This is a genomic window from Streptomyces sp. NPDC005017 (genome assembly GCF_042873115.1).
Taxonomy (GTDB): domain Bacteria; phylum Actinomycetota; class Actinomycetes; order Streptomycetales; family Streptomycetaceae; genus Streptomyces.
Map to the genome: position 1 here is coordinate 416,381 of NZ_JBIALD010000002.1, position 56,297 is coordinate 472,677.

The 56,297-nt window shown below is 73.0% G+C and carries 48 protein-coding genes (2 of these 48 running past the window's edge); 12 read left to right on the forward strand and 36 right to left on the reverse strand.

Features of this window, described 5'->3' with window-relative positions; translation table 11 throughout:
- Positions 1-405 carry the end of a GH92 family glycosyl hydrolase gene (locus ACFYR0_RS04625; protein WP_389321979.1) on the forward strand. The gene continues 3,339 nt to the left of window position 1, outside the view, so the window shows 405 of its 3,744 coding nt (coding positions 3,340-3,744); its start codon lies off the left edge, out of view; its stop codon occupies positions 403-405.
- 288 nt (positions 406-693) lie between these two features.
- Here the strand turns inward: ACFYR0_RS04625 and ACFYR0_RS04630 are convergent, their stop codons facing one another.
- The 10 genes from ACFYR0_RS04630 to ACFYR0_RS04675 form a co-directional block, all read right to left on the reverse strand.
- Entirely contained in the window at positions 694-1,512 is an 819-nt protein-coding gene (locus ACFYR0_RS04630) for a YhjD/YihY/BrkB family envelope integrity protein (RefSeq protein WP_389321822.1), read from the reverse strand.
- 335 nt (positions 1,513-1,847) lie between these two features.
- On the reverse strand, positions 1,848-4,565 hold the full coding sequence (gene acnA, locus ACFYR0_RS04635) for an aconitate hydratase AcnA (protein ID WP_389321824.1): 2,718 nt from the start codon (positions 4,563-4,565) through the stop codon (positions 1,848-1,850).
- Positions 4,566-4,888: 323 nt separating this feature from the next.
- The gene (locus ACFYR0_RS04640) at positions 4,889-5,197 is read right to left on the reverse strand and encodes a hypothetical protein (RefSeq protein ID WP_389321826.1); all 309 of its coding nucleotides are present in this window, start codon (positions 5,195-5,197) and stop codon (positions 4,889-4,891) included.
- A gap of 417 nt (positions 5,198-5,614) precedes the next feature.
- Positions 5,615-6,328: a nuclear transport factor 2 family protein gene (locus ACFYR0_RS04645; RefSeq protein WP_389321828.1), complete on the reverse strand. Its 714-nt coding sequence runs from the start codon at positions 6,326-6,328 to the stop codon at positions 5,615-5,617.
- 4 nt (positions 6,329-6,332) lie between these two features.
- Positions 6,333-7,214: an aromatic prenyltransferase gene (locus ACFYR0_RS04650; protein WP_389321830.1), complete on the reverse strand. Its 882-nt coding sequence runs from the start codon at positions 7,212-7,214 to the stop codon at positions 6,333-6,335.
- 86 nt (positions 7,215-7,300) lie between these two features.
- On the reverse strand, positions 7,301-7,546 hold the full coding sequence (locus tag ACFYR0_RS04655) for an acyl carrier protein (protein WP_386383285.1): 246 nt from the start codon (positions 7,544-7,546) through the stop codon (positions 7,301-7,303).
- Between the two features lie 471 nt (positions 7,547-8,017).
- Positions 8,018-9,031, reverse strand: coding sequence for a beta-ketoacyl-ACP synthase III (locus tag ACFYR0_RS04660; protein WP_389321833.1), 1,014 nt, complete (start codon positions 9,029-9,031; stop codon positions 8,018-8,020).
- Positions 9,028-10,047 carry an AvrD family protein gene (locus ACFYR0_RS04665; protein WP_389321835.1) on the reverse strand — a complete coding sequence of 340 codons (1,020 nt, stop codon included), beginning with the start codon at positions 10,045-10,047 and terminating at the stop codon, positions 9,028-9,030. Before ACFYR0_RS04665 ends, ACFYR0_RS04660 begins: the two co-directional genes overlap by 4 nt.
- 33 nt (positions 10,048-10,080) lie before the next feature.
- On the reverse strand, positions 10,081-10,680 hold the full coding sequence (locus ACFYR0_RS04670) for a flavodoxin family protein (RefSeq protein ID WP_389321837.1): 600 nt from the start codon (positions 10,678-10,680) through the stop codon (positions 10,081-10,083).
- Between the two features lie 33 nt (positions 10,681-10,713).
- Positions 10,714-11,424, reverse strand: a complete 711-nt coding sequence (locus ACFYR0_RS04675) for an AAA family ATPase (protein WP_389321839.1) — start codon at positions 11,422-11,424, stop codon at positions 10,714-10,716.
- A 443-nt stretch (positions 11,425-11,867) separates the two neighbouring features.
- Between ACFYR0_RS04675 and ACFYR0_RS04680 the strand changes: the two genes are divergently transcribed.
- Positions 11,868-13,397: a helix-turn-helix domain-containing protein gene (locus ACFYR0_RS04680; protein WP_389321841.1), complete on the forward strand. Its 1,530-nt coding sequence runs from the start codon at positions 11,868-11,870 to the stop codon at positions 13,395-13,397.
- 616 nt (positions 13,398-14,013) lie between these two features.
- Here the strand turns inward: ACFYR0_RS04680 and ACFYR0_RS04685 are convergent.
- Positions 14,014-14,493 (reverse strand): ATP-binding protein, encoded by a 480-nt coding sequence (locus ACFYR0_RS04685; RefSeq protein WP_389321843.1) that lies wholly within the window; start codon positions 14,491-14,493, stop codon positions 14,014-14,016.
- A 162-nt stretch (positions 14,494-14,655) separates the two neighbouring features.
- Here ACFYR0_RS04685 and ACFYR0_RS04690 point away from each other — a divergent pair, with 162 nt between their 5' ends.
- Positions 14,656-15,510 (forward strand): Scr1 family TA system antitoxin-like transcriptional regulator, encoded by an 855-nt coding sequence (locus tag ACFYR0_RS04690; protein WP_389321845.1) that lies wholly within the window; start codon positions 14,656-14,658, stop codon positions 15,508-15,510.
- A complete protein-coding gene (locus ACFYR0_RS04695; protein ID WP_389321847.1) occupies positions 15,507-15,695 on the forward strand; it encodes a DUF397 domain-containing protein in 189 nt (62 codons plus the stop codon). The genes ACFYR0_RS04690 and ACFYR0_RS04695 overlap by 4 nt, the downstream gene beginning before the upstream one ends.
- 97 nt (positions 15,696-15,792) lie before the next feature.
- Here ACFYR0_RS04695 and ACFYR0_RS04700 read toward each other — a convergent pair whose 3' ends face one another.
- The 4 genes from ACFYR0_RS04700 to ACFYR0_RS04715 form a co-directional block, all read right to left on the reverse strand.
- Complete coding sequence (locus ACFYR0_RS04700) at positions 15,793-16,686, reverse strand: kinase (protein ID WP_389321849.1); 894 nt, start codon at positions 16,684-16,686, stop codon at positions 15,793-15,795.
- 185 nt (positions 16,687-16,871) lie between these two features.
- Positions 16,872-17,297 (reverse strand): DUF6299 family protein, encoded by a 426-nt coding sequence (locus tag ACFYR0_RS04705; RefSeq protein WP_389321851.1) that lies wholly within the window; start codon positions 17,295-17,297, stop codon positions 16,872-16,874.
- A gap of 131 nt (positions 17,298-17,428) precedes the next feature.
- Positions 17,429-17,827, reverse strand: a complete 399-nt coding sequence (locus tag ACFYR0_RS04710; protein WP_389321853.1) for a RidA family protein — start codon at positions 17,825-17,827, stop codon at positions 17,429-17,431.
- Positions 17,828-17,980: 153 nt separating this feature from the next.
- Entirely contained in the window at positions 17,981-19,105 is a 1,125-nt protein-coding gene (locus ACFYR0_RS04715) for an acyl-CoA dehydrogenase family protein (RefSeq protein WP_389321855.1), read from the reverse strand.
- A gap of 50 nt (positions 19,106-19,155) precedes the next feature.
- On the opposite strand from ACFYR0_RS04715, the gene ACFYR0_RS04720 reads away from it, so the two are divergent.
- Together ACFYR0_RS04720 and ACFYR0_RS04725 are read left to right on the forward strand one after the other, a co-directional pair.
- Positions 19,156-20,829, forward strand: a complete 1,674-nt coding sequence (locus tag ACFYR0_RS04720) for an AMP-binding protein (RefSeq protein ID WP_389321981.1) — start codon at positions 19,156-19,158, stop codon at positions 20,827-20,829.
- A 15-nt stretch (positions 20,830-20,844) separates the two neighbouring features.
- The gene (locus ACFYR0_RS04725; RefSeq protein WP_389321857.1) at positions 20,845-21,666 is read left to right on the forward strand and encodes a PaaX family transcriptional regulator C-terminal domain-containing protein; all 822 of its coding nucleotides are present in this window, start codon (positions 20,845-20,847) and stop codon (positions 21,664-21,666) included.
- Between the two features lie 314 nt (positions 21,667-21,980).
- Here the strand turns inward: ACFYR0_RS04725 and ACFYR0_RS04730 are convergent, their stop codons facing one another.
- Together ACFYR0_RS04730 and ACFYR0_RS04735 are read right to left on the reverse strand one after the other, a co-directional pair.
- Complete coding sequence (locus ACFYR0_RS04730; protein ID WP_389321859.1) at positions 21,981-24,284, reverse strand: bifunctional salicylyl-CoA 5-hydroxylase/oxidoreductase; 2,304 nt, start codon at positions 24,282-24,284, stop codon at positions 21,981-21,983.
- A 2-nt stretch (positions 24,285-24,286) separates the two neighbouring features.
- Positions 24,287-25,114, reverse strand: a complete 828-nt coding sequence (locus ACFYR0_RS04735) for an enoyl-CoA hydratase family protein (protein ID WP_389321861.1) — start codon at positions 25,112-25,114, stop codon at positions 24,287-24,289.
- A 545-nt stretch (positions 25,115-25,659) separates the two neighbouring features.
- Between ACFYR0_RS04735 and ACFYR0_RS04740 the strand changes: the two genes are divergently transcribed.
- Complete coding sequence (locus ACFYR0_RS04740; RefSeq protein WP_389321863.1) at positions 25,660-26,118, forward strand: ATP-binding protein; 459 nt, start codon at positions 25,660-25,662, stop codon at positions 26,116-26,118.
- On the opposite strand, the gene ACFYR0_RS04745 is transcribed toward ACFYR0_RS04740, so the two are convergent.
- The 3 genes from ACFYR0_RS04745 to ACFYR0_RS04755 form a co-directional block, all read right to left on the reverse strand.
- Complete coding sequence (locus tag ACFYR0_RS04745) at positions 26,072-27,511, reverse strand: amino acid permease (protein WP_389321865.1); 1,440 nt, start codon at positions 27,509-27,511, stop codon at positions 26,072-26,074. The genes ACFYR0_RS04740 and ACFYR0_RS04745 overlap by 47 nt on opposite strands.
- A 173-nt stretch (positions 27,512-27,684) precedes the next feature.
- Positions 27,685-28,692, reverse strand: a complete 1,008-nt coding sequence (gene argF / locus ACFYR0_RS04750; RefSeq protein WP_389321867.1) for an ornithine carbamoyltransferase — start codon at positions 28,690-28,692, stop codon at positions 27,685-27,687.
- A 92-nt stretch (positions 28,693-28,784) separates the two neighbouring features.
- Positions 28,785-30,008 carry an arginine deiminase gene (locus ACFYR0_RS04755; protein ID WP_389321869.1) on the reverse strand — a complete coding sequence of 408 codons (1,224 nt, stop codon included), beginning with the start codon at positions 30,006-30,008 and terminating at the stop codon, positions 28,785-28,787.
- A gap of 136 nt (positions 30,009-30,144) precedes the next feature.
- Here ACFYR0_RS04755 and ACFYR0_RS04760 point away from each other — a divergent pair, with 136 nt between their 5' ends.
- Together ACFYR0_RS04760 and ACFYR0_RS04765 are read left to right on the forward strand one after the other, a co-directional pair.
- Positions 30,145-31,329 carry an SPFH domain-containing protein gene (locus ACFYR0_RS04760; RefSeq protein WP_389321871.1) on the forward strand — a complete coding sequence of 395 codons (1,185 nt, stop codon included), beginning with the start codon at positions 30,145-30,147 and terminating at the stop codon, positions 31,327-31,329.
- Positions 31,326-32,213, forward strand: a complete 888-nt coding sequence (locus ACFYR0_RS04765; RefSeq protein ID WP_389321873.1) for a hypothetical protein — start codon at positions 31,326-31,328, stop codon at positions 32,211-32,213. Before ACFYR0_RS04760 ends, ACFYR0_RS04765 begins: the two co-directional genes overlap by 4 nt.
- 46 nt (positions 32,214-32,259) lie before the next feature.
- Here ACFYR0_RS04765 and ACFYR0_RS04770 read toward each other — a convergent pair whose 3' ends face one another.
- The 4 genes from ACFYR0_RS04770 to ACFYR0_RS04785 all read right to left on the reverse strand — a co-directional run bounded on the left by ACFYR0_RS04770 (position 32,260) and on the right by ACFYR0_RS04785 (position 36,725).
- Complete coding sequence (locus tag ACFYR0_RS04770; RefSeq protein WP_389321875.1) at positions 32,260-33,966, reverse strand: HEXXH motif domain-containing protein; 1,707 nt, start codon at positions 33,964-33,966, stop codon at positions 32,260-32,262.
- A 123-nt stretch (positions 33,967-34,089) separates the two neighbouring features.
- Entirely contained in the window at positions 34,090-34,326 is a 237-nt protein-coding gene (locus tag ACFYR0_RS04775; RefSeq protein ID WP_389321878.1) for a hypothetical protein, read from the reverse strand.
- 102 nt (positions 34,327-34,428) lie between these two features.
- Entirely contained in the window at positions 34,429-35,553 is a 1,125-nt protein-coding gene (locus ACFYR0_RS04780) for a caspase family protein (RefSeq protein ID WP_389321880.1), read from the reverse strand.
- A complete protein-coding gene (locus ACFYR0_RS04785) occupies positions 35,550-36,725 on the reverse strand; it encodes a hypothetical protein (RefSeq protein ID WP_389321882.1) in 1,176 nt (391 codons plus the stop codon). Before ACFYR0_RS04785 ends, ACFYR0_RS04780 begins: the two co-directional genes overlap by 4 nt.
- A gap of 161 nt (positions 36,726-36,886) precedes the next feature.
- On the opposite strand from ACFYR0_RS04785, the gene ACFYR0_RS04790 reads away from it, so the two are divergent.
- A complete protein-coding gene (locus tag ACFYR0_RS04790; protein WP_389321884.1) occupies positions 36,887-38,209 on the forward strand; it encodes a cation:proton antiporter in 1,323 nt (440 codons plus the stop codon).
- A 192-nt stretch (positions 38,210-38,401) separates the two neighbouring features.
- Here ACFYR0_RS04790 and fxsT read toward each other — a convergent pair whose 3' ends face one another.
- The 11 genes from fxsT to ACFYR0_RS04845 all read right to left on the reverse strand — a co-directional run bounded on the left by fxsT (position 38,402) and on the right by ACFYR0_RS04845 (position 53,915).
- Positions 38,402-42,943, reverse strand: a complete 4,542-nt coding sequence (gene fxsT / locus ACFYR0_RS04795; protein ID WP_389321886.1) for an FxSxx-COOH system tetratricopeptide repeat protein — start codon at positions 42,941-42,943, stop codon at positions 38,402-38,404.
- On the reverse strand, positions 42,944-44,047 hold the full coding sequence (locus tag ACFYR0_RS04800) for a MoxR family ATPase (RefSeq protein ID WP_389321888.1): 1,104 nt from the start codon (positions 44,045-44,047) through the stop codon (positions 42,944-42,946). It abuts the gene before it with no gap.
- An 11-nt stretch (positions 44,048-44,058) separates the two neighbouring features.
- Positions 44,059-45,594 carry a hypothetical protein gene (locus ACFYR0_RS04805; protein WP_389321890.1) on the reverse strand — a complete coding sequence of 512 codons (1,536 nt, stop codon included), beginning with the start codon at positions 45,592-45,594 and terminating at the stop codon, positions 44,059-44,061.
- A gap of 179 nt (positions 45,595-45,773) precedes the next feature.
- Positions 45,774-48,326, reverse strand: a complete 2,553-nt coding sequence (locus tag ACFYR0_RS04810) for a polynucleotide kinase-phosphatase (RefSeq protein ID WP_389321892.1) — start codon at positions 48,324-48,326, stop codon at positions 45,774-45,776.
- Complete coding sequence (locus tag ACFYR0_RS04815; protein ID WP_389321894.1) at positions 48,323-49,777, reverse strand: 3' terminal RNA ribose 2'-O-methyltransferase Hen1; 1,455 nt, start codon at positions 49,775-49,777, stop codon at positions 48,323-48,325. The genes ACFYR0_RS04810 and ACFYR0_RS04815 overlap by 4 nt, the downstream gene beginning before the upstream one ends.
- A 237-nt stretch (positions 49,778-50,014) precedes the next feature.
- Positions 50,015-50,479 (reverse strand): DUF6099 family protein, encoded by a 465-nt coding sequence (locus ACFYR0_RS04820; RefSeq protein ID WP_389321896.1) that lies wholly within the window; start codon positions 50,477-50,479, stop codon positions 50,015-50,017.
- Positions 50,480-50,672: 193 nt separating this feature from the next.
- Positions 50,673-51,008: a nucleotide pyrophosphohydrolase gene (locus ACFYR0_RS04825; RefSeq protein ID WP_389321898.1), complete on the reverse strand. Its 336-nt coding sequence runs from the start codon at positions 51,006-51,008 to the stop codon at positions 50,673-50,675.
- Entirely contained in the window at positions 51,005-52,324 is a 1,320-nt protein-coding gene (locus ACFYR0_RS04830; protein WP_389321900.1) for an ATP-binding protein, read from the reverse strand. The genes ACFYR0_RS04825 and ACFYR0_RS04830 overlap by 4 nt, the downstream gene beginning before the upstream one ends.
- Before the next feature lie 252 nt (positions 52,325-52,576).
- Positions 52,577-52,966 (reverse strand): cell division protein SepF, encoded by a 390-nt coding sequence (locus ACFYR0_RS04835; RefSeq protein WP_386383225.1) that lies wholly within the window; start codon positions 52,964-52,966, stop codon positions 52,577-52,579.
- Between the two features lie 122 nt (positions 52,967-53,088).
- Positions 53,089-53,394: a hypothetical protein gene (locus tag ACFYR0_RS04840; protein WP_389321902.1), complete on the reverse strand. Its 306-nt coding sequence runs from the start codon at positions 53,392-53,394 to the stop codon at positions 53,089-53,091.
- The gene (locus tag ACFYR0_RS04845; protein ID WP_389321904.1) at positions 53,385-53,915 is read right to left on the reverse strand and encodes a hypothetical protein; all 531 of its coding nucleotides are present in this window, start codon (positions 53,913-53,915) and stop codon (positions 53,385-53,387) included. Before ACFYR0_RS04845 ends, ACFYR0_RS04840 begins: the two co-directional genes overlap by 10 nt.
- A gap of 132 nt (positions 53,916-54,047) precedes the next feature.
- Here ACFYR0_RS04845 and ACFYR0_RS04850 point away from each other — a divergent pair, with 132 nt between their 5' ends.
- The gene (locus ACFYR0_RS04850; RefSeq protein ID WP_389321906.1) at positions 54,048-54,611 is read left to right on the forward strand and encodes a Chromate resistance protein ChrB; all 564 of its coding nucleotides are present in this window, start codon (positions 54,048-54,050) and stop codon (positions 54,609-54,611) included.
- Positions 54,612-54,640: 29 nt separating this feature from the next.
- Positions 54,641-55,789: an MFS transporter gene (locus tag ACFYR0_RS04855; RefSeq protein WP_389321983.1), complete on the forward strand. Its 1,149-nt coding sequence runs from the start codon at positions 54,641-54,643 to the stop codon at positions 55,787-55,789.
- Positions 55,790-55,976: 187 nt separating this feature from the next.
- Here ACFYR0_RS04855 and ACFYR0_RS04860 read toward each other — a convergent pair whose 3' ends face one another.
- Positions 55,977-56,297 carry the 3' end of an ATP-grasp domain-containing protein gene (locus ACFYR0_RS04860; protein WP_389321908.1) on the reverse strand. The gene runs 921 nt beyond the window's last position, so the window shows 321 of its 1,242 coding nt (coding positions 922-1,242); its start codon lies beyond the right edge, outside the window; its stop codon occupies positions 55,977-55,979.

The following is a 56,297-nucleotide window of genomic DNA, read 5'->3' on the forward strand; positions in this document are numbered from 1 at the left end:
GCCTGGGGCACCGGACGCGGGGCCGCACCGGTCTCCATCACCCGGGACGACAAGGTGCCGTCACCGCGCGCGGACGTCCTGAAGGGCTCCGGCGCCCTGTTCGACGACACCTCGGCGACCGAGGAGACCGTCACCTCGGTCGACCTGCCGGTCGGTGAGCGGACCAGGGCCGTGCAGTACACGCTCACCTCGCCCGCCGACCACACCCGGGCGCCGGCCGCCTGGACGCTCCAGGGCTCGGACGACGGCACCACCTGGAAGACCCTGGACGAGCGGTCCGGGGAGACCTTCCGCTGGGACCGGCAGCTCCGGGCGTTCACCGTGGCCGCTCCGGGTGTCTACGGGAAGTACCGGCTGGTGCTCGACGGCGGGGCGACCGTATCGGAGGTCGAACTGCTCGCCTGAGCCGCGGAGTCGGGAGCCCGGTGCCGATCACCGCGTCCCGGCCGCCCGGGAGTGCCGAACCCGTCTGGCCGGCCCCCTGCCTTCCGGGCGGTCGGCGGCCGCGGGACCGGGCCCGTTTCGCGCGGGTCCGGTCCCGCGGCGCTCGGCGCACGGGAGACGGCGAAGGCACGGGCCGGGTCCGGGGGACGAGTCGACCGCGACGCGGGTACGGCACGTTGATCGACGGCTCGTCGTCCAGCTCGGACTTCTCGCCGAGTCAACGGCGTCCGGGGGTTCACCGGACGGTCCTCAACCGTCCTGCTTGCGGCGGGAGGCGACGTCGGCGCGGGCCTTGAGCCAGCGGGCCCGGGTCTGTCCGACGAGGTCGTCCCACTCGCTGCGGACCTCGTGCTCGGAGGGGCGGCGGCCCTCCCGGATGCGGTCGAGTTCCTCGCGCACCTCACGCCCCAGCACGGCCGAGGCGACCAGTACGAGCATGATGGCGAACAGGGCGGAGAGCATCGCGAACACGGCGCCCACCGCCCCGTAGCGGGCGGCGTAGGCGTTGAAGAGGCGCGGCAGATAGAAGGTCGCCCACAGGGAGTAGCAGCCGGTCAGGACGGCCGCTGTGACGCCGAAGGGGATCAGTCCACGCCAGGGGACGCGTTTGGCGGACAGGATCCAGCCGCTCCAGACGAGGAACACGGCGGTCACCACCGCCTCGCACACCGCCGCCACCAGCCCCAGCTCCCGTCCGCCGATCACCGTGGTGATCCACCCGGTGACCACTGCGTAGCCGCCCAGGCTGAGGATCCACCACAGGCCGTTGCGCGAGTTGCGCACGCTCAGCGGTCTCAGGTCCCAGGTCTGCTCGAACAGCCGTTGCGAGGCACGGGCGAAGCTCAGCACCGAGATGGTCAGGAAGACGACGCCGAAGACGCCCGCGCCGGTGCTCGCGTTCTCCGTCGGGGAGAAGAGGGAGTCGACCGCGTCGGCGCCGGCTCCGCTGAGGTGGTAGCGCCGGATGATCCGCTCGGCCGCGTCGACGTGCACGAAGTTGCTGAGGACGGCGCTGGCGAGGATGACGAGCGGGACGAGCGCGGTGAGGGCGCTGGAGGCCAGTGCCATCGCCCGGTCGAAGCCGATGACCTTCTGAAAGCGGCTGAGGACGCGCAGCGCGAAGGCGGGACGCAGCCAGAACGTCAGCGTCCTGACGACACGCTCGCGGTTGATCCTGGCCGTCGTGCCCTCCAGGAGGATCGCAACCCGACGGGACGCCCGACCTTAACCCGGCGGCCGTGCGCCGGTGTCGGCGCGACACGGGCGCGTCGCCCGCGCGGGAGGCAGCGGCGGGGAACCCGGAGGGCCGCACCCCCGGTGACAGGGAACGCGGAGGGCCGCACCCCCGGTGACGGGGGTGCGGCCCTGGACCGCGTGCCTTGGTCCGTCCCGCTCGGATCCGCCTACTTGCGGATGAGCGAGCGCAGCACGAACTGCATGATGCCGCCGTTGCGGTAGTAGTCCGCCTCGCCGGGGGTGTCGATGCGGACGACCGCGTCGAACTCGACGCCCGTGTCGGTGGTGACCTTCACCGTGCGCGGGGTGGTGCCGTTGTTGAGCTCCTCGACGCCCGCGAAGGAGAAGGTCTCCTCGCCGGTCAGACCGAGGGACTCGGCGGTGGCGCCCTCCGGGAACTGGAGCGGCAGCACGCCCATGCCGATGAGGTTCGAGCGGTGGATGCGCTCGTAGGACTCGGCGATGACGGCCTTGACGCCGAGGAGCGCGGTGCCCTTGGCGGCCCAGTCGCGGGACGAGCCGGAGCCGTACTCCTTGCCGGCCAGGACGACCAGCGGGATGCCCTGGTCGATGTAGTTGCGCGAGGCGTCGTAGATGAACGACACCGGCGCGTCGGCCTGGGTGAAGTCGCGGGTGTAGCCGCCCTCGGTGCCCGGCGCGATCTGGTTGCGCAGGCGGATGTTGGCGAACGTGCCGCGGATCATGACCTCGTGGTTGCCTCGGCGGGAGCCGTAGGAGTTGAAGTCACGCCGCTCCACACCGTGCTCGGTGAGGTACTTGCCGGCCGGGGTGTCGGCCTTGATGGCGCCGGCCGGGGAGATGTGGTCGGTGGTGACCGAGTCGCCCAGCTTGGCCAGGACGCGGGCGCCGGTGATGTCGGAGACCGGCTCCGGCTCCATGCCCATGCCCTCGAAGTACGGGGGCTTGCGGACGTAGGTGGACTCGGCGTCCCACTCGAAGGTGTTGCCGGTCGGGACCGGGAGGGACTGCCACTGGGCGTCGCCCGCGAAGACGTCCTGGTAGGACTTGTTGAACATGTCCTCGCCGATGGCGTTCGCCACGACGTCGTTGACCTCGGCCTCGGAGGGCCAGATGTCCTTGAGGTAGACCGGGTTGCCGTCCTGGTCGATGCCCAGGGCGTCCTTGGTGATGTCCACCTTCATGGAGCCCGCGATGGCGTACGCGACGACCAGCGGCGGGGAGGCCAGGTAGTTCATCTTGACGTCGGGGTTGATCCGGCCCTCGAAGTTGCGGTTGCCCGAGAGGACCGAGGTGACCGCGAGGTCGTGGTCGTTGACGGCCTTGGAGACCTCCTCCGGCAGCGGGCCGGAGTTGCCGATGCAGGTGGTGCAGCCGTAGCCGACGAGGTTGAAGCCGACCTTGTCGAGGTACGGCGTCAGGCCCGCCTTGTCGAAGTAGTCGGTGACGACCTTCGAACCCGGGGCGAGGGTGGTCTTGACCCACGGCTTGCGGGTCAGGCCCTTCTCGACCGCCTTCTTGGCCACCAGCGCGGCGGCGACCATGACGTACGGGTTCGAGGTGTTGGTGCAGGAGGTGATGGCCGCGACGGTGACCGCACCGTGGTCGATCTGGTACGTCGAGCCGTCGGGGGCGGTGACGGTGACCGGGTTGGACGGGGCACCGTTCGGGGTGACGGCCGGGGCGTCGGAGGCCGGGAAGGACTCCTGGCCCGCCTCGTCGACGACGTCGACGTAGTTGCGGACGTCGGCCTTGAACTGCTCGGCGGCGTTCGCGAGGACGATGCGGTCCTGCGGGCGCTTCGGGCCGGCGATGGAGGGGACGACCGTGGAGAGGTCCAGCTCCAGCTTCTCGGAGAAGTCCGGCTCGGCCTTCGGGTCCAGCCAGAGGCCCTGCTCCTTGGCGTACGCCTCGACGAGCGCGACCTGCTGCGCGGAGCGGCCGGTCAGACGCAGGTAGTTCAGCGTCTCGTCGTCGATCGGGAAGGTCGCGGCGGTGGAGCCGAACTCCGGCGACATGTTGCCGATGGTGGCGCGGTTGGCGAGGCTCGTCGCCGCGACACCCTCGCCGTAGAACTCGACGAACTTGCCGACGACGCCGTGCTTGCGCAGCATCTCGGTGATCGTGAGGACCAGGTCGGTGGCGGTGGTGCCGGTGGGCAGCTCGCCGGTCAGCTTGAAGCCGACGACGCGCGGGATCAGCATGGAGACCGGCTGGCCGAGCATCGCGGCCTCGGCCTCGATGCCGCCGACGCCCCAGCCGAGGACGCCGAGGCCGTTGACCATGGTGGTGTGCGAGTCGGTGCCGACCAGGGTGTCGGGGTACGCCTGGCCGCCGCGGACCATGACGGTGCGGGCCAGGTGCTCGATGTTCACCTGGTGGACGATGCCGGTGCCCGGGGGGACGACCTTGAACTCGTCGAAGGCGGTCTGGCCCCAGCGCAGGAACTGGTAGCGCTCCTTGTTGCGGCCGTACTCCAGCTCGACGTTCTGGGCGAAGGCGTCGTTGGTGCCGAACTTGTCGGCGATGACGGAGTGGTCGATGACCAGCTCGGCCGGGGCCAGCGGGTTGATCTTCGCCGGGTCGCCGCCGAGTTCCTTCACGGCCTCACGCATGGTCGCGAGGTCCACGACGCAGGGGACGCCGGTGAAGTCCTGCATGATCACGCGGGCCGGCGTGAACTGGATCTCCTGCGACGGCTGGGCCTGGGAGTCCCAGCCGCCGAGGGCACGGATGTGGTCGGCGGTGATGTTCGCGCCGTCCTCGGTGCGGAGGAGGTTCTCCAGCAGCACCTTCAGGCTGTAGGGAAGGCGCGCGGAGCCCTCGACCTTGTCCAGCCGGAAGATCTCGTACGACTCGTCGCCCACCTGCAGCGTGCTGCGGGCGTCGAAGCTGTTCGCCGACACGACAGTCTCCTTCATTGATGTGCGCGTACCACCGCATCCTGCCGCCACGCCGGCTTGGCCGATCCGCTAAGGTGAGGCTAAGTTAGGTAACCCTTACTAGGGTGGCGGGCTGGGGTGCGCCTCGGCAGATATCTCGATGTCGAGATAACTCTAGTACATGGGCGCGGGATGGTCATGCCCTGGCCTCCGTGTCCGATGTCTCGTGGCGGTGTCCTGTGTGCCGGGACGCGGCGCGGCCCCGGGCGCGGGTGCGGTGTCCGGGGCCGTTCGGTGCTGCGGTGCGGGCCGCGCATGGGCAGGGGCGGGCCCTGTCGGCGGCGGGGTCAGGCCGCCGTGCCGAGGTCGCTGGTGTCCTGCTGCTCGCACTGGCCGGCGTAGACCGCGAGGAAGGTGGCGAGCCCCCGCGCTCCGCCCCCGCCCGGCCCGAGGCCGGTGACCGGGATGGACCGGCCGAGACCCGTGGACAGCGCGCTGTGCGCCCGCAGGGCGTCGGCCGCCAGTTCGCCCGCCGACCGGTGGGTCCGGCCGGGCCCGGAGCCGTCGCCGGTCATGGAGAGCGCCTCGGCGAAGGCCCGGGAGGCCAGCTCGGCACCGCGCGCGTGCCGCTCGGAGGGGGGCGTTGCAGCAGTCATGAGCGTCTTCTTCCGTCGGTTCGGGCTGTCTCCTGTGTCGCGGTGGGCGGGTGTCAGTGTCCCGTCGCGTGGTCGCAGGTGGCTCGAACGCCTGTCGAGCAACGGCCGGATTCGAGGTGAACAACTGCTGTGATCCGGACGGAATCCGCTGCCGTACCGCGCGGAACAGGGCCTTTCCGGCCGGGCCGCCCCACTGGCGGCGACCCGGCGACCCCTCGGCGCGGGGGTGTTCCTCGCGAGTCTTTCGAGTGAGCGTCGACCCGGACGCCTCTCGCGAGTACGGCGGCCGGCGCACCGGGGCCCCGGGGCGGCGGCGGTCGGCACACCAGGGCCCGCGGGAGGCGGCACACCGGAGCCCGAGACGACGGCAGCCGACACACCAGGGCCCGGGAGGCGGCAGCCGGCACACCGGGGGCCCTACCCCGGATAGTCGTGCCAGTCGGTGACCAGACCGTCCCGGAAGCGGAGCACGGCGACGCCGTCGGCCGGGCGGCCGGGGACGCCGCCGACGGGTCGGCCGGGGACGCGGTACTCGACGCACACCGCCGCGGAGTCGACGGCCGGGTGGACGGCGACCGGTTCGGCGTCGAGCGCCACGTGCTCCGGGAGCGGGTCGGGCACCTCGGCGCCCGCGTGCCACAGGGCGCGCCACCCGTCGAGGTCCTTCTCGCGCAGCAGGCCGAAGAAGCGGCGGGCCGTGACGGTGTTCGCGGCGAAGATCCCGAGGAACGCGGCGGTGTCGACGTACTCCGTGAACTCGGCGATGCGGTCGCCCGCCAGCCGGAAGACCGACACTCCCCGATTGCGGTAGGTGCCGCCGGAGAGCAGTTCGATCTCCAGGGTCCAGGTGGCCAGCACCTTGGCCGGGTCACCCATCGGTTCGGCGTGCCAGACGACCCGTGTGTCGCCGAACAGCGCGAAGAAGCCGCGCAGCGCGGCCACGATGGCGTCCCGCCCGGCGAACTCCCCGGGGACGCCCGCGGGGGTGACCGGGACCCGGTACACGGCGTCCGCCGTCCACAGCTCCTCGAACGCGTCGGCGTCCTTGGCCTGGAGGGCGCGGTAGAACTCCCGGACGACCTGGGGGCCGGACTTCCTCGGCACCGTGCCGCCGCTGGTGTACTCGGTCATGGGGTCACCTCTGGATCCTTCCCAGGACTTCCCGCTGGAGCGGGCCGAACCGGTAGTACGAGCCGACGTTGAACCACTGGCCCTCGGGCGACCACTTGACGATCGAGATGCTGAAGCGCTCGCCGTCGTAGGTGTACGGGGTGCCGGTCACGAAGCGCACGATCTCCGGCTCCACGCGGGAGCGGACCACCGGCAGGTCCAGGGCGCGCGCGAAGCCGATCCGCTCGATCCGCGGGGAGTCCCAGCCGAGGGTGGGGTAGGCGCGGAATGTCTTGCGGGCGGACCGCGCCAGCTCCTCGTCGGGGTCCGGCAGTCCGAGGTCGCGCACGATCCCGGTGACGGTGTCCGCCGACAGGCCGGCCGGGAACGTGAAGTACGGGTTCACGGTCCGGTCGGTGTAGTCGATCGCGAGCATCGCGACGCGGTCGAGGCCGTGCCGGGCGAACAGCGCGGCGTTGTCGGCGAGGGCGCGCGGCATCGAGGGGACGGCGGCGAGCGCCTCGACGCTCTGCGGGTCGCGGGGGAAGTGCACATAGATCTTGTTGAATCCGCCGATCACCGCGAAGTCGATGAGGTACTCGTCGACCCGGCAGCGTTCGCGGAGGTCGGCGAGCAGGGTGCTCACGGGGTGGTCGGTGCGGGGGACGAGCCCACACGCCAGCGCGTGCGCGTACGGGTCGGCGATCGCCTCGGGCACCTGGACGGTCAGGTCGAGGTCCCCGGCGTGGCCCTCGCCGGCCGAGGCGCTGAAGATGATCCCGCCCTCGAACGGCTCGAAGGCCTTCAGGACGGACCGGACCGTGTCCGGCGACGGGGTCACGCCGAGCAGTGCGGCGGCCTCCTCGATGGCCGTGTACACCGTCTCGACGTCGACTGATTCGGTCATTGCGTTGCTCCTCACGGGCGGTCGGAGGGGGCCGGCGGACGCCGGCCCCCTCCGGGTCGGTCGGATACGGTCCGGCGCGCGCCGCCTCAGTCCGTGGCGGCGCGCTCCGACAGCAGTTCGGCGGCCGCCTCGGCGGTGCCGGCGGCGGCCAGTTCGTCCCCGGCCACGTCCACGCCGTACTGCTTGGCCAGGATGACGCTCAGCTCGATCAGGACCAGGGAGTCCAGGTCGAGGTGGTGGAACTGGGTGTCGACGGCCGTGTCGGCCGGGACGTCGAAGTGCGTCTTGAGCAGGTCGAGCACGGCTTCCGGCTCGAGCGTGCGGGTGGTCATGGCGATTCCTTTCGCGGTACGGGAGTGGGGGCGGGGCCGCGTCGGGGGGCTCCCTCCGAAGAGGGCGCGGAAGGGTGCCTGGGGGTGATCCGCGCGGCTCGGTCCGGCGGGGTGACCCCTGGGGCTCGGCCGGGCGGGGGCGGTCCGCGCGACCCGGTCGGACGGAGGTCGGGCGGGGGCGGTCCGCGCGACCCGGTCGGACGGAGGTCGGGCGGGGGTGGTCCGCGCGGCCCGGTCCGGCGGAGTGACCCGTGGGACTCGGCCGGGCGGGGATGATCCGCGCGACCCGGCCGGACGAAGGTCCGGCGGGGGTGGTCCGCGCGGCCCGGCCGGACGAAGGTCCGGCGGGATGATCCGCGCGGCTCGGTCCGGCGGGGTGACCCGTGGGACTCGGCCGGGCGGGGGCGGTCCGCGGGAACCGGTCGGGCGGCGGTGCGGCGGGGGTGATCCGCGCGGCCGCTGAAGTCCCTTTCAGGGGAGGGCGATCCCCGGCCAGGTGAGCGTGGCCGAGCCCCAGGTCAGGCCCGCGCCGAAGGAGGTCAGCAGCAGTCGGTCACCGGGCCGGAGGCGGCCGCGGGCGGCGGCGTCCGCCAGGGCGAGGGGGATGGACGCGGCCGAGGTGTTGCCCACCTCCTCGAGATGGGAGACCACCCGGGCCCTGTCCACGCCCAGTTGGCGGGCCAGGGCGTGCAGGATGCGCAGGTTCGCCTGGTGGCCGACGACATGGTCGACCTGGCCGACGTCCCAGCCCGCCCGGCCGAGGGCGGCCTTGGAGGACTGGGCCATGCGGCGGACCGCGTGCGCGAAGACCTCCCTGCCGTTCATCCGGAGGTACCGGTCGTCCGGGTGGGGCGCTCGGTCGGTGGAGCGCGAGCGGGAACCGTTGCCCGGGATGGCGACCAGGTCGTCGAGGGTGCCGTCCGAGCCGAGGTCGACGCCTCCGATCGCACCGGGCTCGTCGGCGGTGCCGCGGCGCAGCACCACGGCGCCTGCGCCGTCGCCGAAGATCACCGCGGTGCCGCGGTCGGCCGGGTTGAGGTAGGGGCGGAAGGTCTCCGCGCCGATGACGAGGACGCGTTCGGCGTGTCCCGCCACCAGGGCGGCGGACGCGGTGGCGAGCGCGTAGACGAACCCCGAGCAGCCGGCCCCCACGTCCAGCGCGGCCACCGTGCCGAGGCCGAGGCGGGCGGCCACGGCCGGCGCGGTGGAGGGGACCTGGTGGTCGGGGGTGGCGGTGGCCAGGACCACCAGGCCGATGTCACCGGGAGCGTCCGGCCCGGCGGACTTCAGCGCCCGGTGGCCCGCCTCGACCGCGAGGTCGCTGGTGGCCGTGCCGGGCTCGGACCAGTGGCGTCGGCGGATGCCGGTGCGCTGGACGATCCACTCGTCGGTGGTGTCCAGGCTGCGGGAGAGTTCCTCGTTGGTCACCGCGTGCGGCGGCACATGGCCGCCGAGCCCGGCGAGCACGGCCGCGGGCGCGCTCATCGGCCCTCCTCTCCGCTGCCCGAGGGGGCCTCGGACGGGCCGAGCAGATGCGCCACGGCGACCTGGACCCGTACGCCGTGCAGCGCACCGGCCACCTCGGCCGACCGCCAGGTGCCGGTGGGGGCGGGCAGCAGACGGGCCTGCCGGAGCACGGCCGTCACCTCGTCGCCGGTGCCGGGCCCGGTGTCGTCCAGCCGGATGCGGGCGCGCCGCATCCAGAGGTTGTTGCTCCGGGCGCGCTCCACGCCGTCCAGGGTGTAGAGGAGCACCTGGCCGAGCTGCATCACGGAGACCAGGGCGTCGACCATCGTGGCGGGTGCGTCGTCCTGGGCGGCCTCCGCTCCGTCCGGGACCAGCGCGACCCGGGCCGAGGCACGATGGTCGTCCTCGGTGCCTCCCGTGACGCCGACGCCGGTGAGCAACTGCCGCCGGGCGCCGTGCGGGACGCCGTAGGGCGCGTCGTTCCATGGGCCCGGCAGTTCCTCCGCGAGGTGGTAGGTGCGGCGGGTGGTGCTCGGCCGGCGGCCAACCGCGTGCCGGGCGTGCACCCGGGCGGTGAGGGAGCCGATCCGGCAGTCCAGGGTGGTCGACCGGTGCGCGCCGCTCGTACCGGCGGCGACGAGCCGTCCGCTGACCGGCAGTTGTTCCAGGCCCTCCTCGTCCGGGGTGGAGCCGGCCCTCATGTCGACCGACAGCACCTCGAACGGGCTGTCCGGGGCGAGCCCGTGGGTGTGGGCCGCGTACAGGCCGGTGAGCCGGGCGGCGAAGAGCATCACGTCGACGGAGCTGAGGTGGGGCTTCTGGTGCCGGTCGCCCTTGCGGGACCAGAGGCCGGGGAGGGTGACATGGGCGGTGGCCTCGATGCCCCCTTCCGCCGCGTCCGGGGTCCCGGCGGCCGGGGGTGTGAGGGTGAGACCGGTCAGCGTGTGTTCGACCCGTTTGAATCCCTCACCGAGGAACCGGCTGTCACGTGGGCCGAGGAAGTCGTCGATGGACGTGAGTTCGAGGGTTGACACAGGTGCTCCTGTTCTCGCCGATAGAGGTGGCGGTCACCGGACGGCCAGGGCCGCACGCCCCGCGAGGTGGACCGCCGTGAGCCGGGCGACGCGTTCGCCGAGGTGCTCGGCGGTGGCGATGTCGGCCTTGTGCACGGCGTCGGCGGGGAGGTCGCCGGGGGCGGTGGCGGCGGCGCCGTTGAAGTAGCCGAGGCGGTTGAGGTCGTGCTCGCTCTCGTGGCTGAGGTGCCAGCCGGGCAGGAGGCCGAGGCTGACCCAGATCATCCCGTGCTGGGCGCCCAGGGTCGCGAAGTAGCCGAGGGTGGAGTCCTTGTCGCCGGCCTTGCAGGCGCCGATGGTGAATCCCGAGCCGAGCTTGTCCTGCCAGGCCTGCCGGGCCCAGCGTTTGTTGGTGGACTCGGCGAAGGCGTGGAACCTCCCCGACGCCGAGCCCATGTAGGTGGGGGCGCCGAAGACGATGGCGTCGGCGGCGTCGAGGGCCTCCCACTTGGCGTCATCCATGGCATCGACGGTCACCATGGTCACCTCGGCGCCCGTGCCCTCGGCACCGGCTCGTACGGACTGTGCCAGCACCTCCGTGTGGCCCCGGCCGGAGTGGTAGGCAATGGCGATGACGGGCGGCGTGTGCTCCATGAGCTGGTCTCCTTCGGTGGTGGTCGGGGCAGTTCACGCGTCGGCCGGTACCCGCTCGTGCTCCATGCGGAAGTCCTGGCGGCCGTACTCGCGCCGGGCCAGTTCGATCGCCTCCGCGGTGCTCATGACGGGGGTCCAGCCGAAGAGGCCGGCGATGGTCTCCAGCCGCTCGGGCATGGAGCCGCCGACGACGTGGTACGGGATCCGCAGCTCGTCGAGCGTGGCGAGCAGCATGCCGTCGACGGTGGCGCGGAAGGCGTTGTTCATCGGCCGGTGGCCGTCGGCGGCGATGGGCAGTTCGTGGCGCAGGTGGACGTAGGCGTCGTAGGTCGCCTTCACGTGCTGCTTGAAGGCGTGGCCGTACTGCTCGACGACCTGGCCGAAGAACGCCATCTCCTCGGGTGTGGTGGCCGCGGGGCCGCTCTCGTTCCCGGCGGTGGCGTTGGGGTTCATGCCGTGGCGCACGCGGGCCGCGCCGTAGAGCCACTCCTGGAGGGAGGACCCGTCGGAGACGAAGTGGTCCCCGAGCAGGGCTTCCTGGACGGCGCGGCCGGTGTGGCGGCGCAGGGTGAGCTGGAGGAACTGCGGCGGCGTCACGTCCGCGAGCCTCACACCGGGCAGGGCCTCGGGCATGATCTCCCGGATGGTCCGGGCGAGGGAGCGTGGGACGCCCGTGTAGTGCGACAACGCCATGACGGTCGAGGTCTTGCCCGAGGAGTACGTTCCGGACACGGATATCTTCATGGGCTTCTCCAGTTCCGGCCGCCGTTCGGGACTTCGGACGCGATCGACGGCAGGTCAAATCGGTCTCCAGTTCGAGGAGACGAGGGCGCCCGGGGGCCGGGCGGAGAGAAGGGGGAAATCGGGCCCGTGGCGCGGTCACGGCCGACGGCCGGAGCGGGCGGGCTCACAGGAGAACGCAGTCCACTGCCGAGCGACTGTTTTCGGGCAGGGTGCGCGTACAGGAATCGTGACACGGCCGCCAACTCGCCGCCAAGAGAACGCCAAGTGACGTGAGTCACACCAACTGCCGCGTGGATCAGGGGAGTTGCGGCAGCAGGGAATCGCGGGCGAGATCGGGGTGTACGAAATCCGACTTCAACCGATTTGCACCGTAAACAAACGACACGTCACCCGAATGGCCCCCTCGGCGGGCGGCATCTCATATCTGAGATAGCCTCAACCTCATGGCAGACGACTACCTCGTACGCATCGGCAGGCTCATCCGCGACGCCCGGCAGCACCGGGGCTGGACGCAGACGCAGCTCGCCGAGGCGCTCGGAACCAGCCAGAGCGCCGTGAACCGCATCGAGCGCGGCAATCAGAACATCAGCCTTGAGATGATCGCCCGCATCGGTGAAGCTCTCGACAGCGAAATCGTCTCTCTGGGCTACGCGGGCCCGATGCATCTGCGGGTCGTCGGCGGACGCCGGCTGTCCGGTGCCATCGATGTCAAGACCAGCAAGAACGCGTGTGTGGCCCTGTTGTGCGCCACGCTGCTCAACAAGGGCCGTACGGTGCTGCGCCGCGTCGCGCGCATCGAGGAGGTCTACCGGCTGCTGGAGGTGCTCAACTCCATCGGCGTGCGCACCCGCTGGATCAACGACGGCGTGGACCTGGAGATCGTGCCGCCGGCCGATCTGAACATGGACGCGATCGACGCGGACGCGGCCCGCCGCACCCGCTCCATCATCATGTTCCTCGGCCCGCTGCTGCACCGCATGGACCGCTTCAAGCTGCCCTACGCCGGCGGCTGCGACCTCGGCACCCGCACGATCGAGCCGCACATGATCGCGCTGCGCCGCTTCGGTCTGGACATCGCCGCGACCGAGGGCCAGTACCACGCGATGGTGGACCGGTCCGTGCAGCCCGGCCGCCCGATCGTACTGACCGAGCGCGGCGACACCGTGACCGAGAACGCGCTGCTGGCCGCCGCCCGGCACGACGGCGTCACGGTCATCCGCAACGCCTCCTCCAACTACATGGTCCAGGACCTCTGCTTCTTCCTGGAGGCGCTGGGCGTCAAGGTCGAGGGCGTCGGCACCACCACCCTGACGGTGCACGGTGTGCCCACCATCGACGTCGACGTCGACTACTCCCCCTCCGAGGACCCGGTCGAGGCGATGAGCCTGCTGGCCGCCGCGGTGGTGACGGAGTCGGAGCTGACGGTGCGCCGGGTCCCCATCGAGTTCCTGGAGATCGAGCTCGCGGTCCTGGAGGAGATGGGCCTCGACCACGACCGCAGCCCCGAGTACTCCGCGGACAACGGCCGCACCCGCCTGGTGGACCTCACGGTCCGCCCCTCCAAGCTCGAAGCCCCGATCGACAAGATCCACCCCATGCCCTTCCCGGGCCTGAACATCGACAACGTCCCGTTCTTCGCCGCCATCGCGGCCGTGGCCTCCGGCAAGACCCTCATCCACGACTGGGTCTACGACAACCGCGCGATCTACCTCACCGACCTCAACCGCCTCGGCGGCCGCCTCCAGCTCCTCGACCCGCACCGCGTCCTGGTCGAGGGCCCCACCCGCTGGCGCGCCGCCGAGATGATGTGCCCGCCGGCACTCCGTCCCGCCGTGGTCGTCCTGCTGGCGATGATGGCGGCGGAGGGCACGTCCGTGCTGCGCAACGTGTATGTCATCAACCGGGGTTACGAGGACCTCGCGGAGCGGCTGAACTCGGTGGGGGCGCAGATCGAGATCTTCCGGGACATCTGAGGGTCATGGCAGGCCTCGCCGCTGCCCCCTTGCCGACCCGCAGGAGCGCGGGGCGGAAGGGGCGGCGGCACCGCTCCCGCCCCACCGCCTGCCCGTCCTACGTGCCGGCCGGCCAGAACTGGAAGAGGTAGCGCTCCCCCCGGCGCCGGTGCCTTCGTCTTCCGACAGGGCCGCCGCCTCCGCCCGGCCGGCACAGTGGACCCGGACGCGCCAGGATGATCTGCCCGGCTCCGCCAGCGTGATGACCTCGTCCATGCGGCCCGTGTGCATGGACCACACCGCGACCTGTCCGCTCGTCGTCTCGAGATCGGCTTCCGCCTGCTCGTCCCAGGCTGCCGGATCCTGAGCAGGCGGATCCCCGTCCCACACCTCCACATCGACTGTCGCGGTATGGGTGTGACCGCCGCTCGTGATGTCCAGACGCCCGGGGTGAGTGCCGAGGAAAGCGTCGCTGTGGAAGTCGTCGGAGAATCGGAGAAGGAGACGGCCAGGTCCGCGTCGTCGGACGCCTGCAGTCCGAACGAGAAATACCCTACGAACGCGTGCACCCGCCGCTGTCGGACAAGCCGTGCCACGAGCAGCCCCCCGAGTCGGCGAACACGCTTCGGTCGGGATGCTAGAGGCCCGGCAGGCGGCCTCGGGCGGGGAGGTCCAGTTCGGCCACGACCGTCTTGCCGACGGGGAGGCGGTCGAGGATCTCCCAGCGGTCGGCCAGGGCCTCCACGAGCAGCAGGCCCCTGCCGGTCTCCGCGAGCGGTGGGGGTGCGGTGCGGGCCGAGCCTGGCGCCGGGGGCCGGCGTTCGCCCAGGGTGTCGGAGACCTCGACGCACAGGGTCCGGCCGACGAGTTTGACGACGACCTCGAAGTCCCGGCCGGGGACCCGCCCGTGCGTCACGGCGTTGGCCGCGAGCTCCGCGACGAGCAGAGCGGCGGTGTCGGAGGCCTCGCTGCCGTACGGCACGCCCCAGGCGTCGAGTTGGTACAGCGCCAGACGGCGGGCGAGGCGGGCGCCGTGCGGCGTGGAGCTGAACCGCCTGGTGAACACGCGTACGGTGACGGGGGCTTGGCGGTCCGTGGGGGTGGGCGGTGGTGTCATGCGCCCAATCTGGCGGTGACTCGGGGCCGTTCACCAGACACCCGGCGCGTACGCAGGGTCAGCGTACGCACACAGACGGTGGACAGTACGCGTTGCCCAGCGTGACGATAGGAGTGAGTCAGAAGCGGTACGGCGTGACGGGTGCGCGGGAGGTGGCCGGTGGTGGGCTACGAGAACACGGACGGCGGGGCGGGCGCGGGAAGCTGCGGCGAGCCCGGCGTCTCCGACAGCTTGCGTACCTTCGGCGCCGTCGTCCAGGCCTTACGGGAACACGCGGGTCTCAGCCGCGAGGAGTTCGCCGACCGGGTCCGCTTCTCCAGGCACACGGTCGCCTCCGTCGAGCAGGGCCGCCGCATGCCCGACCGCGACTTCGTGGAACGCGGGGAGGCGGCTACCGGCAACACCGGCGCCCTGCGGAGCGCCGCGCCGCACCTTACGCGGCAGGCGGGGCTGGCCAGTTGGTTCCGGCAGTGGGCTCGGTTGGAGGCCCAGGCAGTGACGCTGTGGACGTACGAGTGCCGGGTAATTCCCGGCTTGCTTCAAACGGAACGGTACGCACGAGCGGTGACGGAGAGCGTCCCGCCGGTGAAGGACGAGGAACAGGTGGCCAAGCAGGTCACGGCTCGGCTGGAGCGTCATCGTCTGTTCGACCGCAGGCCACCGATCGCGTTCAGTTTCATCATCGAGCAGGCGCTGATCGAGCGTGGCACCGGCGGCCCTGACGTGATGCGGGAGCTGCTCGACAGCCTCCTTGAGCGCTCGTCGCAGTTCAACGTCGAGTTGCAGGTCATGCCACGTCATCAGCCGGACCATGCCGGGTTCGACGGACCGTTGATGCTCCTGGAGTCGCCGGACATCAAGTGGTTCGGCTATGCGGAGGGCCAGCGCGGCGGGATGCTGATCCCCGACCCCAAGGAGGTCAGCATCATGCTCCAGCGGTATGCAAAACTGCGCTCACAGGCTCTCACTTGCGAGGATTCCAGAAGCCTGCTGGAGCAACTTCGAGGAGCGCTATGAGCAGCATCGACGAACGGGCCTGGTTCAAGAGCAGCTACAGCGGTTCCGACGGTGACGCCTGCGTCGAGGTGGCGCACGGCACGCAGGCTGTCCATGTCCGGGACTCCAAGAACCAGTCGAGCCCCGAACTCGCCCTCTCCCCCGCCGCGTGGAGCGACTTCGTCGACTACGCCGCCCGGGGCTGACCTTCACGCGTCGGCCCCGTGCCGGAGGCATCCGGCACGGGGGTCGTCGTCGCCACGCCTACGGCTTCGGGACCGACACGGCGTCCGGCGGCTTCGGTCAGTCGTCCGTCGTGAAGGTCCACTGCTCGTGGATGCCGATGGCGTGCAGCAGGGCGCGGGCGCGGTCGGTGCGGGCGTCCGTCCCGGGGTCGTCGCGGTCGTAGAGGAGTCCGGCGATGTCGCCGCTGTGCGCGGTCTGGATGCCGAGGGCGCCGGTCTCCCGGGCGAGGGCACGCAGGGCGTCCAGGCGCGGGACGGGCAGATGCCGCTGGTTGATCTCGGTGCTGGCGGAGGCGACCGCGCCGATCAGGGCGACGTCCTTGGTCTGGACGGCCTCGCGCAGCATGGTCCGGAGTCCGGCGAAGACGCCGATCTCCGTGTCGTCGTAGCGCGGGGGCGGGAGGGACAGGGTGTCGACGCCTCTGCCCCCGTTCTTGGGGCGTGAGCCGAACCCGAGGACCCGGACGGCCGGCACGGGGTGGCCGAAGTCCTCGATGATCTCGCCCTCGCGCTGCGCGAACAGCACCGAACTCCCCTCGAACATCAGGGAGTCGGAGGCCGTCTCGGCGCGGACCGCGATCCGCGCGACGGTCTCGGGCCGCAGCGGGCGCCCCAGGGCGTCCTGCACGGCCCGGATCGCGGCCAGGACGTCGCTGGTGGAGGAGCCGAAGCCACGGCCCAGCGGGACGTCCCCGGTCAGTTCGAGACGGCCGCCGACGGGTCCGTCGCCGGGCCGGGCGCAGGCCTCGACGGCGAGCCGCGCGGCGCGCCGGGCCTTGGTCTTGCAGGTGGGGAGAACGGTCAGCGCCTCGCCGCGAGCGGGGGCGAAGGAAGCCTGGGTGGTGTGGACGGTGCAGGGCAGCGTGACCAGGCCCCGGGCGAGCCGGCCCTGGTGCCGGAAGACGCCCTGGAGGATTTCGCCGTGGTATACGGGCGCCGAGGCGTTACCCACGCGCCAACCGGAGTGATCCACCACACCATGTCCTCGACTTCCTCGGGGCCGGAACCTGACCGGACCGCTCACGGAGCCTCCCAGATCGGGCGGGTGTCTTCACGCGCAGGCGGCCGTCGGCTCCGTGGAGTCCGACGGCCGCCTCGTGCCGGTCGTGCGCGTCGTGCGCGTCCTCGTGTGACCGCTCAGCCCTCCGTCAGGACGACCTCCTGCGTGCGCGTCGCGTGGAAGCGCGGCAACGGCAGGCCGCCCTGGGGGTGCAGTTCCATCAGCGTGGCCTCGGCCCGGGCGGCTCCGGCGTGCAGCGAACCGGCCGTCGTGAGACCGGAGTTCACCCAACGGTGCTCGGCCCCGTCGCACACGGCCCGCGTGCCGCCGATGCCGTGGCGTACGGACGGCCGGTCCTGGCTGAGACTGGAGGAGACGAAGACCGGCCCGGCGGCGCCGGTGCAGCGGTAGGTGCCGGACAGGGTGACCGTGCCGTCGGCCGCGAGCCGGCCGACGGAGTCGACGGTGACGCTCTCGGAGGCGTCGGCCGTCGCGGGCACGGCCGGGGCGGCGAGCAACAGCGCGGCACCGGCCGCGGCGCCGAGCAGGGAGCGGTACTTCATCAGGGGAAACCTCCTGTTGCGGGGGCTTCCTGTGGTACCCGGCGGCCGTGCCGGTCGCGGTGACCGTCACCCCTTCGTCGGCGTGTTGACCGTCGTGGCCGGGCCGGGCCCGCGGGACCGGCCCCGGTGCCTCACGGCAGCACCGCGAACCCGTCCAGCTCCACCCGCGCCGCCTCGTCCCACAGCCGTACGACCTCCACGACGGCCATCGCCGGATACTCCCGGCCGGCCAACCGCCGCCATACGCGGCCCAGTTCGGCGGCCCGGGCCCGGTACTCGGCGACATCCGTGGCGTAGACCGTGACCCGGGCGAGGTCGGCCGGGGTGCCGCCCGCCGCCTCGAGGGCGGTCAGCAGATTGCCGAGGGCCCGTTCGAACTGCTCGGGCAGGGTGTCCCCGACGACCTTGCCGTCCGTGTCCAGCGCTGTCTGGCCGGCGAGGAACACCACGCGGGAGCCGGTGGCCACGACGGCGTGCGAGAAGCCGGTGGGCGGGGACAGCTCCGGCGGGTTGACGCGCTCGGCACTCATCGGACCGCCCTCCTGGTCATGTCCGCCATCACCCGGCCACCCTCCTGGTCATGCCCGCCATCACCCGGCCACCCGCCTCGTACCGGGCCTGTAGCCCCGTACGCCCGCACGCGTCCCGTCCGCCCGTCCGCGTCCCGTACGTCCCGCGCGCCCTCATCCGTCGGTCCCCGCCGCCCGGTAGGTCTCCCTGGCGATGATTCCGCGCTGCACCTCACTGGCGCCCTCGTAGATCCGGGGCGCCCGCACCTCGCGGTACAGGTGCTCCAGCAGGTGCCCGCGCCGCAGAGCCCGGGCGCCGTGCAGCTGGACCGCGGTGTCGACGACGTACTGCGCGGTCTCCGTGGCGAGCAGCTTCGCCATCGCCGCGCGGCGCGGGACGTCGCGCTCGCCCCGGTCGTGCGCCGCCGCGGCCGCGTAGACCATCAGGCGCGCCGCCTCCGTGCGCAGAGCCATCTCCGCGATCTGGTGGGCGACGGCCTGGAGGTCGCTCAGCGTGCCGCCGAAGGCCTCCCGCTCGGCGGTGTGGGCGACGCTCGCGTCGAGCGCGGCCTGGGCCATGCCGACCGCGAAGGCGCCGACGCTGGGCCGGAAGAGGGTGAGCGTGCCGAGGGCGACCCGCAGGCCGCGGCCGGTCTCGCCGAGGACGTCGGCGTCGGTGACGGGTACGGCGTCGAAGGCGAGGCTGCCGATGGGGTGCGGGGAGAGCATGTCGAGGGCGGTGCCCGTCAGGCCCGGCCGGTCGGCGGGGACGAGGTAGGCGGTCACACCGCGCGGGCCGGGCCCGGTGCGGGCGAAGACGGTGTAGAAGTCGGCCTCGGGGGCGTTGGAGATCCAGCGCTTCTCGCCGGTGAGGCGCCGGCGGCCGGGGCCGTCGGGCGCGGCGGAGAGCGCGAGGGCGGCCGCGTCGGAGCCCGCGCCGGGCTCGGTCAGCGCGAACGCGGCGACGGCGGAACCGTCGGCGACCAGGGGCAGCCAGCGCTCGCGCTGGGCCGGGCTGCCGTGCGCGTGCACGGGATGGGCGCCGAGGCCCTGGAGGGCGAGCGCGGTCTCGGCCTCCGTGCAGGCGTAGGCGAGGGACTCGCGCATCAGGCAGAGATCGAGGGCGCCCGAGGCGAACAGGCGTTCCAGCAGCCCGAGTCGGCCGAGTTCGGCGACGAGCGCGCGGTTGACGTGCCCCTCATCGCCCTTCTCGGCGAGCGGGCGCAGCCGTTCGGCGGCCAGGGCGCGCAGTTCGGCACACCAGGCGCTTTGTGCTGGTTCGAGCGAGAATGCGGTCATCGCCGGTCCCCTCTGCCAGGCCTGCTCCCGACCATATCGCGCTCCCTTGACTGCCGTCACCAAGGCGATACGCTCCAAGGGCGCTGCCCATCCGAGCCGTGTGTGAGCCACCTCGATCCAGGGGGCGAACCGCCATGAACGAGTCGGCACATCTCGACACCTTCGCGCGCGACCACCTTCCGCCGCGCGAGCAGTGGCCGGAGCTCCTGTTCGATCTGCCGGAGCTGCACTACCCCGAACGACTGAACTGCGCCGCCGAGCTGCTGCACGGGCCGCCGGACGACCGCCCCGCGTTCCGGACCCCGGACGCGATCTGGACGTACGGCGAGCTGCGCGCCCGCGTGGACCGGATCGCGCACGTCCTGACCGGCGAGCTGGGCGTGGTGCCCGGCAACCGGGTGCTGCTGCGCGGCCCCACCACCCCGTGGCTGGCGGCCTGCTGGCTGGCCGTGCTGAAGGCCGGGGCGGTCGCCGTCACCGTGCTCGCCCAGCAGCGGCCGCACGAGCTGCGCACGATGTGCGAGATCGCCCGCGTGCGCCACGCCCTGTGCGACGTCCGCGCGGTGGACGACCTCGCCAAGGCGGAGGTGCCGGGGCTGTCGGTGACGACGTACGGCGGTGACGGACCGGACGACCTGATGAGCCGTCCGGCGCCGGAGGGCCCGTACCGGGCGGTGGACACCGCGGCCGACGACGTGGCGCTGATCGCGTTCACCTCGGGCACCACCGGCCGCCCGAAAGGGTGCATGCACTTCCACCGCGACGTCCTGGCCGTCGCGGACACCTTCTCGGAGCACGTGCTGAGGCCGCGCCCCGACGACGTGTTCGCGGGCAGTCCGCCGCTCGGCTTCACCTTCGGGCTCGGCGGGCTGGTCGTCTTCCCGATGCGGGCCGGTGCCAGCGCGCTGCTGCTGGAGCAGGCCGGGCCCGGACAGCTGCCGCCCGCGATCGCGGAGCACCGGGTGTCGGTGCTGTTCACCGCGCCGACCGCGTACCGCGCGATGCTCGCCGCGGCCGACGAGCACGACCTGGGCTCGCTGCGCCGCTGCGTCTCGGCCGGGGAGAACCTGCCCGAGGCCACCTGGCGGGCCTGGCACGAGCGCACCGGCCTGCGGATCATCAACGGCATCGGCGCCACCGAACTGCTGCACATCTTCATCTCGGCCGCCGACGACGCCGTACGCCCCGGCCGCACGGGCGTCCCCGTCCCCGGCTGGCAGGCGCGTGTGCAGGACGAGCACGGCGAGCCGGTGCCCGACGGGGAACCCGGACTCCTCGCCGTGCGCGGCCCGGTCGGCTGCCGCTATCTCGCCGACCCCCGCCAGAGCGTGTACGTGCGGGACGGCTGGAACGTCACCGGCGACACCTACGTCCGTGAACCGGACGGCTACTTCCGCTATGTCGCCCGCGCGGACGACATGATCATCTCGGCCGGTTACAACATCGCGGGACCCGAGGTCGAGGACGCGCTGCTGCGGCACCCGGACGTGGTGGAGGCGGCCGTGGTGGGCCGGCCGGACGAGGACCGCGGCCAGGTCGTCGTGGCCTTCGCCGTGCTGCGCGAGGGCGCCCCGCGCGACGCCGACGCCCTGCGCGCCTTCGTCAAGGAGGAGCTGGCGCCGTACAAGTGCCCGCGCGAGATCGTGTTCCTCGACGCGCTGCCGCGCACGGCCACCGGCAAGCTCCAGAGGTTCCGGCTGCGCACCGAGGGTGACCAGCCGTGATGCCGACGACCTAAGATGATCAACGTGTCCGACCAGCATGCACCACGGTCTCTGATCGTCACGCTCTACGGCGCGTACGGCCGCCGGTTCCCCGGCCCCGTGCCCGTCGCCGAGCTGATCCGGCTGCTCGCGGCGGTGGGCGTGGACGCGCCCTCGGTGCGGTCGTCCGTGTCCCGGCTCAAACGGCGCGGGCTGCTGCTGCCCGCCCGTACCGCCGAGGGCGCGGCGGGCTACGAACTCTCGCCGGACGCCCGCCAGTTGCTGGAGGACGGCGACCGCCGGGTGTACGCCACGGCACCGCCCGGGGACGAGGGCTGGGTGCTCGCGGTGTTCTCCGTGCCGGAGTCGGAGCGGCAGAAGCGGCATGTGCTGCGCTCCCGCCTCGCCGGGCTGGGCTTCGGCACGGCGGCGCCCGGGGTGTGGATCGCGCCGGCGCGGCTGTACGAGGAGACCCGGCACACGCTCCAGCGGCTGCGCCTCGAGCCGTACGTCGACCTCTTCCGCGGCGAGCACCTCGGCTTCGCGCCGACCGTGGAGTCCGTCGCCCGCTGGTGGGACCTGGCGGCCGTCGCCAAGGAGCACGAGGCGTTCCTCGACCGGCACGGGCCGGTGCTGCAGGCCTGGCAGCGGCGCGCGGACACGCCTCCCGAGGAGGCCTACCGCGACTATCTGCTCGCCCTGGACTCCTGGCGGCACCTGCCGTACATCGACCCCGGCCTGCCCGCGCACCTGCTGCCCGCGGACTGGCCCGGCGTCCGCTCGGCGGGCGTGTTCCACGCGCTGGACGAACGGCTGCGGGAGGCGGGGGCGGGGTTCGCCGGAACGACGCGTCCGTAGGGGGCGCGGGGAACTGCGCGACCAGGTCGCGGACGCCGCTGTCCGATCCAGCCCGCGGGTGCGTCGTGGTCGCTCGCGCCCCTTCAGGGCACGTGCGCGACGTGGCTCAGGCGCAATCACCCCCCGTGGGGTCACGTACGCCGCCGGCCCATTCGAATCGCGGGTGCGTCGTGGTCGCCCGCGCAGTTCCCCGCGCCCCTTCAGGGCGTGGCCAGCCGCCCTCTTTCAAGGGGCGCGGGGAACTGCGCGACCAGCCACGGCGGCGCTGCGGACGAACGGCGTACGGCCGTGGGGGCCGCGTGAGGGCGGAGGCCTTACGGAGGGCCTAGGCCCAGGCGCGGCTTTGGGGCGTCCGTGCGGCCCGTGTTGGGGCGGCGGCTGCCGGCGCGATAGGGGGCGGGCCATACGGCTCCCGGCCCGGAGTAGCCCTGCTCGGCGGCGGCGTGCAGCGTCCAGTGCGGGTCGTACAGATGCGGACGGGCAAGCGCGCACAGGTCCGTACGGCCCGCGAGGATGAGGGAGTTGACGTCGTCCCAGGAGGAGATCGCGCCGACGGCGATCACCGGGACGCGCGCCTCGTGGCGGATCCGGTCGGCGAACGGCGTCTGGTACGACCGCCCGAACTCCGGCCGCTCCTCGGCCACCACCTGCCCGGTCGAGACGTCGATCGCGTCGGCGCCGTGCGCGGCGAAGGCCCGCGCGATCTCGACGGCGTCCTCGGCGGTGGTGCCGCCCTCGGCCCAGTCGGTGGCGGAGATACGGACGGTCATGGGCCGCTCCGCCGGCCACACCCCGCGCACCGCGTCGAAGACCTCCAGCGGGAAGCGCAGCCGCCGCGGGAGCGAGCCGCCGTAGGCGTCGGTGCGACGGTTGGTCAGCGGGGAGAGGAAGCCGGAGAGCAGATAGCCGTGCGCGCAGTGCAGTTCGAGCAGGTCGAACCCGGCCCGCGCGGCCCGCGACGCGGCGGCCGTGAACTGCTCGCGGATGTCCGTCAGCTGGGCCCGTGACAGAGCGCGCGGCGTCTGGCTGTCCGGCCGGTACGGCAGCGCGGACGCGGCGACCAGCGGCCAGTTGCCGTCGGGCAGCGGCTCGTCCATGCCCTCCCACATCAGCTTCGTCGAGCCCTTGCGCCCGGAGTGGCCGAGCTGGACACCGATCGCGGTGCCGGGCGACTGCCCGTGCACGAAGCCGACGATCCGCTTCCACGCCTCGCCCTGGCGCCCCGTGTACAGACCGGCGCAGCCCGGGGTGATCCTGCCCTCCTCGCTCACGCACACCATCTCGGTCATCACCAGCCCGGCCCCGCCGAGCGCCCGCGCACCGAGGTGGACGAGGTGGAGGTCGCCGGGCACGCCGTCCTGGGCGGAGTACAGGTCCATCGGCGACACGACGACCCGGTTGCGCAGGGTCAGCCCGCGCATCCGGAACGGGGTGAACATCGGCGGCGTTCCGGGCGGACAGCCGAACTCCCTCTCCACGGACTCGGTGAAGTGGGCGTCACGCAGCCGGAGGTTGTCGTGGGTGACCCGGCGGCTGCGGGTGAGCAGGTTGAACGCGAACTGGCGTGGCGGCTGGCCGAGATGGCGTGCGAGGTCCTCGAACCACTCCAGGCTGGCCCTGGCCGCGCGCTGGGTGGACGCCACGACGGGCCTGCGCTCCTCCTCGTAAGCCGCCAACGCGCTCGCCGTGTCCGGCTGTTCCTCCAGACAGGCGACCAGTGCGAGGGCGTCCTCGACGGCGAGCTTGGTGCCCGAGCCGATGGAGAAGTGGGCGGTGTGGGCGGCGTCGCCGAGCAGGACCAGGTTGTCGTGGGACCAGCGCTCGCAGACGACCGTACGGAACGTCGTCCAGGCGGAGTTGTTGGAGCGCAGCGGCCGGCCGCCGAGCGCGTCGCCGAAGATCTTGGCGCAACGCTCGACGGACTCGGCCGGCTCCATCTCGTCGAAACCGGCCGCGCGCCAGACCTCTTCGCGCATCTCGACGATCACGGTGGAGGCGTCGTCGGAGTACGGGTAGCCGTGGAGCTGCATCACGCCGTGCTCGGTCTCGGCGATCTCGAACCGGAAGGCGTCGAAGGCGAAGTCGGCGGCCAGCCAGATGTAGCGGCAGCGGTGCGGTTCGACCGTGGGGCGGAAGGCGTCGGCGTACCGCTCGCGGGTGGCGCTGTGCACTCCGTCGGCGGCGATGACCAGGTCGTGGGTCGCCATGAGGCCGGCCGGATCGGGGGCGGGCGTACGGAAGTTGAGGGTGACGCCGAGGTCCTCGCAGCGGGTGTGGAGGATCTGGAGGAGGCGTTTTCTGCCGAGGGCGGCGAAGCCGTGTCCTCCGGAGGTCTGGCGGGCGGCCCGGTGGACGATGTCGATGTCGTCCCAGCGGGTGAAGTGCTCCTGGAGGGCCGCGTAGACCTGGGGGTCGGCGTGTTCGATGCCGCCGAGGGTCTCGTCGGAGAGGACGACGCCGAAACCGAAGGTGTCCTCGGGGGCGTTGCGTTCCCAGAGGGTCACCTGGCGGGCGGGGTCGCGGCGCTTCAGCAGGGCCGCCGCGTAGAGGCCGCCGGGGCCCCCGCCGATGACCGCGATGTGCGGGCGGTGCGCTGCCGTGCCCCGCGTCGGGAACATCGCTACCTCCCCTGCCACTTCGGAGGGCGCTTCTCCGTGAACGCCGCGTGGAACTCCGCGTAGTCCTCGCCGTTCATCAGGAGGGCCTGGGTCGCCGCGTCCATCTCCACGGCCGCCGCCAGGGGCATGTCCAGTTCGGCGGTGAGGAGGGCCTTGGTCTGGGCGTGGGCCAGGGCGGGGCCGGCGGCGAGGCGCCCGGCGAGGGCGGTGGCCGCCTCGTGCGCACGGCCCTCGTCGGTCAGCTCGCTGATCAGGCCGATGCGTTCCGCCTCCGGGGCCCGCACCTGGTCGCCCAGCATCAGCAGACGGGTGGCGTGGCCGAGGCCCACGACCCTGGGGAGCAGATAGGCCGCGCCCATGTCGCCGCCGGAGAGACCCACACGGGTGAAGAGGAAGGCGAAGCGGGTCGTCGGGTCGGCCACCCGGAAGTCCGCCGCCAGGGCGAGGACCGCACCGGCGCCCGCCGCCACCCCGTGCAGGGCGGCGACGACCGGGAAGGGCGCCTCCCTGATCGCGCGGACCACCTGGCCGGTCATCCGGTTGAAGTCCAGGAGCTGCGCGGTGTCCATCGACAGGGTGGCGCCGATGATCTCGTCCACGTCGCCGCCCGAGCAGAAGCCGCGCCCCTCCCCCGCCAGCACCAGCGCCCGCACCGCGCGTTCACGGGACAGCTCGGCGAGCAGGTCGCGCAGGTCGGCGTAGGCCCCGAAGGTGAGGGCGTTGAGCTTGGCGGGGCGCGCGAGGGTGACGGTGGCGACGCCGTCGGCGACGTCGAGGCGCAGATGGCGCCAGTCGGCCGTGCGGCCGGCGGAGCCGGTGAAGGGACTCATGGGGTGCGGCCTCCTCGGGCGGGCACTGCCTCACTGAGCTCTACACCCTGAACGTATCACTGATTCGTGACTGTCGTCAGGGTCGCGCGATACGCGTTTCTGCCGAGAGGTCCGGGCGGGATGCCGGGGCGAGGAGAGGCCCGCTCCGGCGAGAGGCCGGTCCAAGGAGTCCCGCTCCGGGAAGAGGCCCCGCTCCGGGAGGAGGCCGATCCAGGGAGAGCTCCCGCTCCGGAGAGAGCCCCCGCTCCCGGAAGAGGCCCTCCGGGAAGAGGCCCCGCCCTGGAAGAGGTCCGGTCCGGGGCGGTCTCGCCCGGACCTTCGTGCTCCGCTTCCGTCACACACGTCACCGCCCGTCCTCCGCTCGTCGATAACGCGGTAACAGTGCGTTCGCTCGCGGGAGGCCGGGCGTTGCCCGGGGTAAGCGCCCCGGTAGCGGGACGGACCGTCCCGTGCGACGCCCGCCGTGCGACCGGCTGGGGGGCGCCGTACCATTCCTGAGATCGAAAGCAGGACGGCCTGATGTCTACTTCGGGAAAGCCTGCGCCATGAACGGACTCGCCTTGCACGAACGCCCCGCCTCACCGGCCTTCTGGCGCATCGCGCTGCCGCACTCGACCGCGGCCGTGCCCGTGGCGCGTGCGCTGGTCCGTGCGGCCCTGGCCGAGCTGGAGGACGGCGCGGACTGCGACACCGCCGAGCTGCTGACGGCGGAGCTGGTGGCGAACGCCGTGGAGCACACCTCCGGGGACGCCCCGATAGAGCTGGTCGTGCGGTTGCTGCCGACCGGCTGCCATGTCGAGGTGCACGACCCCGACCCGGCGCCGCCGGGCGATCTGCTGCACGCCGGGGACACCATGCCCGACCCCTGGCAGGAGCACGGGCGCGGACTGCTGCTGATCCGCGCCCTGAGCTCGTCCTGCGGGCACCGCCCCACCGGCTCCGGCAAGGCGGTGTGGTTCAGACTGCCGCTGGTACCGCCTCAGCGGCGGCCTCGTCCGGCGTGACGGCGGTCAGCCGCGAGTTGCGGCGGCCGTAGAGGCGGTAGACCATCAGACCGGCCGCGAGGAACACGGCGAACTGGACCCACGTCGTCCAGCCGGTCTCGTACATCAGGTACAGACAGAAACCGACGCCGAGCAGCGGGAACAACGGGACCAGCGGTACCCGGAAGGTGCGCGGCAGGTCCGGCTCGCGGCGGCGCAGGGCGATCACCGCGATGTTCACCACGGCCATGATGGCGAGCGTGCCGATGGTGCTCAGGTTGATCACCGCGTCCAGGGAGGCGAAGGCCGCCGGGAGCGCGAAGACGACCGCGACGATCAGGGTGCCCGCGACGGGCGTCGCGGTGCGCGGGGAGACCTTCTCGAAGACGGCCGGGATCAGGCCGTCGCGGGACATGGCCAGCAGGATGCGGGTCTGTCCGTACATCACGGCCAGCACCACCGAGGCGATGGCGACGACCGCGCCGAAGGCGACGATGCCGCCGCCGACCGTGGATCCGGTGACCTGGTCGACGACGTGGGACAGCGCGGCGGGACGGCCCCCGACCTCGTCGGCGCCGACGGCCCCGATCGCGGCCAGCGCGACGGCGCAGTACAGCAGGGTGACGACGGCCATGCAGACCAGGATCGCGATCGGCACGTCCCGGCGCGGGTTCTTGGCCTCCTCACCGGTGGTGGTGATCGCGTCGAAGCCGATGTAGGAGAAGAACGCGGCGGTGGTGCCCGCGCCGATGCCGCCGAGGCCGGCCGGCGTGAAGGGGCTGAGGTTGCCGTCCTTGAAGGCGCTGTAGCCGATCGCGCAGAACGCGATCAGGATGACCAGCTTGAGCACGGCCATGGCGGCCGTCGCCCGCGCGCTCTCGCGCACCCCGCGGATCAGCAGCGCGGAGGCCATCGCGATGACCAGCACGGCCGGGACGTTGGCGACGCCGCCCTCGCCGGGACCGGCGGACAGCGCGGCGGGCAGCTGCACGCCGAGGAGGCTGTCGAGCAGCTCGTTGACGTACTGGCTCCAGCCGACCGCGACCGCCGAGATCGAGATGCCGTACTCCAGCAGCAGGCACCAGCCGATGAGGAAGGCGGTGGTCTCGCCGAGGGTGGCGTAGGCGAAGGAGTACGAGGAGCCGGAGACGGGGATCGCGCCGGCCAGCTCGGCGAAGGCGAGCGCGGTGAACACGCAGGTGATCGCGGCGAGTACGAAGGAGACGACGACCGCGGGTCCGGCCTGGGCGACCGAGTCGGACAGACCCACGAAGATGCCGGTGCCGACGATCGCGCCGACGCCGAAGCAGACGAGCTGGAACAGTCCCATCGTGCGCCTCAGACCGTGGCCCTCACGGTCGGCGCCCGACTCTGCCACCAGCAGGGCAGGGGACTTGATACGGGGAGCGGGCATGCGGGTGGTGCTCGTTTCTGGTGGTGCGGGGTGCGACGGGGTCGTCGCGCGACGGCCTCGGACGGGGTGGGTCCGGGCCGCCGGACAGCATAAGGCGCGGGTAAGTCCCTGGGTGCCGATGGTTGCCTCGGGCCATGGTTGCCAGCGGCTTCACCGCACGTCGGGAAGGGCGTTCAGGCCATGGTCGCGACCAGTACCGCCTTGATGGTGTGCATGCGGTTCTCCGCCTCGTCGAAGACGACCGAGTGGGCCGACTCGAAGACCTCGTCGGTCACCTCCAGCGACGTCAGGCCGTACATGTCGTGGAGGTCCTGGCCGACCTTGGTGCCGAGGTCGTGGAAGGCGGGCAGACAGTGCAGGAACTTCACGTCCGGGTTGCCGGTGGCGCGCAGGACGTCCATGGTCACGGCGTAGGGGACGAGGGCGGCGATCCGCTCGGCCCAGACCTCCTTGGGCTCGCCCATGGAGACCCAGACGTCGGTGGCGACGAAGTCCGCGCCGCTCACGCCCTCCGCGACGGACTCGGTGAGGGTGATGCGGGCCCCGCTGGTCCCGGCCAGCTCCTGGGCGCGGTCGACGATCTCCTGGACGGGCCAGTACGTCTTGGGGGCGACGATCCGTACGTCCATGCCGAGCAGGGCGCCGGTGATCAGGTAGGAGTTGCCCATGTTGAAGCGGGCGTCGCCGAGGTAGGCGAAGGCGATCGCGTCCAGCGGCTTGGCGCTGTGCTCGGTCATCGTGAGCACGTCGGCGAGCATCTGGGTGGGGTGCCAGTCGTCCGTGAGGCCGTTGAAGACGGGGACGCCCGCGTGCGCGGCCAGTTCCTCCACCTTGGCCTGGCTGTCCCCGCGGTACTCGATGCCGTCGAACATCCGGCCGAGGACACGGGCGGTGTCCTTGACGGACTCCTTGTGCCCGATCTGCGAGCCGGAGGGGTCCAGGTAGGTGGTGTGGGCGCCCTGGTCGGCGGCGGCGACCTCGAACGCGCAGCGGGTGCGCGTCGAGGTCTTCTCGAAGATGAGCGCGATGTTCTTGCCGGTCAGACGCCGCTGCTCGGCCCCGGCCCGCTTCGCCGCCTTCAGCTCCGCGGCGAGCTCGACCAGACCCCGGAACTCCGCCGCGGTGAAGTCCAGCTCTTTGAGGAAGGCGCGCCCGGCGAGGGCGGTCGGGACATTCGCCATGGGGCGCTCCAGGGTTGCGAGGGCAGGCCTGCGGAAGGACTGCGGAATTCTATACGACTGCTAGAATTTTTATACAGCCCTCCCGCCTTCCCTCACACAGCGTCTCGCTCTACGGGACAGCTCATACAGCGCGGCCCGCCCCGGCCCCGCCCCAGTTCGCTGCCCGGGATCTCGATCACCTCGATGCCCTGCTTGCGCAGATGCGTGTTGGTGGTGGAGTTCCGCTCGTAGGCGACGACCACGCCCGGCTCGACGGCGAGCACGTTGCAGCCGTCGTCCCACTGCTCGCGCTCGGCGGCGTGCACGTCCTGGGTGGCGGTCAGCACCCGGATCTCGTTCAGCCCGAGCGAGGCCGCGATGGCGCGGTGCATGTGCTCCGGCGGATGGTCGGTGACCTTCAGGTCCTTCTCGCCGGCGCCCGGCTCGATGGTGTACGAGCGGAGCATGCCGAGCCCGGCGTACTGGGTGAAGACATCGCCGTCGACCATGGTCATCACGGTGTCGAGGTGCATCAGGGCGCGCCGCTTGGGCATGTCCAGCGCCACGATCGAGCGGGCGGACCCGGCGGCGAACAGTTTGTGGGCGAGCATCTCCACCGCCTGCGGGGTGGTCCGCTCGCTCATGCCGATCAGGACGGCGCCGTTGCCGATGACCAGCACGTCACCGCCCTCGATGGTGGACGGGTAGTCGGCCTGCCCCTCCGACCAGAGGTGGAAGGACTGGCCGCGGAAGAGGGGATGGTGCCGGTAGATCGCCTCGAAGTGCACGGTCTCGCGCTGCCGGGCGGGCCAGCGCATGGCGTTGATGGAGACACCGTCGTAGATCCAGGCGGAGGTGTCCCGGGTGAAGAGGTGGTTGGGCAGCGGCTCCAGCAGGAAGTCGTCGAGGTCCATGGCGTGGAAGCGCACGGAGACCGGCTCCGCGTGCCCCTCCAGGAACTCCCGCTTGGTCATGCCGCCGACCAGCGCCTCGGCCAGTTCCCTGGCGGGCAACGACTCGAACTCGGCCCGCAGATGGTCGGTGGCCAGCGGGCCGTACTCCTTCTCGTCGAACACCCGGTCCAGGACGAGCGCGCGGGCCACCGGGATCTCCAGGGCCTCGGTGAGCAGGTCCCCGAAGAGGTGCACGGCGACGCCCCGGTCGCGCAGCACATCGGCGAAGCCGTCGTGCTCGGCACGCGCCCGGCGCACCCAGAGCACGTCGTCGAAGAGCAGGGCGTCCTTGTTGCTGGGGGTGAGCCTTTTGAGCTCGAGATCCGGCCGGTGAAGGATGACGCGGCGCAGCCGCCCGGCCTCGGAGTCGACTTGGAATCCCATGACTCCATCCTGACCACCCGCGACCGCCTTCACCCGCTTCTCGCGCGTTTCCGTACCCGCTTATTCTCGTCCCCTTGACGACAACCGGCCCTCCCCTTTATCGTCTTCATGACGAAAACCTGCGAGGGGGGCTCACATGGCCGACATCACGCGGCGCCTCGGCTGGCGCCATCTGCGGGGCGCGCCCACGGCGCACATCCGCCACCACCGCTCGGGCCGCCTGGTGCACGACGGGCCGGGGCTGAGCTTCTGGTTCCGGCCGCTGACCGCCGCCCTGTCCGAGGTCCCGGTCGACGACCGCGAACTGGCGATGACCTTCCACGCCCGCACCTCCGACTTCCAGGACGTCGCCGTGCAGGCGACCGTCACCTTCCGTATCGCCGACCCGGCGCTGGCCGCCGCGCGGCTGGACTTCTCCGTCGACCCGGACACCGGCGCCTGGCGCGGCACCCCGCTGGAGCAGCTCGGCACGCTGCTGACCGAGACCGCCCAGCAGCACGCGCTGGACGTCCTCACCCGGACACCGCTGTCCTCGGCCCTGGTCGACGGGGTTACGGCGGTGCGCGAGCGGGTGGCGGCGGGTCTGGCCGCCGAGCCCCGGCTGCCGGCCACCGGCATCGAGGTGGTGGCCGTACGCGTGATGGCGCTGCGTCCGGAGCCCGAGGTGGAGCGGGCGCTGCGCACCCCGGCCCGTGAGCAGATCCAGCAGGAGGCGGACCGCGCGACCTACGAGCGCCGGGCCGTGGCCGTCGAGCGCGAACGCGCCATCGCCGAGAACGAGCTCGCGAGCAAGATCGAACTGGCCCGCCGCGAGGAGCGGTTGGTCGAGCAGCGCGGCACCAACGCCCGCCGGGAGGCGGAGGAGGCCGCGGCCGCGGACGCCGTACGGGCCGAGGCGGAGGCCGCGCGGACCGTGCGGCTGGCGGAGGCGGAGGCGGCTCGCTCGGTGAAGCTGGCGGAGGCGGAGGCCGCGCGGTCGGTGAAGCTGGCCGAGGCGGAGGCCGATCGGTCGCTGCGGCTCACCGAGGCCGAGGCCAGGCGCACCGCGCAGCTCGCCGAGGCGGAGGCGGCGCGGGCGGTGCGGCTGGCGCGGGCCGAGGCGGAGAGCGCGCGGGAGGTCGGCGAGGCGCGGGCGCAGGCCCAGGCCGCCTGGCTGCGGGTGCACGCCGACGCCGGGGTGGACGGCGTGGCCACCCTGCACGCCCTCACGGGCACGCGGCTCGCCGAGAACCTGCCCAGCATCGAGAGCGTCACCATCACTCCCGACGTGCTCACCGGCCTGCTCGCCAAGCTGGGTGTGAGCGGCCGGGACGGGGCATGAGCCTCGCGCCCCGGGCGGTCCTCGTGCACCGCACCACCGAGTACGAGGAGCTCGTCGCCCGGCACGGCACCCATGGCCAGGCCGCGTTCTTCCTCGCCTCCCGGGGCCGGGACATCGAGGAGGTCGCCGAGCGGCACCGCCGTACGCACCGGGCGCTCGCGCAGGTGGCCGCCGCGGTGCCGGCGGCCTGGCGGCAGGCCCGGGTGGAACGGGCCGACCTGGACCGGTTCCTGTTCGCGCCGGAGGACGTCGTGGTCGTGGTCGGCCAGGACGGGCTGGTGGCGAACGTCGCCAAGTACCTCGCCGGGCAGCCGGTCGTCGGCATCGACACCGACCCCGGGCGCAACCCCGGCGTCCTGGTCCGCCACCGCCCCGAGGACACCGCCGCGCTGCTCACCGGGCGCCCGGCCGCCGAGGAGCTCACCATGGTCGAGGCCGTCGCGGACGACACCCAGCGGCTGGTCGCGCTGAACGAGGTCTACCTCGGCGCGGCCGGCCACCAGACCGCCCGCTACCGCCTGGACCTGGAGGACGACGGGGGTGTCGTCGAGGCCCAGGCCTCCTCGGGGGTGCTGGTCGGCACGGGGACCGGCGCGACCGGGTGGCTGCGGTCCGTCTGGCAGGAACGGGGCGCGCGGCTCCCGCTGCCCGCGCCGACCGAGGACCGGCTGCTGTGGTTCGTCCGCGAGGCCTGGCCCTCCCCCGCCACCGGGACCTCCCTGGTCGCGGGCGAACTCCCCGCGTCCCGGCGGCTCCGGCTGACCGTCGAGTCCGAACGCCTCATCGTGTTCGGCGACGGCATCGAGGCGGACGCGCTGGAGCTGACGTGGGGGCAGGGGGTGGAGGTGGGGGTGTGCGGGGAGCGGTTGCGGTTGGTGGGGTGAGGCCCTGCGTTCTGCTCCTTGCGTTCTGCAGCCTGTGTGCCCCGCCCTACGCCGGTCCGCGCCCGCGCGGTCGCAGCCGTTCCGGGCGGGCCAGCAGGCGGCGGGAGGCCCGGCCCGGTTCGAGGGCCGCGCGGGCGACGATCCACCCCGCCAGGGCGTGCGGCTCGCCCGGGTCGTCCGCGAGGGCGTCGTCGTAGCGGGCGAGCGCGGCGGCCGGGCGGCCCGCGGCGAGGTACTCGTCGGCGGTACGGGGCGCGGTGGGGCGGATGGCGAAGGTCCGGGTACGGGTGTCCGGCCACGGGAGGCGGTCCGAACGGAACCGTGGGAACTCCGGGACCGGCCCGGCGACCGGGACGACGTTGCGCAGCCGCCACTCGGTGCGGTGCAGGGCGGCGGCCGTACGGGCGCGGGCCAGGGCCTCAGCCGGAACCGGCTCGCGCAGCCAGCCGTCCAGGGTGCGGGCCAGCCCCGAGACCAGGGCCCGTCCCTCGGCGGTCAGCCGGCCGCTGGTGAGCAGGGTGCGCACGACGAGACGGCTCTGGAGCCGCCGGAGCGCGAAGTGGTAACCGGCCTCCTCGCCGGGCTCCTTGCCGGCCAGCCGGTCCCGCCAGAAGCCCGCGACACCGGTGAACGCGTAGGCGCCGTGCAGCAGTCCGGTGAGATGGCGCGGGTCGGCGCGCCAGGGGGCGTAGTAGCGCTCCTCCCGGTCGTCGTCGAGCAGCGGGAACAGATGGAGCAGGGCGGCGAGTTTGCTGTGCTGGAACTCGTGGACGAGGGTCTCGGCGAGGGCCAGCGCCGACGCGGGGCGTGCGATCACCATGGCGCCGTAGGAGTCCCCGCTCGAACCGGACAGGGGCACCACGGGCGGGGCGGGCGGCAGCAGGCCCGTGCGGCCGAACGGCACGACGGACCGGATCACCGCCGGGTCCACCCGGCCAGGCCCGGTGCCGCCGGGGTCGGCGAGGATGCCGACGGCGTCGTCGAACAGCCGCTGCCACTCCTCCGCCTCGTCCGCGTCCAGCCGGGCGGGCGGGACCGGGTCGTCGAGGTCGCGGTACGGGTCGAGGTCGTCCAGGGGGATGGCGGTCACCCCGGCTGGGCCGATGTGGGTCAGGGTGCGCAGGGGCTGCCAGGTGGCGGGGGCCCTGGTCTCGGCGCGCCGGTCGTACTCGGGCACCACGACCGGCGCGGCCCGGCGGCTGCGCAGCGGTGACGTGACCGGACGGCAGGTCAGGGCGGTGGGCCCGGAACGCCGTCCGGGACCGGTGAGGGTCAGGCCGCCCCGGCTGGTGGTGGCCACGCCGACCGTGCGGCCCGCCGCCGCGTCGGGGAGCCATGCCCGCCCGAGGCCGGGCAGACAGAGCGTGCCGTCGCTGAGGGAGACACGGAGCTCGGCGTCCGTGCCCGCGCTCAGACAGGCCGTCACGGCCAGGGCGCACAGGTGTCCGGCCTCCACCCACAGCGGCGGACCGGTCGCGGTGCCGTGCACCCGGCGCAGCATATGGGCCAGCCAGCCGCCGGTCGCGGGCGCGAGCAGCAGCCGGTCGACCGGGCCGGGAGCGTGCTCGGCGGCGTCCTTGAGGGCGGCCCAGGCCTCGGCGGCGGGGGTCAGGGGGGTGGGCACCTCGTCGAGATGGTCGAGCAGCGTGCGCAGGAGCAGCATGCGGCGGGCGCGCTCACCCTGTTCGAGGAAGGCGAGGGCCTGGCTCGAGCCCCCGCCCGTGGCAAGTTCCGCGAAGAGGCGTTCGGGCATGCAGAAGGGGGCTGTGCGCGGCTCTCCGGGCATGGACGGGGACCTCCGGTCGCACGGAAGGGGCGCACGTGAGCCCCGGCGGGCAGGCGGAGACCTCGGGAGGGCTCGGCCGATCGGGTCGGGCTACTCGGCTCGGGCGTTGCCGCCGGTCCCTTCGTTTCCGCCCTTCATGCTGCTGCGGGCACGCAACACCTCCACCAGCAGACGAGAGGTGGGCCGAAGCGGCGTGAGGTCGTCCACCGCGGTGAGAGGCAGCCCGGTGAGGTCGGCCAGATCCGCCTCCCAGAAGCCGGTCCCCGCGGCGACGGACGGCTCACGGACGGCGGCTTCGGCGTGCAGTCGAGCGGGCGGCTGGTCCAAGTTGCTCCCCCCTTCACGTAACGGTGGCACACGGTTCCTCGTGTCCCTTCCCATCATGGCCATTCCTACCCCCGTCGAAAACCGTACGATCACGCCACCCGATCATCCCCCGCCGCGTGGGCGGTCGAACCTGTCCGTGAACTCCCCCAACGCGGCACGCAGTTCGGTTGCGCGTCCGGGATCGCTGTCCACGGCGAGCACCGCGTCGTACAGCTCCCACAGGGCCTGGGCGCCGCGCTTGGCGAGGTGGTTGAGGAGATAGGTGGCGTCCGTGCGGGCCTTGGTGTGACGGGCGAGTGTCCCGGTGTGGGAAGGGTCCAGCGCGGCGATCACCGCCTGCCGTTCCACGGGGTCCGACATCAGCGGATACACCGTCAGAGCGTCCACGGCCCGCAGCAGCGGGGACACCGGACGGGCCGCTGGGCCGGGTACGGGTGCGGTCAGGGTCTCGGTGCGTTCGGGGCTCCGCATGCGGATCTCGGGGTACTGAAGAGTAAGTCCCGCTTCCCTGAGAGTCGCGATGCGCGCGCGGACGGCGGGAAACAGTTCCTCGGGATCGGGGGGTTCCGGCAGGAGCGCCGCCCGGTCCGCCAGCAGCTCGAGCAGGACGTCGGAGAACAGTCCCGTGCCCCGTTCGGGGTCGTTGACGGCGGCCCGGCCGCGGCCCGCGGCGCTCAGCAGGGTCTGCCGGTGGACGAGGTTGCGCCGCCCCACGGGCAGTGCTTCGGGCGGCAGTTGCTCCCGGAAGGCGAGGTCCTCCTCGAAGGTCTCGCAGGCGTCCACCACCCACATCTGCCGGGCGAGTCCGGGCACGGCGTCACCGGCGTACCGCTCCAGCGCGGAGTCGAGGTCGATGCCGAGCTTGTCGGCGGTGGTCGCGTCCGCGCAGAACAGGCGCAGACCGCCGGACCGGCCGAGGACTCCGTGTCCGCCCCACCACACCCAGAGGATGTCGCCCTGCGCCAGGGACAGTTCGCGGACCAGGACGCGCCGCAGGGTGGCGTGGTCGGCGGGCGCGTACCCGACGTCCGGCACATATGCCGCCGACGGAGCGAGGTGCAGACGGAGTTGGTGCTCCGGCACTCCGGCGGCGCGCAGCAGCCGGTGGAAGCGCACGGCGTCCCGGGCCGGTCCGGGCAGGTCCCAGTCGGGACCGGCGTCGTACCTCTCGACGCCGACGATCAGCGCGTGCACCCGGCCCGGGTCGACGCCTCGGGGCGCGCTCACGGCAGCCGGTCCACGATGTGCCGGTACACCTCGGGGTTGGTCCAATAGGCGCTGTGCGCCGCCGGGAACGGCTGGCGGCTGTCGACGGCGACGTCGGTGACCCGGCCGGGGAACAGCCTCGCGCCGACGTACCCGAGCAGATCGCGGGGGTCGTACAGATTCAGCCAGTCGGGGACGTGGGGTGGCAGGGGCGCGGGGTGCTCGAGCCGGGGCAGCGAGCCCGACTCGTAGAGGAACGGCGCCTGGGAGCCGGCCGTCACCAGCAGGCGGACCTGGGGCAGCGGGGCGGAGATCAGAGTGTCCAGGGCGATGATGCCGCCCAGGCTGTGCCCGACGAGGGTGACGGGCGCCTCCAGTCCGGCGACCAGAGTCCGCAGATCGGCCCGGGCCCCCTCGCCCCGGCTGAGGTAGCGCAGGACGTCTCCGGCGGCGGGGTGCGCCGCCTGGGTGAGGGCGCGCCTGCGGCGCACGACGGCACGTGAGGCGGCTGAGCCGGCGGCACGCAGCACCAGGGAGCGCACCGAGCGCTCGGTTCCCCGCACCGGTGCCCCCAGCGCCTCGGCGAGGCGGCCGACGACGGCGTCACGGGTGTCACCGGCCGGGACGAGCGGGGTGTCGGCGTCGAGGGCGTCACCGATGACCCGGGCGACCAGGGCGCGGGCGGCGAGAACCGCCAGGTCCGGCGGGTCGAGGGTCTCGGCGGCGGGTCCGAGCAGCGGTTGCGCGGCCAGGTCGGCGGCCGCACGGGCGAGCCCGGGGCCCAACTCGTCGGCAGGTGCGTCGCCCTGGGCGGCCAGCCGGGCCAGGTCCGCACGAAGCCGCTGGTCAGGCGGTACGGAGCCGGGCGGGCGCTCACCCTTCGGCCCGGCCCCCGCGGCCGCGAGGGCGAGTTCGGCGTACGGGTCGGCATAGAGCACAACCCAGGCCGCGATGGGATCGGCGGCAGTGTCCGCGGCGGCCGGGGCGTCGTTGAGTCCACGCGTGGTGCCCGCCTCCGGCGGCAGGCTCGCACCGCCCGCAGCGAGCGTGGCGCCGTGCTTGTCCCCCCAGTAGTAGGGCACGATGCGAAGCCCCTCACGCAGCGTGGTCAGTCCGGCCGCGAAGCGTCCGGCCAGCGCAGAGAAGTCAGGCTCGCGAACTCCCGTCCCATGAATGAAGACGACCGCCGTCATGTGCCCCCCGTGACACCTGTGAAGCTCCGATTACGACTGCCTCCGCTGAGTCAACTTACGCATACCATAAGGAAGTTGGGATCGAGCACATTTGCGAGAGCTGAGAGACCCGAAAGCGGCCGGACTGACGGCCTTCGCACCTGGACGCCCTGGGGGACGGCATGAGCCCTGACGAGACGGTCATGCACATCCTGCTGGCCACCGCCCTGATCCTCGTGGTCGCCCATGCGGCGGGCTGGGCGGCGCAACGGCTGAAGCAGCCTTACATCGTGGGCCAGTTGACGGCGGGCATCGCGCTCGGGCCGTCACTGCTGGGAAGCGTCTGGCCGGACGGGCACGACTTCATGTTCCCCGCGGGGATCGACACCGCGCTGACCGGCTTCGCCCAGCTGGCGCTGGTGCTGTTCCTGTTCGCCGTGGGCTACGAGCTGGACCTGAAGGTCCTGGGCGACCGTGCACGCTCCGCGGTGACCGTGGCCGTGGTCGCCTTCGTGGTGCCGATGGCGGCGGGCAGCGGCTGCGCCCTGCTGTTCCGGGACCAGCTGCGCGACCTGGGCATGCCGGAGCTGACGACCGCCCAGGTCGTGTTCGCCGGGGTCGCCCTCTCGATCACCGCGGTGCCCGTGCTGACGGCCATAGTGCGGGAGAACGACATGTCCCACACCGTGCCCGGCGTGGTGGCCGTCTCGGCGGCCGGGCTGCTCGATGTGATCGGGTGGACCGTGCTGGCCGGGGCGCTGCTCGGCGGTGACTCCGGTGAGCAGCAGCTGACCTGGGCCTGGCGCGCGCTGCTCGGGGCCGGTTTCGTCACGCTGATGCTCCTGGCGGCGAGGCCGGTGCTGCGTCGGCTGCTGTGGCGCACCAGCATGGAGCCCTCGCTGCGGCTGGCCCTGCTGGCGAGCTTCGCGGTCGCGTCGGCGGTGGTGACGCACGCGCTGGGGCTGCATGTCATCTTCGGCGCGCTGCTGGCGGGCGCGGTGGTGCCCCGGGAGGAGGGCGGCACCCTCGATCCCGACCTGATGCGGGCGCTGCACACGGTCAGTTATCTGCTGGTGCCGTTCTTCTTCGTCGTCTCGGGCAAGGCGGTCGCGCTGAACAGCATGACCGCCACCGGCTGGGCCGCCCTCGCGGTGGTCACGGTGCTGGCGGTCGTGACGAAGGTCGGCAGCGGCACGGCGGCGGCCCGGGTCAGCGGGCTGTCCCGCACCGACTCGTGGACCGTCGGGGTGCTGATGAGCACGCGTGGCCTGACCGAGCTGATCGCGCTCAACGCGGGGTATCAGGCAGGCCTGCTGAGCAAGCCCGTCTACACGGTCCTGGTCTTCATGGCGCTGGCCACGACCCTGTTCACCCAGCCGCTGCTGATCCTCGTCCGCCGCCGGGCCGAACGGACGAAGGACCGCCTGCCGGCGCCGCCGGCCGAACCGGCGCTCCGCACACCGCAGGACGGCGCGTCCGCCGCCCCCGCCGCCGACGTGAGCTGAGGGCCGGTCGTGGGGGGGGCCCCCCGGGGGGGGGCCCCCCCCGGGGGGGGGGGCCCCCCGGGCCCCCCCCCCGCCCGGGGGGCCCGCCCCCCCGGGCGGGGGGGGGGGGGGGGGGCGGGGGGGGCGGGCCCCCGGGGGGGGGGGCCCGCCCGGGGGGCCCCCCCCACGACCGGACACCCGGCCCGGACGGCTCTACAGCGGCATGGGGGCCATGTCGCACTCGATACGGCGGCGGGTGCGCACCGCGTTGAACCAGGGGTGGTCGCTGCGGACCACTCCGGCGGCGAAGCCCTCCACCGCCTTGCGCTGGAGCACGTCCGCCTCCTCTCCCCGGCCCAGCCCGCGCAGGTCCAGGGCGAGGTTGGACATGCAGGCCAGTGTCAGCGGATGCGCCTCGCCCGCGACCTCCGTGAGCAGCGCGAGGGTGGCCTCGTCGATCTCCCGGGCCATCTCGAAGTCCAGTCGCGCGGAGGCCGTGTTGGCCCGGCCGACGGCGACGGTGAGCGTGGTGACGTGCCGGGGTCCCACCGTGTCGGCCAGCAGGCGCGCGGCCTCGTCCTCGAGTTCCTGCGCGCTGTCCAGAGCGCCGAGCGCCCGCAGGGTGGCGGCCAGGTTGGCCTTGGTCAGCAGGGTGTACGCGTGGTTCTCCCCGAGCCGCTGCTCGAAGCGCCGCACCGTGGCCTGGGCCAGGTCACGGGAGCTCTCCAGGTCTCCGGCCAGACGCTGGTCGACCGAGAGGTTGGTCGCCGACGCCAGCGAGTCGAAGTGCTCCGGGCCGTAGCGGTGGTTGAACCTCCGCAGTGTCTCCTCGGAGAGCTTGCGGGCGTCCTCCAGCGCCCCGTCACGGCGTCGGCACACCGCGAGGTTGCGGGCGATGCGCAGGGTGAGCGGATGCTCCTCGCCCAGCGCGGCGCGGGCCCTGCGGTGCACGTCCTCCTGGAAGTCGCGGGCACCGGGGTAGTCACCGGACTCGCGCATGTCGATGGCGAGCGCGTTGAGGGTGTTCAGAGTGAAGAAGCTGGCCGGTCCGAAGAGCAGGTCCCGCTGCCGGGCGTTCTCCTGGTCCAGCGGCAGGGCCTCCGCGTACGCCCCGCACAACCGCAGGTCTCGACCGTAGGAATGCGTGGCGCGCAGGCTGAGCGGGTCGTCGGCGCCGAACAGGGACCGGGCCAGGTTCCTGGCCTCCGCGGTCAGGTCGCGGGCCTCCTGGAAACGGCCCTGGTAGCCGTAGGCGTCGGCCATCTCGCAGAGGGAGTCGATCATCTCCTCCGGCTCGACCTCGATCCGGCGCGAGGTCTCGAGCGCCTTCTCGGTGAGCGGGATGGACTCGGGCACCTGGCCGATCTGCCGCAGCAGGAACGCGAAGGACTTGGTCATCCGGATGACGTGGATGTCCTCCTCGCCGGACGCGGCGAGCCAGGCGTTCCAGGCCTGCCGGCCGAGACGCGCGGCACCTTCGTGGTCTCCCCAGAAGTAGAGGAACCACACGGTGTCGAAGAGCATGTCCCGCACATAGGTGTCGGCACTGGTCACCGCCTGCGACGTGAGGACGTGCGGCAGCAGCGCCTGGTAGGCGCGCCATTCCAGCGAGGAGCCCGGCGGACCCGGCTTGGCGGCCGACAGCAGCTGGTGGGCCGCGTCCCGCATGTCCTCCCGCTCCTGCGGTCCCAGCTTGCCCAGGAGCACGGTCTGGAGCAGGCGGTGCATCTGGAGGGTGTCGGAGCGGGGGTCCACCTTGACCAGGGAGAACTGGTTGAGGTCGCGGATGGCGCGGTTCAGTTTGATCGACTCGCGCAGCAGCGGGTCGACGTCGGGTGTGATGTTCACCCCGCGGCTGCCGCGCAGCATGGACCGCGGGATGGGCTCGGGGGCCATGCTGGCGCAGATGTCCAGGAGTTGCCGGGCGCCCGGGTTGTTGGCCTGGATGCGCTCCAGCGAGATGTCCCAGGCGGCGGCGACGGAGACCGGGTAGTCGGGCGACGGGTCGAGTTCGAGGATCTCCGGACTGCGCTGGGTGAGCAGATCGAGGTACTCGTCGACCTGCATACCGGTGACGGCCCGCCAGGCGCCGGCCTGCTCGACGGCGAGCGGCAGGTCGCCGAGTGCGTCGGCGAGCCGTCCCGCCTCCTCGGGGCTCAGGTCGGGCGAGCGCTTCTGGAGCAGCTCGACGGACTCCTCGCGTTCGAAGACGTTGACCGGCAGCGAGGTCGCCACCCTTTCCCAGGCCCGGTTCCGGGAGGTGACGATGACCTTGCCGGGTCCGTTGGTCGGGAAGAACTGGCGTACCGCCTCGACGTCCTCGGCGTTGTCGAAGACCAGCAGCCAGTTGTCGTAGGGCGCGCCGGTGCGCAGGGCCTCCAGGACCGCCGGCACGGCGGTGTTCGCGGCGGGGGCGCCGACGGTGTCCTGCGCGACGGGGGCGACGCCCAGCTGACCCGCGAGGGTGGCTAGCGCGGCCAGGATGAGACTCTCGCGTTCGGCCGGGATCCAGCAGATCACGCGGTAGTCGTGCTGGTGGGTGTAGACGTACTCCAGCGCGAGCTGGGACTTGCCGACGCCGCCGAGACCGTGCAGCGCGTTCGGCAGAACGGCCGCGGTGTCCTGCGAGGCGAGCTGTTCCTCCACCGCCCTGAGCAGCACCTGGCGCCCGACGAACGACGTGTTCCTGAGGGGCACGTTGACCAGCAGGGCCGGCGTTGTGGACGTGGTGCTCGTCATGAGCGGCTCAGCCTCCGTGGCTTCGGGTTGGGTGGCGTCGGTTACCAGCACGGGTGGTTCTCCAGGCTCCTCGGGGACGCTCGACGCTGGCACACTGCCGCCTCCGCCGCCGGAAGGCCCTTCGCCGCCGCCGCGGTTCACCCGCTCGGCGGCACCGGTTCCGGTCGTTCGCGTGGCGAGGTTCGGCTCGATGCGTTTCGCACGTTCGGAGTACGGCCCCGACAGCGCGCGCATCACGGCCAGCTCGCTGCGGGCCCAGCCGGGCTCGGCCGGGTCGGGCAGCGTCGTCCCGTTCGGGTCCCGCAGAGCGGCGCGCAGCGCCACACCTCGCGCTCCGGCGGCCGGCAGATCTCCCACCACGCTCACCGTGCGGGCCAGTTGGCTGCGGGTGGTGGTGGCGAGCAGGGCCTCCCTGACGCCCTCGGCGAACTCCGGGTGTCCCTCGCCGCCGCTGTTCCAGTCGATCAGGCCGCCCATCAGGATCTCGGCGAGGTGCCCCGGCCCGGTCTCCGGCATGGTGCGCCGACGCAGCTGCTCGACGAGGTCGAACTCGAAGGGGACGGTGGCCAGTTGGGCGGCGAGGCGGCGTGCGGCGGGAGTGGCGAGGGTGAAGAAGCGGCGTACGGCGGCGGGAGCGGCGCGGGCGAAACGCGGGGCGCGCAGTCCGGGTGCGGGCGCGCCCTTGGTGAGTGTGCCGGCCAGGACGACGGGCAGGGAACGGCGCACTCCGCGCTCGCCGGTGACCACGTCCGCCCAGGCGGCGAGGGAGCCCGGCTTGAGGGACAGCACGGGTACGGGCACCGAGCCGTCGCGGGCCTCGGGCAGCGGGCGCAGCGGGTCGGGGCCGCCGGGCGGTGCCCAGTGTCCGAGGCCCTGGTTGGCGGCGCCGAAACCGCCGGCCTCCAGGACCGCGGGGTAGGGGTAGAGCGAGGAGCGGTGGCGCAGATGCGGTGGGAGCAGATGGACCAGGGCGGTGGGCCCGGCGTGGGCGAGGCGGCCGAGCAGACCGTCGGCGGCGGGAGCGGTCCAGCCGTGCGCGAGGCCGTCGGTGACGACGAGGAACACCCGGCCGCCGCGTCCGTCGAGAAGTTCACCGGGGTCGGCGGCGGCCCGGCCGGTGGGCCAGCGCAGGGTGGCGGCGCCGGTGCGCGGCACGTCCACCCGTACGGTGCGCACGGCCCGGAAGGCACCGCTGTGTTCGGCGGCCTCGGCGAGCCGGGCGACGGTGTCCTCCCAGATCCGCATGGTGGGGGCCGCGTCGACGAGCAGGACGAGGTCGAACGCCGAGGTCCGGGTGGGGCGCAGGAAGGGCATCCACATGCCGTCCACGACTCCCTGTTCGGCGGTGGCCTCCTCGTCGAGTTCCAGGGTGTCGCCGGAGGGGACGCGCCGGGCGAGGCGGTGCAGGGCCCGGGCGAGCAGGGCCGTGGCGCGGCCGGGTCCGGGTCCGGCGGGCTCCTCGGCGGGCAGCAGGGGCCGTGCGACGTGCAGGCTGTAGGGGCCTTCGGGGTGAGGTAACAGCTGTGCGGGAACGCCGTGTTCACCGGGGGCGGCGAGCCGGAGACCCGACGGCTGGGCGGAGCGGTCCGTCGCGGGCCGGGACCGCCGCACGGGCGGCGGGCCCGGGTCGGTGCTCTTGGCCTCCGGGGCCGCGGGTGCGCCCTCGGGCGGCTGCGGGGACGAACTCCCGTGGTCCTCACGGGGGAGGGGTGCGGGGTGTTCCTCGTCGCGGTCCGGCACGCCGGGTGCGGCCGGACCGCCGTCACGGTTCCAGTGCGCGGCCAGCCACACCGCGTCGGCGAGCTCCTGCCAGTGCGGGGTGAACCGCTCCCCGGCCTCGGCGTGGACGGGGTAAGCACCTTCGAGTGCCTGGGTGTCGGGGCTGAGCGCGTCAGGGAGCGGCACACCGTGCGCACGCGTGTGCGTGCCTGCTTCGGGCAACGCCGAAGAGGGCGACGACGACCCCGAAACGGGACCTCCGTCACCCAGCCCGGATGCGTGCTCCCTGGACGTCATTCAGCGGCCCTTCGCGAGGTCGCGGAGGAGCATTTCCACGAGTCTACGCCCGGCGCCGTCCGCCTGGAAACCACCCGCTGTAGTCATCTGGACAGCGTTCAGCAACTGGTCCAGGGAGTGGGTGCCGCCCGCCTGGACGCGCCGCACGAACAGGTCGACCAGTCCCTCGGCCGCCGGCGGGAGGTCACCGAGATGCCCCTCGACCATGGCCAGCAACTGCTCGCGGGTGGGGGTGCGCAGTTCCAACGGCAGGCAGCGTCTGCGGAAGGCGGCCGGGAACTCGCGCTCGCCGTTGCTGGTGATCACCACGACCGGGAACTCCCGGCATTCGACCCGCCCGTCGGCCAGTTCGGCGCGGCCCCCGGGGTCACTGGTGTGCACGCGCGCGGTGCTCGCGGCGTCACGCACCAGTTCCGGGATCTCATAGCTTCCGTTCTCCAGTACGTGCAACAGGTCGTTCGGCAGGTCGATGTCGCTCTTGTCGAGCTCGTCCACAAGAAGCGTCCGGGGACGATCGTAGGGCAGCAGAGCGGTGCCCAGGGGACCCAAAGTGATGAAGTCTCCAAGAACTGGCGGGAGTTGGGGCCCGTCGGCGGGGGCCGGGGAGTCGACGTCCTGCTCGGGCGCCGGGGGGCCGCCGGCCTGGGCGGCGGCCCCGGCGGTGCCGTGACGCAGTCCCGCCTGCCAGGCGGCGATCGCCTGCGCGCGCCCCATGGCGTCGTGGACGTAGAGCCCGTCGCGCAGGGTGGTGCGGCTGACGACGTTCCACTCCAGGACCCGGCCCAGACCGAGTTCACGCGCGATGACGTAGGCGAGGGTGGACTTGCCGACGCCGGGGGCTCCGGTGATCAGCAGCGGCCTGCGCAGCAGCAGGGCGGCGTTGACGGTGTCGATGTCCTCGGAGTCGAGCTGCGGGGTGACGTCGCCGGGGCCGAGGCGGCGCAGCGCGGCAGCCGGGTCGTCCGGCGGGGCGGGCTGCGCCGGGCCGCCGCCGAACCGCCGCCAGGGCGGCGCGTCCGGCAGCCGTGACACGGCGTCCGACGCACGGCCGGTGGCGTGGAAGACCCGCCATCCGTTCACGACCGTCTGCTCCTGCGCGCTCATGCCGTTGCCTCCTAGCTGGCGATGTCCGGTTCGTCGGGGTGGAGATCGACGACCCGAGTGGGATCATCCCAGAGAAATCCGATATGTCGGCCGAGGAACCGGCCGGGCCCGCCGGCGTGCAGCACGGCGCTGGCCCGGAGCCGGTGGATGGCGAGCGGGATCTGCGCGGATGTCTGCACGGACGCGAACACCGCGGTCACCACCTCTCGCCGCTCGTCGTCGAACACACCCCGCCGGTCCCACACCGCGAGGCCGACGCCCTCGGCGATGGCGGCCTTGAGCGCCGCGAGGGCGGCGAGGTCCGCGGGCGCGTCCAGCACCACCGCCGTTCTCGACGACTCCCCGGCGAGAGTGGTCTGCCACGCGTCCAGGCGCGTACCGTCCGGCCCGCTCCAGCCGTGCACGGTGACGCCGTGGCGCCGCAGCGCGAACCAGCGCTCCCGCCACTGCTGGAGCACCACGGCATCGTCGGTACGCATGCGTTCGAGGCTGCGCAGATGGACCCCGTACTTCAGGCCGAGCGGCAGGGGACGTCCGTCGCCGATCTGATAGCTCAGGCCGGCCACATCGTGGTTCAGCAGGTCGTACGGAAGGACGAACTCCACGTACGGCGGCTGCTGGAGGCGCTCTCCGGCGTCCGGCTCACGCGGCACCGTCCAGAGCCGGGCACCCTGGCGCAGCGCGCTCTCGACCGCGCCGCCCAGGTTCTCCAGGGTGGTGATGTCCGGCTCGGCGGGCTGGGGGTCCCAGCGGCCCTGCGTGGTGTTGAGCCAGGAGCGTACGACGACCTCGCCGCTCCCGTCCCGGGCAGGTTCCACGGCGACGAGGAGACAGCGGGGGACGTCGGGGTCGGACGGCGTCTCGGAGCGGGCGCTGCGCCGCTCCTTCAACTCACCCACAAGTGAGGCGCGTTGAACCCACTCGTCGACCCAGTCGGACAGGGCGAGGCGGTGGCTGCGGGTGAGGGCGAGGCGGGCCGCGCGGTCCAGGAGCAATACGGCGGGCGGCAGTCCGTCCGGCTGGGTGTTCCATTCCAGGACGTGGGCGAGGAGTTGTTCGGGGCTCAGTCCGGGAGGCAGGTCGAGGCCGTTGAGTTCGTCGGCGAGATCGTCGCGTAAGCAGCGGGCGGGGAGGTCCCCCCGGGCGAGGAGGGCGCGCGCCTCGGCCTCTTCGGCAGGGGTCAGCGGACCGGCCAGGATGTCGGCACCGGCGGCCGGTGACGCCACCGGTGCGAGCAGCCGGTCGAGTTCGTCGCCGGCGGGGCTCCCCTCGAGGATACGGACCACGCCGACGAGTACGTGCTCGCCGCCCGGCACGCTCAGCGCGGCGCGCACCAGGGCCACCACGTCCTCGCGGAGTTTGACGCCCCGCAGGTCGACCGGCCGCTGCAACTGGTCCGCCAGCATCGCGGCGAACTGGGCCCTTCCCTGCGCGTCCTCCACGCAGCCGAGCGCGCAGAGCGCTTCGGTCAGCCGTAACAGCAGCTCCCAGCCCTTGTTCCGGCCGGCACCGCCCTCGGCGCCGCCAGCCCGCGCACCTGTCTCCACCGACTTTCCCCCTGAGTCGGTACAACTGCCTGACCGACCAGCGAAGTTAGCACGGCAACCAGCGGTTAACCAGGGAACCATGAGATCCCCCGGGCCGGGTCCGGCCAGGGGATCCCGTATCGGTCACCCCTGGCCGGAATCGAGCGCCCAGGCGCCCCGCCCCACCGGAGCCGAGTGGCTCACAACCGCGGATCCACCGGCTCCGACTCCAGCGCCAGCACCCCGAACACCGCCTCGTGCACCCGCCACAGCGGCTCGCCCTCGGCCAGGCGGTCCAGGGCCTCCAGGCCGAGCGCGTACTCGCGGAGGGCGAGTGAGCGCTTGTGGTTCAGGAAGCGCTGCCGCAGCCGGGTGAGGTTGTCGGGGCGGGTGTACTCTGGGCCGTAGATGATCCGCAGGTACTCGCGGCCGCGGCACTTGACGCCGGGCTGCACCAGCCGGCCCTTGGCGTCGCGGACCACGGCGCCGACCGGCTTGACGACCATGCCCTCGCCGCCGCGGCCGGTCATCTCCAGCCACCAGTCGACGCCCGCCGCGACCGACTCGGCGTCGCCGGTGTCGACGTACAGCCGTCGGGTGGTCCGCAGCAGGCTCGTGGGGTCGTGCTCCACGAGGCGGTCCAGCAGGGCGAGTTGCTCGTCGTGCGGGAGTCCGGCGAGGCTGCGGCCCTGGACCGCGAGGATCTGGAACGGCGCGAGCCGCACACCGTCCAGGCCGTCCGTGGTCCAGCAGTAGCGGCGGTAGGCGGCCGTGAACGCGGCGGCGTCCGAGGCGCGTTCCCGCTGGCGGGCCAGCAGCTCGCCGACGTCGACCCCGCGCTCCGCCGCGCCCTCGAGTGCGGCCAGCGCGCCGGGGAAGACGGCCGAGGAGGCGGCGCCGACGGCCGCGTACTGCGACCTGAGCAGTGCGGACGCCTTCAGCGACCACGGCATCAGCTCGGCGTCCAGCAGCATCCAGTCGGTGGCGAGTTCGTCCCACAGTCCGGCCTCGCCGATCGCGGTCCGCACCCGGCCGAGGATCTCCTCGGTCATCGCCCCGTCGGTGAGGAACGGCCGTCCGGTGCGGGTGTAGAGCGAGCCGGCCGGCCCGTCGACGCCGAACCTCTCCCGGGCCGCGTCCGCGTCCCTGCACACCAGGACCACGGCGCGCGAGCCCATGTGCTTCTCCTCGCACACGACCCGCCCGACCCCGTCCGCCGCGTACTGCGCGAAGGCCTCCGCCGGGTGCTCCAGGTAGCCCTCCACCTGGCTGGTGGGGGTCGGGGCCATGGTCGGCGGCAGGTACGGCAGCAGCCTCGGGTCGACCGCGAAGCGGCTCATGACCTCCAGGGCCGCGGCCGCGTTCTCCTCGCGGACGGCGACCCGCCCCTGGTACCGGGTCTCGACGGCACGGCGCCCGTTGACGTCCGCCAGGTCCAGCGGCCGCCCGTCCTGTCCGCCGGGCGCCTCCGACCGCAGCGGCCTGGCCGGCTCGTACCAGACCTTCTCGGCCGGTACGTCGACCAGCTCCCGTTCCGGCCAGCGCAGCGCGGTGAGCTTGCCGCCGAACACCGCGCCGGTGTCAAGGCAGATGGTGTTGTTCAGCCAGGTGGCCTGCGGGACCGGGGTGTGGCCGTAGACCACGGCGGCGCGGCCCCGGTAGTCCTCCGCCCACGGGTAGCGCACCGGCAGCCCGAACTCGTCGGTCTCCCCGGTCGTCTCGCCGTACAGCGCGTGCGAGCGCACCCGGCCCGAGGTGCGGCCGTGGTACTTCTCCGGCAGACCGGCGTGGCAGACCACCAGGCGTCCGCCGTCGAGGACGTAGTGGCTGACGAGCCCGTCGATGAACTCCCGTACCTCGGCCTTGAACTCCTCGCTCTCCCCCGCCATCTGCTCGACGGTCTCGGCGAGTCCGTGGGTGTGCTGGACCTTGCGGCCCTTGAGGTGACGGCCGTACTTGTTCTCGTGGTTGCCCGGCACGCACAGCGCGTCACCGGACCTGACCATGGACATCACCCGGCGCAGCACACCCGGACTGTCCGGGCCGCGGTCGACGAGGTCGCCGACGAACACGGCAGTACGGCCTTCCGGGTGCGTGCCGTCGACGTAGCCCAGCTTGGCGAGCAGGGAATCCAGTTCGGCGGAGCAGCCGTGGATGTCGCCGACGATGTCGAAGGGGCCGGTGAGGTGGGTCAGGTCGTTGAAGCGCCTCTCGGTGACGACGGTGGCCCGCTCGACCTCCTCGACGCCGCGCAGGACGTGCACCTTGCGGAAGCCCTCGCGCTCCAGGTGCCGTACGGAACGGCGCAGTTCGCGGATGTGCCGCTGGATGACCCGGCGCGGCATGTCCGCGCGGTCGGTGCGGACCGCGTTGCGTTCGGCGCACACCTCCTCCGGCACGTCGAGGACGATCGCGACGGGCAGCACGTCGTGCTGCCGGGCCAGGGCGATCAGCTGCTTGCGGGAGTCGGACTGGACGCTGGTGGCGTCCACGACCGTGCGGCGGCCGGCCGCGAGGCGCTTGCCCGCGACGTAGTGCAGGACGTCGAAGGCGTCCTTGGTGGCGCTCTGGTCGTTCTCGTCGTCGGAGACCAGACCGCGGCAGAAGTCGGAGGAGATCACCTCGGTCGGCTTGAAGTGGCGCCGGGCGAAGGTGGACTTGCCGGAGCCGGAGGCGCCGACGAGCACGACGAGGGAGAGGTCGGTGACGGGCAGGGCGCGTCCCTGCGGGCGGGGCTCGTTCGTCTCGGTCATGCGGCCTTCTCCTCCTTGTCCGACAGCGTGAACACGGCCATCTGGGTGGGCGGCCCCACCTCGGTGTCCTCGGGCCCGACGGGGACGAACTCCACGGCGTAGCCGTACCGTTCGGCGACCGTGGCGGCCCAGGCGCGGAACTCCTCACGGGTCCACTCGAAACGGTGGTCGGCGTGACGGGTGTGCCCGGCCGGGAGGCTCTCCCAGCGGACGTTGTACTCGACGTTCGGTGTGGTGACGAGCACGGTCCTCGGGCGGGCCGCGCCGAACACCGCGTACTCCAGGGCGGGCAGCCGGGGCAGGTCGACGTGCTCGACGACCTCGCTGAGCACGGCGGCGTCGTAGCCCTTGAGCCGGTTGTCGGTGTACGCGAGCGAGCCCTGCATCAGCCGCACGCGGGAGGCCTGGCGCTCGCCCATGCGGTCCAGCTTCAGCCGCCGGGAGGCGATGGTCAGGGCCCGCGCGGACACGTCCACGCCGACGATCTCGGTGTAGCGGACGTCCTTGAGCAGCGCCTGCACCAACTGGCCCTGTCCGCAGCCGAGATCGAGCACCCGGGTGGCACCGGACACGCGCAGCCGGTCCAGAACGGCCTCGCGGCGTTGCACGGCGAGCGGGGTGGGCCGCTCCTCCTCCTCGGTCTCCGCCCCGACCGCGTTGTCGAGGTCCTCGACCTCGCCGTCGTCGGCCTCGGCGAGCCGGACCAGTTCCAGGCGTTCCAGTGCCTGGCGGGTCAGCGACCAGCGGCGGGAGAGATAGCGGCTGGTGATCAGCTTGTGCTCGGGGTGGCCGGGCAGCCAGCCCTCGCCGACCCTCAGCAGCTTGTCGACCTCGTCCGGGGCGACCCAGTAGTGCTTGGCGTCGTCCAGCACCGGCAGCAGGACGTACAGGTGCCGCAGCGCCTCGGCGAGGGTGAGCGACTCCGACTCCAGCACCAGGTGGACGTAGCGCGAGTCGCCCCACTCGGGGAACTCGCCGTCCAGGGCGACCGGATCGGCCGTGACGGTCCAGCCGAGCGGCTCGAACAGCCCGCGGACGAGGGCCGGGCCGCCCCGGGCGGGCAGCGCGGGCACCTCGATCCTCAGCGGCCGCGGCTGCTCCGGCAGCTCGGGGCGGGCGTGGCACGCCCCGCGCATGGCGCTGGAGAAGACGGCGCTGAGGGCGACCGCGAGCAGCGAGGACGCCGCGTACGGGCGGTCGTTGACGTACTGGGCGAGCGCGGCGTCGGGCGCGCCGCCGCGGCCCTTGCCCCTGCGGACCAGCGCCACCGTGTCGACCTCCAGCAGCAGCGCGGCCGTGCAGCGCTGCTCGCTCGCCTCGGGGTAGAGGACGTGCGCGGTGCCGTAGGACGTGGAGAACGCCTGGGCCTTCTCGGGATGCTTGTGCAGCAGGAAACCGAGGTCGGTGGCGGGGCGTTCGGCCGTGCCGGTGGTGGTGATCGTCAGGAACATGGGCGGGGCCTCTCAGGCCGGTGGACGGTGGACAGGGGGTGGTGCCGTACGTGGCGAAGCCCCCGGGACGTGGTGATCCTGGGGGCTCGGCAGGACGACGGCTCTACTGTCGCACAGGGCTGTGACCGGCGCCTTCGGTTATTCCGGGGGTCTGCAGGAAGCCGCGCCAGGCGTCCGGGACGTCGCGCAAGGCGTCCGGGACGTGGCACAGCGTGTCCAAGACGTCGCGCAGGGCGTCTAGGACGTCGCGGCCAGGGCCTCCTCGCCGTCGGCCAGGCGTCTGAGCATCTCCAGGACCCGGTCTCTCGACTCGTCCGCCGCGTCGATCGCCTCCATGCACTGCCAGTACGTGCCCTCGTCCGCGGCGGTGCTGGCGACGCCCACCAGGGCGATGCCCACCTCGCCGAGGAGGCCGCCCAGGCCGAGAAGGGCCTGGCGGGCGTCGCCGAGGTCGGTCAGCTGGGCGGCGCGCAGTTCGCCCGGGCCCAGCTCCGGCCGGCCCAGGACTCCGCAGCCGCGGCCCGCCAGCTCGGTCAGGCCCAGCGCCTCGCCCCGTAACTGCGGCGGGCCGAAGACCGCCAGGCGGCTGCCGATCGCCTGGGCCAGTGACTGCGCCTGCCACACCTCCACCATGATCTGGTGCTCCTCGCGGCTCCCCGCCAGGGCGCGCCTGCTCGTCAGGATGAGCCGCACCGCGTCCATGCGCTGCCCCCGTCTGTCCGGACGTGTGCTCCGCACCCGCCCGCCCGAACTCCACTGCTCACTACCCAGAGTGAGGGCGCGTGCGACGAAAAGCCAGAGGAAGACGGAAATCTGTGGACAACAATTCGGATGAGGGTCGGATTTTGACTGCGGAGAGTGAAAGCGGAGTGATTTCCTCAGCGACTGTCGTCCCTCAAGGGGGCGGGAAGCGGAGCTCGTTGCGGTCGATCTTCGCGTCGAGGGCCGCCAGCGGGTCGACGCCGAGCACCTCGCACAGCTGGAGCAGATACGCCAGCACGTCGGCCACCTCGTCGGTGACCCGGTGCGCCGTGTCGGGGTCGTCCATCACCCGGGCCGACTCCTCGGGGGTCAACCACTGGAAGATCTCCACCAGTTCGGAGGCCTCGACGCTGAGCGCGGCGACCAGGTTCTTGGGGGTGTGGTACGGCTGCCAGTTGCGCGCGGCCGCGAACGCGGCGAGCCTGCGCTGGAGTCCGGCCACGTCGGGCGGCCGCTGATCGTCTGTCACCTGTCCAGGTGTACCACTGTCACACCGGGCACCTCCGCCGCCCAGGACGCGTCGCCCACCGCGCCGACGCACCGGATGTGGCCCTGCCCGGACATCCGCGCGGCGAGCCGGAGAAGTTCGCTCCGCTGACGGGGGTCGAGCGAGCGGTCGAAGCCGTCGGCCAGCACGGTGAGCGCGCGCATCGCGTCGGGCACCTCGCCGGGCGGGTCGGCGTCCAGCACGCCGGGCCCGGTGAGCAGGACCAACGCGAGGGCGAGGTAGCGCAGTTCGCCGTCGCCCAGCCTGCCGAGCTCGGTGCGTGACCCGGCGCCCCGGTCCAGCAGGGCCCGCACCGTCCCCCGGCCGTCGGACTCGGCGAGGACGTCCAGCACAGGTCCGGCGCACCCGACGCGGGCGGCCGTGACGAACCGGGCATGGCGCCGCCCGCACTCGGCGCGGGTCCGCCACACCACGTCGGCGAGGTTGTCGCAGCCGGGCAGCAGCAGCCCGGGCCCGTTCGGCACCGGCTCCCGCATCCGGCCGGCCCGGGGGTCGCAGGCGAACACCGAGCGCAGCGCCACCACCATCTGCTCCGCGGCCGCCAGCACCCGGCGCTGCCCGTCCGTCCGGCCCGCCACGCGCAGGGGGAGCAGCGCGGTGCCGAGCCGGTCGTCGGGCAGCGGGGCCCGGGTGACGGGCGCGCTGCCCGCGGTGTGCCAGGCGGCGTGCACGACGGGCCGGCCGGGGTCGCGCAGGGCGGTTTCCAGCAGCACCACCCCGTCGGCGCTCAGCCGCTCCCCCACCACGCGCAGTTCGGGCTCGGCCTGCACGGCGACGTCGAGCCGGACCGGGCCCTCGGGGCCGTCGGCCGTGCAGCCGATGCGGAATCCGCGCCGGCCCTGGGCGTCGGGCCGGGCCTGCTCGGGCACGCAGGACTCCGGGTCGGGGAAGACGTCGTACAGCCCGGCCCCGCCGCCGAGCCGGGCCAGCGCCTCGTAGGCACGCAGCGCGGTGGTCTTCCCGCTGCCACTGGGCCCGGCGAACAGGGTGCAGGGCCCGAGCGGGAACGAGGTGCCGCGGTGCCCTGCGAACGCGGACAGCCGCAGCTCGGTGAGCCGGGGCCGCAGGTCCTGGCCGCCGGCGGACGGGAGGGAGGACCGGGGTGCCGCCGTCAGCGGCGGTGCGCCGAAGCCGCCGGCCGCGTCGGGCGGCGTCTCGCGGGCGCGGGAGGTGATGCCCTCGTCCGGGCCCGCCGCACGGGGCAGCGGGACGGACTCGGGACGGGAACGCGCCGTGCGGGACGGCGGGAGGAAGGGGGACCCCGGGGGTACGGCCATATCCGGACCGTACGGCTCCGCCGTCAGGCGAACCGTTCCACCCGGGCGACCTTCCTACGATCGGGCGACCACGGGGGCACCGGCGTCACACGCCGGGGACCCGGCCATCCCACGAGCGGGCAACCACGGAGGCACCCGCGTCACACACCAGGAACCCCAGCCATCCCACGAGCGGACGACCACGGAGGCACCCGCGTCACACACCAGGAACCCCAGCCATCCCACGAGCGGACGACCACGGAGGCACCCGCGTCACACACCAGGAACCCCCGCGCTCTCCATCAGCCCCCGCACCTCGGTGCCGGGCGGCGTCAGCAGGAACACATTGCGGTCCACCCGGTGCATCCCGCTGGACAGACCGAAGACCACACCGGTGCTGAAGTCGAGCACGCGCTTGGCGGTGTCGCTCTCCGCGCCGGTGAGGTCGAGCAGCACCGGGATACCGGCCATCAGGGTCTCGGCCACCTCACGCGCGTCCGCGAAGACATTGACCCGGAGCACCACGAAACGGCGCCGGGTCTCGGTCACCGCCTCCGGCAGGGCCCGGTGGCCCACCGACGACGGCCACGCGTCGCGACCACGCAGCGGCACGACCTGGGCGAGCCCTTCCCACTGTTCATCGGTGACATCGTGGCTGTTCACCGGCTCCCCCGATCTGACTCGCACTCATCGCCTGCACGGCCAATTCTTACGCCAAGTCACCCGTTCGGCCCAACAGCGACACGGTCCGCGACCGGACGGGTGCCCGGCTCAGCGGTCCCCGCTCACAGCCCAAGTCCCGGTCGCGGCCCCGGAGTCGGGGTCACGGGCGGCGGGCAGAGGCGCTTGATCTCCTTTTTCAGTTCCTCGTAGGCGGTGTGGGTGGACACACCAGGTGCCTTGACGAGACGGCGCAGCGGAGCGGAGACCAGGGCGGTGCGCAGGTACGCGGTGAGGGCGGGGGTGGTGTCCGCCTCCCGGCACAGCAGGGTGATCAGCTCGGGTCCCGCGTCCGTGGCCGTGCGCCAGTGCGTGGCGAGGTCCTCGCCGGCGGGGGTCCGCCCCGGCCGCGCCGCCGCGATCAGCGCCATACAGGCGTCCCGGGGATGCCAGTGGGTGGTGCCCTCACGGGCGAAGGCGTCCAGCGCCTCCCCGGCCGCGGCGGCTGGGCGCACTCCCGGACGACGTCCTCGGCGTCGAGGTAGCGGCGGACCTGCCGGACGAGCCGGATGACGACGTTCTCCGCCGGCCGGCTCAGCCTCTCGGACTTCTCCAGTCTCCGCAGCGCCGCCTGCGTCAGCCCCTTGCCGCCGCCCGTGGGCACGTCGAGTCCCTCGGCGAAGGCCTCCAGCAGCTCGCTCTCCAGCCGGAGGGTCACGTCGTCGGCGGTGTAGCCGGGGATGCCGGCGAACTCGTCCTCGCTCCGCGCGCCCTTGCCCTTGGCGCTGCCGTAGCAGTTGCCGTAGAAGACGGCGTCGACCAGCTCGGGGGCGGGCACCGGGAGCGCGGCGTCCGTCATCGACCTGCGCAGTTCCTCGTACCACTCGGTGCGTGACGTCTCGCGGTGCTTGTACTGGTATCCGATGCCGTGACACATCACCACGTGCGCCACACGCCCCCCGTTCCAACGGCCGGAACTATAGGGGGAGTTGTTGCGCGACTCACCCGCTTCGGCGGCACACGCCCCGGACGGGTGAAACCCGTCCCGCCCCGAGTCGATGTAACGGCTGCTACATTTCACACCGTGACAACCAACGACCACCACCGATGGCTCGTCCTCGTCGTCAAGATCCCCGCGGAGCCCTCCCGGCACCGGGTCGCCGCCTGGCGCGAGCTGCGCAGGATCGGCGCCCTCTCGCTCGGGCAGGGCATCTGGGCGGTGCCGGACGTGCCGGTCTTCGGTGAGGGCGTACGGCGGACCGTCGAGCTGGCCGAGCGGGCCGGGGGCCATGCGATCGTCCTGGAGGCGACCGGTCGCGGGGAGCAGGACGCGGCCCGGCTGCGGGCCTCCTTCGACGGGCTGCGCGAGGCGGACTGGACCGAGTTCCTCGCCGACTGCGGGAAGTTCGAGGAGGAGATCGCCAAGGAGATCCGTATCGCCAAGTTCACCCTCGCCGAACTGGAGGAGGAGGAACAGAGCCTGGAGCGGCTGCGGCGCTGGCACCGCGACCTGACCGCCCGCGACGTCTTCACGTCCCCGCTCGCCGCGCGCGCGGCCGAGCGCCTCACACAGTGCGCGGCCGTCTGCGAGCACTACGCCGAACTGGTCTTCAGGGCCCTCCACGAACACCCCGGGGACACCCGATGAGCACCGCCACCAGCACACCGGTACGCCGGATGCTGCCGCTGCACGCGGCCGGTTTCACCACCGCCTTCGGCGCCCACGGCATCGCCGCCAACCTGGGCGGCTTCTCCGACGACGCGGTCACGTCCCTGCTGGTGCTCGGCGGGCTGCTCGCCCTGTACGACGGCGCCGAGGTCGTCCTCAAGCCCGTCTTCGGCACCCTGGCCGACCGGATCGGCGCCAAGCCCCTCCTGGTGGGCGGCCTGGTCGCGTTCTCCGCCGCGTCCGCCCTGTACGTGGTGGCCGGCAGCCCCGGCTGGCTGTGGGCCGCGCGCCTCGGCCAGGGCGCCGCGGCCTCCGCCTTCTCCCCCGCCGCCTCCGCGCTCGTGGCCCGGCTCAACCCGGCGGCCAAGCACGGCCGTGCCTTCGGCAGTTACGGCTTCTCCAAGTCCCTCGGCTACACCCTCGGCCCGCTCCTCGGCGGTGTGCTGGTCTGGGCGGGCGGTCTCGGCCTGCTGTTCCTCGTCCTGGCGGTCCTCGCCGCGGCCGTCGCCGTGTGGTCCGTGCTCGCCGTCCCGGCCGTGCCACCGCTGCCCAAGCGGCGCCAGACGCTGCTGGACCTGGCCCGCCGTCTCGCCGACCGCTCGTTCCTCGCCCCGACCTCCGCGCTGGCCGCGGCCACGGCGGCGCTCTCCGTCGGAGTCGGCTTCCTGCCGGTCTCGGGCGCGGCCGCCGGTCTGGGCACCGTCGCGACCGGTGCCGCGGTCTCCGTGCTCGCCGCCACCGCCGCGGTCGTCCAGCCGTACGCCGGCCGGGCGCTGGACGCGGGCCGGCTGACCACGGGGACGGGTCTGGCCGTCGGTCTCGGTGTCACCGCCGCCGGACTGTTCGCGGCGATGCTGTCCGGCCTCGCGGGCGTGCTCGTGGCGGCCGCCCTGATCGGCGCCGGTACGGGTCTGATCACACCGCTGGGCTTCGCCGCCCTCGCCTCGGCCACCCCCACCGAGCGTCTCGGCCAGACCATGGGCGCGGCCGAACTGGGCCGTGAACTGGGCGACGCGGGAGGCCCGTTGCTGGTCGCCGGGGTCGCCTCGGCGCTCACCCTGACCTACGGCTACGCGGCCCTGGCCCTGGTGACCGCGGCCGGTGCCCTGATCGCCTGCGCCGGCGTCCGCGGGGAGCGGCGGGCGGCTCGGCGCTGAACGCGCGGCGCGGCCGTCCGGTCCCGTGCGGCGGCGTACGGCGGTGTCCCGGCGCGGGGTTGTGAGCCCGGCACGCCGGACTGCGGCGAGTCCGGCCGTGGCCCCTCGGGGTCACGGTCCGGTCTCGCCGCCGCTGTCGTTTCCGGTCCAGGCCCCGGGCCGTGGCCTCGTGCCTGGTGTCGCGGGCTCAAGCGGTGGTGATGCGGATCGCGTCGACCACCGCCTCGGCGTTTCTCAGGGCCTCCTCGGAGGTGGCTCCCCTGGTCATCACCGAGCCCACCCGGTCCCAGGAGCTGCGCAGTTCGTTCACCGTGTCGCCGGGCTCGAGGTGCATCGAGAGGGAGAGCACGCCGGGCAGCCGGGCCGCCTCGTCCGCGCCGTCGACGGAGACGACCTCGCCGGGCGCTGCGTCCATGAAGCGGACGGCCGCGCCGCCCGCCGCGCGCTGCGGCAGACCCTCGGGGCGGCGGCCCTGCATGACCTCGTAGAACGCTCCCGCGAGGTTGAT

What these genes read in the sequence shown, in the direction of transcription:
- ACFYR0_RS04840 (WP_389321902.1), bottom strand. Translation starts at nt 53,394, where the DNA reads ATGGCGCTGATCGCGGCGGCGCGGCCGGGGCGGACCCCCGCCGGCGAG.
- ACFYR0_RS04815 (WP_389321894.1), bottom strand. Translation starts at nt 49,777, where the DNA reads ATGTTCCTGACGATCACCACCACCGGCACGGCCGAACGCCCCGCCACC.
- ACFYR0_RS04790 (WP_389321884.1), top strand. Translation starts at nt 36,887, where the DNA reads ATGAGCCCTGACGAGACGGTCATGCACATCCTGCTGGCCACCGCCCTG.
- ACFYR0_RS04745 (WP_389321865.1), bottom strand. Translation starts at nt 27,511, where the DNA reads ATGCCCGCTCCCCGTATCAAGTCCCCTGCCCTGCTGGTGGCAGAGTCG.
- ACFYR0_RS04735 (WP_389321861.1), bottom strand. Translation starts at nt 25,114, where the DNA reads ATGAGTCCCTTCACCGGCTCCGCCGGCCGCACGGCCGACTGGCGCCAT.
- ACFYR0_RS04680 (WP_389321841.1), top strand. Translation starts at nt 11,868, where the DNA reads ATGGCAGACGACTACCTCGTACGCATCGGCAGGCTCATCCGCGACGCC.
- ACFYR0_RS04855 (WP_389321983.1), top strand. Translation starts at nt 54,641, where the DNA reads ATGCTGCCGCTGCACGCGGCCGGTTTCACCACCGCCTTCGGCGCCCAC.
- ACFYR0_RS04645 (WP_389321828.1), bottom strand. Translation starts at nt 6,328, where the DNA reads ATGACCGAGTACACCAGCGGCGGCACGGTGCCGAGGAAGTCCGGCCCC.
- ACFYR0_RS04630 (WP_389321822.1), bottom strand. Translation starts at nt 1,512, where the DNA reads ATGGCACTGGCCTCCAGCGCCCTCACCGCGCTCGTCCCGCTCGTCATC.
- ACFYR0_RS04730 (WP_389321859.1), bottom strand. Translation starts at nt 24,284, where the DNA reads ATGTTCCCGACGCGGGGCACGGCAGCGCACCGCCCGCACATCGCGGTC.
- ACFYR0_RS04725 (WP_389321857.1), top strand. Translation starts at nt 20,845, where the DNA reads ATGATCAACGTGTCCGACCAGCATGCACCACGGTCTCTGATCGTCACG.
- ACFYR0_RS04685 (WP_389321843.1), bottom strand. Translation starts at nt 14,493, where the DNA reads ATGACACCACCGCCCACCCCCACGGACCGCCAAGCCCCCGTCACCGTA.
- ACFYR0_RS04640 (WP_389321826.1), bottom strand. Translation starts at nt 5,197, where the DNA reads ATGACTGCTGCAACGCCCCCCTCCGAGCGGCACGCGCGCGGTGCCGAG.
- ACFYR0_RS04830 (WP_389321900.1), bottom strand. Translation starts at nt 52,324, where the DNA reads ATGGCCGTACCCCCGGGGTCCCCCTTCCTCCCGCCGTCCCGCACGGCG.
- ACFYR0_RS04810 (WP_389321892.1), bottom strand. Translation starts at nt 48,326, where the DNA reads ATGACCGAGACGAACGAGCCCCGCCCGCAGGGACGCGCCCTGCCCGTC.
- ACFYR0_RS04715 (WP_389321855.1), bottom strand. Translation starts at nt 19,105, where the DNA reads ATGACCGCATTCTCGCTCGAACCAGCACAAAGCGCCTGGTGTGCCGAA.
- ACFYR0_RS04800 (WP_389321888.1), bottom strand. Translation starts at nt 44,047, where the DNA reads ATGAGCGCGCAGGAGCAGACGGTCGTGAACGGATGGCGGGTCTTCCAC.
- ACFYR0_RS04755 (WP_389321869.1), bottom strand. Translation starts at nt 30,008, where the DNA reads ATGGGATTCCAAGTCGACTCCGAGGCCGGGCGGCTGCGCCGCGTCATC.
- ACFYR0_RS04740 (WP_389321863.1), top strand. Translation starts at nt 25,660, where the DNA reads ATGAACGGACTCGCCTTGCACGAACGCCCCGCCTCACCGGCCTTCTGG.
- ACFYR0_RS04655 (WP_386383285.1), bottom strand. Translation starts at nt 7,546, where the DNA reads ATGACCACCCGCACGCTCGAGCCGGAAGCCGTGCTCGACCTGCTCAAG.
- ACFYR0_RS04820 (WP_389321896.1), bottom strand. Translation starts at nt 50,479, where the DNA reads ATGGACGCGGTGCGGCTCATCCTGACGAGCAGGCGCGCCCTGGCGGGG.
- ACFYR0_RS04710 (WP_389321853.1), bottom strand. Translation starts at nt 17,827, where the DNA reads ATGAGTGCCGAGCGCGTCAACCCGCCGGAGCTGTCCCCGCCCACCGGC.
- ACFYR0_RS04670 (WP_389321837.1), bottom strand. Translation starts at nt 10,680, where the DNA reads ATGGAGCACACGCCGCCCGTCATCGCCATTGCCTACCACTCCGGCCGG.
- ACFYR0_RS04695 (WP_389321847.1), top strand. Translation starts at nt 15,507, where the DNA reads ATGAGCAGCATCGACGAACGGGCCTGGTTCAAGAGCAGCTACAGCGGT.
- ACFYR0_RS04660 (WP_389321833.1), bottom strand. Translation starts at nt 9,031, where the DNA reads ATGAGCGCGCCCGCGGCCGTGCTCGCCGGGCTCGGCGGCCATGTGCCG.
- ACFYR0_RS04765 (WP_389321873.1), top strand. Translation starts at nt 31,326, where the DNA reads ATGAGCCTCGCGCCCCGGGCGGTCCTCGTGCACCGCACCACCGAGTAC.
- argF (WP_389321867.1), bottom strand. Translation starts at nt 28,692, where the DNA reads ATGGCGAATGTCCCGACCGCCCTCGCCGGGCGCGCCTTCCTCAAAGAG.
- ACFYR0_RS04785 (WP_389321882.1), bottom strand. Translation starts at nt 36,725, where the DNA reads ATGACGGCGGTCGTCTTCATTCATGGGACGGGAGTTCGCGAGCCTGAC.
- ACFYR0_RS04675 (WP_389321839.1), bottom strand. Translation starts at nt 11,424, where the DNA reads ATGAAGATATCCGTGTCCGGAACGTACTCCTCGGGCAAGACCTCGACC.
- ACFYR0_RS04705 (WP_389321851.1), bottom strand. Translation starts at nt 17,297, where the DNA reads ATGAAGTACCGCTCCCTGCTCGGCGCCGCGGCCGGTGCCGCGCTGTTG.
- ACFYR0_RS04650 (WP_389321830.1), bottom strand. Translation starts at nt 7,214, where the DNA reads ATGACCGAATCAGTCGACGTCGAGACGGTGTACACGGCCATCGAGGAG.
- ACFYR0_RS04760 (WP_389321871.1), top strand. Translation starts at nt 30,145, where the DNA reads ATGGCCGACATCACGCGGCGCCTCGGCTGGCGCCATCTGCGGGGCGCG.
- fxsT (WP_389321886.1), bottom strand. Translation starts at nt 42,943, where the DNA reads ATGACGTCCAGGGAGCACGCATCCGGGCTGGGTGACGGAGGTCCCGTT.
- ACFYR0_RS04770 (WP_389321875.1), bottom strand. Translation starts at nt 33,966, where the DNA reads ATGCCCGAACGCCTCTTCGCGGAACTTGCCACGGGCGGGGGCTCGAGC.